56 protein-coding genes (1 of these 56 cut by a window edge) are annotated in these 54,925 nt (G+C 73.0%); 22 read left to right on the forward strand and 34 right to left on the reverse strand.

All coding sequences use genetic code 11. The features are described 5' to 3' along the window. Positions 1–1,553 precede the first annotated feature (1,553 nt). The gene (locus tag AC07GB_RS32800; protein WP_478852039.1) at positions 1,554–3,209 is read left to right on the forward strand and encodes a pectate lyase family protein; all 1,656 of its coding nucleotides are present in this window, start codon (positions 1,554–1,556) and stop codon (positions 3,207–3,209) included. Positions 3,210–3,227: 18 nt separating this feature from the next. Here the strand turns inward: AC07GB_RS32800 and AC07GB_RS32805 are convergent, their stop codons facing one another. The 3 genes from AC07GB_RS32805 to AC07GB_RS32815 form a co-directional block, all read right to left on the reverse strand. Beyond that, entirely contained in the window at positions 3,228–3,419 is a 192-nt protein-coding gene (locus AC07GB_RS32805) for a hypothetical protein (protein WP_478852041.1), read from the reverse strand. A gap of 65 nt (positions 3,420–3,484) precedes the next feature. After that, complete coding sequence (locus AC07GB_RS32810) at positions 3,485–3,733, reverse strand: hypothetical protein (protein ID WP_478851895.1); 249 nt, start codon at positions 3,731–3,733, stop codon at positions 3,485–3,487. Positions 3,734–3,807: 74 nt separating this feature from the next. Further along, positions 3,808–5,097 carry an MDR family MFS transporter gene (locus tag AC07GB_RS32815; RefSeq protein ID WP_478851897.1) on the reverse strand — a complete coding sequence of 430 codons (1,290 nt, stop codon included), beginning with the start codon at positions 5,095–5,097 and terminating at the stop codon, positions 3,808–3,810. Positions 5,098–5,286: 189 nt separating this feature from the next. On the opposite strand from AC07GB_RS32815, the gene AC07GB_RS32820 reads away from it, so the two are divergent. Continuing rightward, the gene (locus AC07GB_RS32820; protein ID WP_366791213.1) at positions 5,287–6,048 is read left to right on the forward strand and encodes a phosphoglyceromutase; all 762 of its coding nucleotides are present in this window, start codon (positions 5,287–5,289) and stop codon (positions 6,046–6,048) included. Positions 6,049–6,171: 123 nt separating this feature from the next. On the opposite strand, the gene AC07GB_RS32825 is transcribed toward AC07GB_RS32820, so the two are convergent. Beyond that, positions 6,172–6,690, reverse strand: coding sequence for a type III secretion system chaperone family protein (locus AC07GB_RS32825; RefSeq protein ID WP_478851899.1), 519 nt, complete (start codon positions 6,688–6,690; stop codon positions 6,172–6,174). Beyond that, positions 6,683–8,038 carry a D-inositol-3-phosphate glycosyltransferase gene (gene mshA, locus AC07GB_RS32830; protein WP_478851901.1) on the reverse strand — a complete coding sequence of 452 codons (1,356 nt, stop codon included), beginning with the start codon at positions 8,036–8,038 and terminating at the stop codon, positions 6,683–6,685. Before mshA ends, AC07GB_RS32825 begins: the two co-directional genes overlap by 8 nt. 272 nt (positions 8,039–8,310) lie before the next feature. Here mshA and AC07GB_RS32835 point away from each other — a divergent pair, with 272 nt between their 5' ends. The 3 genes from AC07GB_RS32835 to AC07GB_RS32845 all read left to right on the forward strand — a co-directional run bounded on the left by AC07GB_RS32835 (position 8,311) and on the right by AC07GB_RS32845 (position 12,277). Beyond that, positions 8,311–9,081 carry a class I SAM-dependent methyltransferase gene (locus AC07GB_RS32835; protein ID WP_478852043.1) on the forward strand — a complete coding sequence of 257 codons (771 nt, stop codon included), beginning with the start codon at positions 8,311–8,313 and terminating at the stop codon, positions 9,079–9,081. A gap of 331 nt (positions 9,082–9,412) precedes the next feature. After that, a complete protein-coding gene (locus tag AC07GB_RS32840) occupies positions 9,413–10,513 on the forward strand; it encodes a C40 family peptidase (protein WP_478851903.1) in 1,101 nt (366 codons plus the stop codon). A gap of 417 nt (positions 10,514–10,930) precedes the next feature. Next, positions 10,931–12,277: a PP2C family protein-serine/threonine phosphatase gene (locus AC07GB_RS32845; RefSeq protein WP_478851905.1), complete on the forward strand. Its 1,347-nt coding sequence runs from the start codon at positions 10,931–10,933 to the stop codon at positions 12,275–12,277. A 28-nt stretch (positions 12,278–12,305) separates the two neighbouring features. On the opposite strand, the gene AC07GB_RS32850 is transcribed toward AC07GB_RS32845, so the two are convergent. The 3 genes from AC07GB_RS32850 to AC07GB_RS32860 form a co-directional block, all read right to left on the reverse strand. Beyond that, a complete protein-coding gene (locus AC07GB_RS32850; RefSeq protein WP_384799499.1) occupies positions 12,306–12,638 on the reverse strand; it encodes a DUF2516 family protein in 333 nt (110 codons plus the stop codon). Positions 12,639–12,782: 144 nt separating this feature from the next. Beyond that, entirely contained in the window at positions 12,783–13,445 is a 663-nt protein-coding gene (locus AC07GB_RS32855; protein WP_478851907.1) for a hypothetical protein, read from the reverse strand. Between the two features lie 24 nt (positions 13,446–13,469). Next, complete coding sequence (locus AC07GB_RS32860; RefSeq protein ID WP_478851909.1) at positions 13,470–14,018, reverse strand: helix-turn-helix domain-containing protein; 549 nt, start codon at positions 14,016–14,018, stop codon at positions 13,470–13,472. 175 nt (positions 14,019–14,193) lie between these two features. Here AC07GB_RS32860 and AC07GB_RS32865 point away from each other — a divergent pair, with 175 nt between their 5' ends. After that, on the forward strand, positions 14,194–15,273 hold the full coding sequence (locus AC07GB_RS32865; RefSeq protein WP_478851911.1) for a MerR family transcriptional regulator: 1,080 nt from the start codon (positions 14,194–14,196) through the stop codon (positions 15,271–15,273). Between the two features lie 5 nt (positions 15,274–15,278). On the opposite strand, the gene yczE is transcribed toward AC07GB_RS32865, so the two are convergent. Beyond that, positions 15,279–15,863 carry a membrane protein YczE gene (gene yczE, locus AC07GB_RS32870; protein WP_478852045.1) on the reverse strand — a complete coding sequence of 195 codons (585 nt, stop codon included), beginning with the start codon at positions 15,861–15,863 and terminating at the stop codon, positions 15,279–15,281. A 360-nt stretch (positions 15,864–16,223) separates the two neighbouring features. On the opposite strand from yczE, the gene yczR reads away from it, so the two are divergent. Continuing rightward, positions 16,224–17,669: a MocR-like transcription factor YczR gene (gene yczR, locus AC07GB_RS32875; RefSeq protein WP_478851913.1), complete on the forward strand. Its 1,446-nt coding sequence runs from the start codon at positions 16,224–16,226 to the stop codon at positions 17,667–17,669. Positions 17,670–17,786: 117 nt separating this feature from the next. Further along, the gene (locus AC07GB_RS32880) at positions 17,787–19,229 is read left to right on the forward strand and encodes an FG-GAP and VCBS repeat-containing protein (protein ID WP_478851915.1); all 1,443 of its coding nucleotides are present in this window, start codon (positions 17,787–17,789) and stop codon (positions 19,227–19,229) included. A 16-nt stretch (positions 19,230–19,245) separates the two neighbouring features. On the opposite strand, the gene AC07GB_RS32885 is transcribed toward AC07GB_RS32880, so the two are convergent. The 4 genes from AC07GB_RS32885 to AC07GB_RS32900 all read right to left on the reverse strand — a co-directional run bounded on the left by AC07GB_RS32885 (position 19,246) and on the right by AC07GB_RS32900 (position 22,919). Then, positions 19,246–20,049: an ABC transporter permease gene (locus AC07GB_RS32885; protein WP_478851917.1), complete on the reverse strand. Its 804-nt coding sequence runs from the start codon at positions 20,047–20,049 to the stop codon at positions 19,246–19,248. Further along, complete coding sequence (locus AC07GB_RS32890) at positions 20,046–21,065, reverse strand: ATP-binding cassette domain-containing protein (RefSeq protein WP_478851919.1); 1,020 nt, start codon at positions 21,063–21,065, stop codon at positions 20,046–20,048. Before AC07GB_RS32890 ends, AC07GB_RS32885 begins: the two co-directional genes overlap by 4 nt. Before the next feature lie 56 nt (positions 21,066–21,121). Then, positions 21,122–21,964, reverse strand: coding sequence for a DUF4097 family beta strand repeat-containing protein (locus AC07GB_RS32895; protein WP_478851921.1), 843 nt, complete (start codon positions 21,962–21,964; stop codon positions 21,122–21,124). A gap of 346 nt (positions 21,965–22,310) precedes the next feature. Continuing rightward, positions 22,311–22,919, reverse strand: a complete 609-nt coding sequence (locus AC07GB_RS32900) for a TetR/AcrR family transcriptional regulator (protein WP_478851923.1) — start codon at positions 22,917–22,919, stop codon at positions 22,311–22,313. Between the two features lie 133 nt (positions 22,920–23,052). On the opposite strand from AC07GB_RS32900, the gene AC07GB_RS32905 reads away from it, so the two are divergent. Then, positions 23,053–23,715, forward strand: coding sequence for a peroxiredoxin-like family protein (locus AC07GB_RS32905; protein ID WP_478851925.1), 663 nt, complete (start codon positions 23,053–23,055; stop codon positions 23,713–23,715). Here the strand turns inward: AC07GB_RS32905 and AC07GB_RS32910 are convergent. Then, complete coding sequence (locus tag AC07GB_RS32910; RefSeq protein ID WP_478851927.1) at positions 23,643–24,611, reverse strand: LysR substrate-binding domain-containing protein; 969 nt, start codon at positions 24,609–24,611, stop codon at positions 23,643–23,645. The two genes, AC07GB_RS32905 and AC07GB_RS32910, sit on opposite strands and share 73 nt — an antisense overlap. 89 nt (positions 24,612–24,700) lie before the next feature. Between AC07GB_RS32910 and AC07GB_RS32915 the strand changes: the two genes are divergently transcribed. Continuing rightward, on the forward strand, positions 24,701–25,837 hold the full coding sequence (locus AC07GB_RS32915) for a pyridoxal-phosphate dependent enzyme (protein ID WP_478851929.1): 1,137 nt from the start codon (positions 24,701–24,703) through the stop codon (positions 25,835–25,837). A gap of 88 nt (positions 25,838–25,925) precedes the next feature. Here AC07GB_RS32915 and AC07GB_RS32920 read toward each other — a convergent pair whose 3' ends face one another. Further along, positions 25,926–28,025, reverse strand: coding sequence for a HelD family protein (locus AC07GB_RS32920; RefSeq protein ID WP_478851931.1), 2,100 nt, complete (start codon positions 28,023–28,025; stop codon positions 25,926–25,928). Between the two features lie 73 nt (positions 28,026–28,098). Between AC07GB_RS32920 and AC07GB_RS32925 the strand changes: the two genes are divergently transcribed. Further along, positions 28,099–28,761, forward strand: coding sequence for a TetR/AcrR family transcriptional regulator (locus AC07GB_RS32925; RefSeq protein ID WP_478851933.1), 663 nt, complete (start codon positions 28,099–28,101; stop codon positions 28,759–28,761). Here AC07GB_RS32925 and AC07GB_RS32930 read toward each other — a convergent pair. The 4 genes from AC07GB_RS32930 to AC07GB_RS32945 form a co-directional block, all read right to left on the reverse strand. After that, entirely contained in the window at positions 28,758–29,336 is a 579-nt protein-coding gene (locus tag AC07GB_RS32930; RefSeq protein ID WP_478851935.1) for a hypothetical protein, read from the reverse strand. The two genes, AC07GB_RS32925 and AC07GB_RS32930, sit on opposite strands and share 4 nt — an antisense overlap. A gap of 103 nt (positions 29,337–29,439) precedes the next feature. Continuing rightward, complete coding sequence (locus tag AC07GB_RS32935) at positions 29,440–30,549, reverse strand: phosphotransferase (protein WP_478851937.1); 1,110 nt, start codon at positions 30,547–30,549, stop codon at positions 29,440–29,442. A gap of 270 nt (positions 30,550–30,819) precedes the next feature. After that, positions 30,820–31,548 carry an HAD family hydrolase gene (locus AC07GB_RS32940; protein WP_478851939.1) on the reverse strand — a complete coding sequence of 243 codons (729 nt, stop codon included), beginning with the start codon at positions 31,546–31,548 and terminating at the stop codon, positions 30,820–30,822. Next, complete coding sequence (locus AC07GB_RS32945; RefSeq protein ID WP_478851941.1) at positions 31,549–32,427, reverse strand: winged helix-turn-helix domain-containing protein; 879 nt, start codon at positions 32,425–32,427, stop codon at positions 31,549–31,551. Positions 32,428–32,579: 152 nt separating this feature from the next. Here AC07GB_RS32945 and AC07GB_RS32950 point away from each other — a divergent pair, with 152 nt between their 5' ends. Next, positions 32,580–32,768 carry a hypothetical protein gene (locus tag AC07GB_RS32950; protein WP_478851943.1) on the forward strand — a complete coding sequence of 63 codons (189 nt, stop codon included), beginning with the start codon at positions 32,580–32,582 and terminating at the stop codon, positions 32,766–32,768. Positions 32,769–32,812: 44 nt separating this feature from the next. Here the strand turns inward: AC07GB_RS32950 and AC07GB_RS32955 are convergent, their stop codons facing one another. The 4 genes from AC07GB_RS32955 to AC07GB_RS32970 form a co-directional block, all read right to left on the reverse strand. Then, positions 32,813–33,727 carry a GntR family transcriptional regulator gene (locus AC07GB_RS32955; protein ID WP_478851945.1) on the reverse strand — a complete coding sequence of 305 codons (915 nt, stop codon included), beginning with the start codon at positions 33,725–33,727 and terminating at the stop codon, positions 32,813–32,815. 315 nt (positions 33,728–34,042) lie between these two features. Then, positions 34,043–35,215 (reverse strand): helix-turn-helix domain-containing protein, encoded by a 1,173-nt coding sequence (locus tag AC07GB_RS32960; protein WP_478851947.1) that lies wholly within the window; start codon positions 35,213–35,215, stop codon positions 34,043–34,045. 764 nt (positions 35,216–35,979) lie between these two features. Continuing rightward, on the reverse strand, positions 35,980–36,948 hold the full coding sequence (locus AC07GB_RS32965; protein ID WP_478851949.1) for an asparaginase: 969 nt from the start codon (positions 36,946–36,948) through the stop codon (positions 35,980–35,982). Positions 36,949–37,068: 120 nt separating this feature from the next. Next, positions 37,069–37,728, reverse strand: a complete 660-nt coding sequence (locus AC07GB_RS32970; RefSeq protein WP_478851951.1) for an RsiG family protein — start codon at positions 37,726–37,728, stop codon at positions 37,069–37,071. A gap of 156 nt (positions 37,729–37,884) precedes the next feature. Between AC07GB_RS32970 and dtd the strand changes: the two genes are divergently transcribed. Beyond that, on the forward strand, positions 37,885–38,310 hold the full coding sequence (gene dtd, locus AC07GB_RS32975; RefSeq protein ID WP_478851953.1) for a D-aminoacyl-tRNA deacylase: 426 nt from the start codon (positions 37,885–37,887) through the stop codon (positions 38,308–38,310). Between the two features lie 113 nt (positions 38,311–38,423). Here the strand turns inward: dtd and ygfZ are convergent, their stop codons facing one another. The 3 genes from ygfZ to AC07GB_RS32990 are packed head-to-tail and all read right to left on the reverse strand — an operon-like array spanning position 38,424 to position 40,538. Further along, entirely contained in the window at positions 38,424–39,389 is a 966-nt protein-coding gene (gene ygfZ, locus AC07GB_RS32980) for a CAF17-like 4Fe-4S cluster assembly/insertion protein YgfZ (protein ID WP_478851955.1), read from the reverse strand. Between the two features lie 34 nt (positions 39,390–39,423). Beyond that, a complete protein-coding gene (locus AC07GB_RS32985; protein ID WP_478852047.1) occupies positions 39,424–39,927 on the reverse strand; it encodes a Fur family transcriptional regulator in 504 nt (167 codons plus the stop codon). 38 nt (positions 39,928–39,965) lie between these two features. Then, positions 39,966–40,538, reverse strand: coding sequence for a heme-binding beta-barrel domain-containing protein (locus AC07GB_RS32990; protein WP_030686685.1), 573 nt, complete (start codon positions 40,536–40,538; stop codon positions 39,966–39,968). Between the two features lie 245 nt (positions 40,539–40,783). Here AC07GB_RS32990 and AC07GB_RS32995 point away from each other — a divergent pair, with 245 nt between their 5' ends. Continuing rightward, positions 40,784–41,044, forward strand: coding sequence for a DUF3099 domain-containing protein (locus tag AC07GB_RS32995; protein ID WP_478851957.1), 261 nt, complete (start codon positions 40,784–40,786; stop codon positions 41,042–41,044). A gap of 201 nt (positions 41,045–41,245) precedes the next feature. Here the strand turns inward: AC07GB_RS32995 and AC07GB_RS33000 are convergent, their stop codons facing one another. From AC07GB_RS33000 to AC07GB_RS33030, 7 genes are all read right to left on the reverse strand, one after another. After that, on the reverse strand, positions 41,246–41,533 hold the full coding sequence (locus tag AC07GB_RS33000) for a DUF1416 domain-containing protein (RefSeq protein ID WP_242719569.1): 288 nt from the start codon (positions 41,531–41,533) through the stop codon (positions 41,246–41,248). Between the two features lie 43 nt (positions 41,534–41,576). Further along, complete coding sequence (locus AC07GB_RS33005) at positions 41,577–42,422, reverse strand: sulfurtransferase (RefSeq protein WP_478851959.1); 846 nt, start codon at positions 42,420–42,422, stop codon at positions 41,577–41,579. A 141-nt stretch (positions 42,423–42,563) separates the two neighbouring features. Beyond that, positions 42,564–42,644, reverse strand: coding sequence for a putative leader peptide (locus AC07GB_RS33010; RefSeq protein WP_361843195.1), 81 nt, complete (start codon positions 42,642–42,644; stop codon positions 42,564–42,566). 257 nt (positions 42,645–42,901) lie between these two features. Continuing rightward, positions 42,902–43,654, reverse strand: coding sequence for an LmeA family phospholipid-binding protein (locus tag AC07GB_RS33015; RefSeq protein WP_478851961.1), 753 nt, complete (start codon positions 43,652–43,654; stop codon positions 42,902–42,904). A gap of 146 nt (positions 43,655–43,800) precedes the next feature. Beyond that, on the reverse strand, positions 43,801–45,060 hold the full coding sequence (locus AC07GB_RS33020) for a hypothetical protein (protein WP_478851963.1): 1,260 nt from the start codon (positions 45,058–45,060) through the stop codon (positions 43,801–43,803). A 2-nt stretch (positions 45,061–45,062) separates the two neighbouring features. Continuing rightward, a complete protein-coding gene (locus tag AC07GB_RS33025) occupies positions 45,063–45,317 on the reverse strand; it encodes a MoaD/ThiS family protein (protein WP_150511853.1) in 255 nt (84 codons plus the stop codon). A gap of 20 nt (positions 45,318–45,337) precedes the next feature. Continuing rightward, the gene (locus AC07GB_RS33030; RefSeq protein WP_478851965.1) at positions 45,338–46,183 is read right to left on the reverse strand and encodes an alpha/beta hydrolase; all 846 of its coding nucleotides are present in this window, start codon (positions 46,181–46,183) and stop codon (positions 45,338–45,340) included. 282 nt (positions 46,184–46,465) lie between these two features. Between AC07GB_RS33030 and AC07GB_RS33035 the strand changes: the two genes are divergently transcribed. Together AC07GB_RS33035 and AC07GB_RS33040 are read left to right on the forward strand one after the other, a co-directional pair. Next, a complete protein-coding gene (locus AC07GB_RS33035; RefSeq protein WP_478851967.1) occupies positions 46,466–47,296 on the forward strand; it encodes a response regulator transcription factor in 831 nt (276 codons plus the stop codon). Positions 47,297–47,319: 23 nt separating this feature from the next. Further along, positions 47,320–48,345 carry a LacI family DNA-binding transcriptional regulator gene (locus AC07GB_RS33040; RefSeq protein ID WP_478851969.1) on the forward strand — a complete coding sequence of 342 codons (1,026 nt, stop codon included), beginning with the start codon at positions 47,320–47,322 and terminating at the stop codon, positions 48,343–48,345. 67 nt (positions 48,346–48,412) lie between these two features. Here the strand turns inward: AC07GB_RS33040 and AC07GB_RS33045 are convergent, their stop codons facing one another. After that, positions 48,413–48,667 (reverse strand): ribbon-helix-helix domain-containing protein, encoded by a 255-nt coding sequence (locus AC07GB_RS33045; RefSeq protein WP_478851970.1) that lies wholly within the window; start codon positions 48,665–48,667, stop codon positions 48,413–48,415. 531 nt (positions 48,668–49,198) lie between these two features. On the opposite strand from AC07GB_RS33045, the gene AC07GB_RS33050 reads away from it, so the two are divergent. The 6 genes from AC07GB_RS33050 to abc-f all read left to right on the forward strand — a co-directional run. Then, on the forward strand, positions 49,199–49,519 hold the full coding sequence (locus AC07GB_RS33050; RefSeq protein ID WP_478851972.1) for a hypothetical protein: 321 nt from the start codon (positions 49,199–49,201) through the stop codon (positions 49,517–49,519). A 130-nt stretch (positions 49,520–49,649) separates the two neighbouring features. Next, positions 49,650–50,060, forward strand: coding sequence for a hypothetical protein (locus AC07GB_RS33055; protein WP_478851974.1), 411 nt, complete (start codon positions 49,650–49,652; stop codon positions 50,058–50,060). Between the two features lie 153 nt (positions 50,061–50,213). Further along, positions 50,214–51,263, forward strand: a complete 1,050-nt coding sequence (locus AC07GB_RS33060; protein WP_478851975.1) for a S1C family serine protease — start codon at positions 50,214–50,216, stop codon at positions 51,261–51,263. 135 nt (positions 51,264–51,398) lie between these two features. Next, the gene (locus AC07GB_RS33065) at positions 51,399–52,139 is read left to right on the forward strand and encodes a response regulator transcription factor (RefSeq protein ID WP_478851977.1); all 741 of its coding nucleotides are present in this window, start codon (positions 51,399–51,401) and stop codon (positions 52,137–52,139) included. Further along, a complete protein-coding gene (locus AC07GB_RS33070) occupies positions 52,136–53,569 on the forward strand; it encodes a HAMP domain-containing sensor histidine kinase (RefSeq protein ID WP_478851979.1) in 1,434 nt (477 codons plus the stop codon). Before AC07GB_RS33065 ends, AC07GB_RS33070 begins: the two co-directional genes overlap by 4 nt. Before the next feature lie 137 nt (positions 53,570–53,706). Continuing rightward, positions 53,707–54,925 carry the 5' portion of a ribosomal protection-like ABC-F family protein gene (gene abc-f, locus AC07GB_RS33075; protein WP_478851981.1) on the forward strand. The gene runs 446 nt beyond the window's last position, so 1,219 of the gene's 1,665 nt are visible here — the first part of the coding sequence; it begins with the start codon at positions 53,707–53,709; its stop codon lies off the right edge, out of view.

Consider the following 54,925-nt stretch of genomic DNA (forward strand, 5'->3'; position numbering starts at 1 on the left):
GCCGGACGAACTCCCACTCGGCGTCCGACAGTTCATGGCGACGTATCACGACACCATGATCCACCAGCAGTGAACATTTGACGACACCGCCTAGGGCTGCGCCTGTGCTTGTGCCTGTGCCTGTCGGCAGTCGGCTACGCGTCGGGGGGCCGGGCCGAGGGCCTGGGGCAGTCCCGCCACCCGCCCCCACCGGGCCGGGGCGGAAGCGCGAGGATGAGACCTCCGCGCCGATGAGCCACTCGGGCGCCGCCAGGGCAGTCCCGCCCCCCGCCCCCACCGAGACACACCACCCGCAGCGCACCGCGTCGGGACCAGGCCGGCGAAGCAGGGAGATCCGGGCGGGCGGGTGGGAGGCAACCGCCGCGGTAGCGGCGGCACGACCCACCCGGCGGTAGCGCTCCGCGTCGGGGCCGGGCGGACGGAAGCCGGGGCAGCGCGGGCGGGCGGGTGGGAGAGGTCGCAGCGAAGCAGGGCAGCCCCCTCCGGGCCAGAAGCAAGGCGGGGCGACCCCGTGGCGGAAGGCCGGAGCAAGGCAGGGCAGGGCCCGGGTGGAGTGGGGCAGGAGAATGGGCGCCGGGCCGGGGCTCGGCGCCCATCCGCTAGGCCCAGCGGAGCGTCAGCCGCAGCCGCCGCCACACTGGCAAGGCCCACCCGCCTGGCAGCCGCAACTGCAGCCCGGACCGCACTGGCAACCGTTCGTACAGGTGTCGCGCTCGGGGGATTCAGCCATGGTCTCCTCCTCGAAGGCGTGAGACGTACTGCCTGCTATCCATTCCATGCATCGAGCAACGGGGCGCGTCAACGGCGCACATGCGCGCGCCCAGCCTCCCGAGCGCCGCCCACCGCCTCCCGTGCAACCCCCACCACCCTTGCCCCGGCATGGCTCAATCCGCGCCGCGCAACGGGGCTCCCGGGCCGGCCATCGATTCACTGGACGGCACACCGCCGCTCGGCACGTTCATCAAGCTTTTCGAGACCGTGCACCCCTCGCTGCCGGACGCACCCAGAGATCCACCGCCCAACGACGTGTCCTAGCAGGCGACTTCGTCCACCACAGGGCCGCGGCTGCGGCGGTCATCACCAGCACCGCCAGCCAGACGGTCAGCCGCGCCCACGTGCTTCCGCCCAGCAGGGACGCCCCCGCCCCGACGGCGGTGGCGAGCGCGCCGGTCACCAGGCAGTACCCGAAGACTCCGGGTTCCGTGCCCTTCCGCTCCCGCCGCTGAGAAAACCGCACCCCGATCCCCAGCCAATGCCGCCCCCTCTCACCCACCAAGGTGCCGCTCTCCTGGCAGCCTGCTGCGTCGGGAGACCGCGCCGGGCGCCCCTGCCCCTGCCAACGCGAGGCTCGTTCCGAGAAGCGCTGTACGTGTAACAGGTCCTACCCGCTGCGGCCTCCGCTTCAACAGGCCGCTGCCGGCCGCGGCGTGGGCCACGCGCCCGGCGGCTCCGGAAAAGGCGCTCGTACGACGTCTTCCCTGCCGTGACAGTCACGTGGCATGCTCCCGCCCAACGTGCATATGAACTTGGTTCATGTATCTAGACCACGCATGATGAGAGGGTGGGGCCCCGTGGCCGAACTCAGCAGACGTGGAGTCCTGGGTGCAGCCGCGGCCGTCGTGACCGGCGCCGTCACGGGGCCCGCGGCGGCGGCCGGGCCCCAGCCCGCCGCTCTCTGGCGGGAGTTCGCCAAGGATCCGTACCGGCACCCGCAGATCCCCTACGTGGGCCGCGCCGGCTATCGGGGAGGCGAGCGGCGCTTCCGTCGCCCCCGTGCCGTCTTCCCCGTGCCCCGCCCCGGCCCCGGGGCTGACGCCGCGCCCGCGATCAACCGTGCCCTCGCCGCCGCCGGAGGGGCCGGCGGGGGCACGGTCCAGCTCGAACCCGGCACGTACCGGATCGACGGCGTTCTCCGGATCGCCCATGACGACGTCGTCCTGCGCGGCGCGGGCAGCGGACGCACCACGCTCGTCGCCACCCGCCACCTCGCCGGGCTGATCGGCCCCTACGGCAGCCGCTACGGCGGGGACAAGTCCAGCTGGTCCTGGGCCGGCGGGCTCATCTGGCTGTGTCCGCAGGCACGTTGGGACTCCCTCGTCGCCGCGATCCGGGCCAGGGACTGGCCCTTCGAGGGGTGGACCGGGAACAAGCGGGACGAGTGGCGCGGCCTGACCGCCGTCGGCCCCGCCCGCCGCGGCGACCGGACCGTCCGGGTCGCGGACCCCGCGCGCGTGCGCCCCGGCGACCTCGTCCTCCTGCGCCTCTGCGACGACCGCGACCACACCCTCCTGGAGCACATGGCGGGCGGCGGGCCCGGTCCGGAGGCGTACGTCTGGGACGACAAGACGAAGCTGACGTCGTACGTCCCCTACGAGTGGCCCGTACGGGCCATTCGGGTGCGGGGGGACGAGGTCACCTTCGAGCGGCCGCTGCCGCTGGACGTGCGGCCCGAGTGGAATCCGCTCCTCACCACCCACGTCACCGCCCTCACCGGCTCCGGCGTCGAGGGGCTCACGCTGGCGGCCGTGGAGACGCCGCAGTCGCCGCACCTCCTCGACCAGGGGTTCAACGGCGTCACCTTCCAGTGCGCGTACGACTGCTGGGCCGACGACGTGCGCGTGCTCCACGTGGACAACGGCTTCGGGCTCGTCGCCGCGTCCGCCTGCACCCTGCGCCGCACCTCCGTCGGCGGGCGCGGCTCGCACCACCCGTACTTCTGCCGCGAGGGCTCGCACGACAACCTGATCGAGGACTTCCGCGTCGAGCGGCGGACCGCGCCCGCGCCCGCGGGGACGCAGCTGCACGGCATCAACGTGGAGGGGCTGTCCTCGTACAACGTCTGGTCGCGCGGCCACATGGAGATGGGCACCTTCGACACGCACCGGGGCATGCCGTTCGCGAACGTCCGTACGGAGATCGTCGTCAACAACGACGGACGGCACGGCGGCGACGCCAGCGCCGGGCCCCTCTACGGCGCCCGGTTCACCCACTGGAACGTCACCGTCACCAACCAGCGCGCCGGACTGGTCAAAATTGACGGCATCGCGCCGTACAGCGCCACGGTCGGCATCTCCCGCGTACGGGAGTTCGACCAGATCGACGTACCGGACTTCTCGGGACAGCTCAACACCCGTATCGAGGCGTACGGTTCGCCCGGTGCCGTCCGTCCTCGGAATCTGTACGAGGCCCAGCGCGCCCTGGGGCGCTGACCGGGCCCCGTCGTGGAATCAGCCGAAGGGGACGAGGCGGACGACGGTCACCGTCAGGACCGAACCCGACACGTAGTAGAGGACGATCGCGCCGCCGACCGTCGCCTCCCTGCGGTCCCGTTCCTGGTCCACGGCCGCCGATCCGTGCCCGTACGGGTCACGGCCCAGGGTGCGCTCCATCGCCGCCCGGAAGCGGTCGGCGTCCCCCATCTTGGCGAGGGTGTCGTCGGCGGGCGGCGCGTAGGTGATGCGGTAGCTCCGGCTCCGGTGACGGCTCACGCGATGCTCCGCCTCTCGGCCTCGTCGGCCGCGAGGCGGTCGAGGAGCGCCTCGGCCTCGGGGTCGGGCACGGCCTGAAGCATCCAGTGCCGCATCACCGAGTGGATCTCGTCGACCCCCGCCTCGTTGATGGCGCGGTCGAAGGCCGCGCGCCTGTCCTCGGGGAGGGCGGCGCGGATGTCCGGGATGGTGTTGGGCACCTCGACCTCCTCGCCGCCGACGAAGGTCTTCAGTGGTTCGGCCATGGTCGGGTCACTCTCCCTGGGGTCCCTGGACGGTCCCGGCGCTGATCTCACGTTAGCGGCCGGGACGGGAGGTTTCAGCCGGTGGCCTCGGCCTTCTCCGCCGCCTTCTCCGTACCGGGGCCGGTACCGGTACCGGGTCGCGGCTCGCCCTCGTACGCCACCGGCTGCGGGAGGCCCCGCATGAGGCCCCAGTACCCGAGGGCGGCGACCGTACCCACGACCGCGCAGAAGCCCCACAGCCAGTCCGCGCCGTAGCGGTCGATGACCGAGCCGGAGATCAGCGGGGCCGCGAGCGCCGCGACCGCCCACGACAGGGCGTACATGCCCTGGTAGCGGCCGCGGGCGTGGGTCGGCGAGAGGCGCACGACCAGGCCCGTCTGGGTGGGGGCGTTGACGATCTCGGCGAGCGTCCACAGGCAGACCGTGAGCGCGATGAGGCCGACCGACCCCGCGAACGCCGTGAGCGCGAAGCCGTACCCCGCCACGAGCGAGGAGATCACCAACAAGCGCTGCGGGTCCCGGTGTTCGATGAACCGCGTCACCGGGATCTGCAACACCACGATCATGACGCCGTTGAAGGCGATCGCGATGCCGTAGTCGCTCGGCTTGAAGCCCGCCTCGCCCATCGCCACCGGCAGTCCCACGTACGCCTGCTGGAAGATCAGCGCGAGCAGGAAGGAGAGCCCGACGACGCCCATGAAGCGCCCGTCCCGCAGCACCGTGCCGAGCCCGGCCTCCGGCTCCTCGCCCGCCGCCCCCTCGGCGGGCTCCGGCCGCGACTCCGGCAGCTTCACGAAGATGACGACCGCGCACGCGAGCGTCATCGCGGCCTCCAGGAGGAAGCCCGCGAGATAGCTGTACGAGGCGATGAAGCCCGCGGCGGCCGAGGAGATGGCGAAGCCGAGGTTGATGGCCCAGAAGTTGAGCGAGAAGGCGCGGACGCGGTCCTCGGGCCGGACGATGTCGGCCATCATCGCCTGCACGGCGGGCCGCGAGGCGTTGCTCGCCATGCCCACCACGAAGGCCACCGCCGCGATGGCCACCGGGTGGGTCATGAACCCGAGCAGCGCCACGGACAGGCCCGTGGACGTCTGCGCGATGAGCAGCGTGGGCCGCCGCCCGAGCCGGTCGGTCAGGACGCCCGCGCCGAGCGAGGAGACGACTCCGCCGAGCCCGTGCAGGGCCGCGACGAGACCCGCGTACGTGGCGGAGTAGCCCTGCTCCAGGGTCAGGTAGATCGCCAGGAACGTGGACACGAAGGCCCCGAGCCGGTTCACCAGGGTGCTGGTCCACAGCCACCAGAACGCGGGGGGCAGCCCGGACACGGATTCCTTGACGGCGCGTCTGGCGGCGGTGAGCGGCATGCGAGGTCCCCCGAGGCGGTGCGGGCCCGGCCGCCGGGGCGGTCCGGGCGGGTAGGTGCCGGGTGTGTAAGTGTCAGGAACAGCGATCACAACTTACGCAACCGTGGTCCCTCCGGACTACTCATTTGACAGGTAGCGTCAATCGCTCCGGGACGCGACCCCCTCGGGAGTTCCATTACGCTCGTGGGCATGGCCGACGCACCGTACAAGCTGATCCTCCTCCGCCACGGCGAGAGCGAATGGAACGCGAAGAACCTGTTCACCGGCTGGGTGGACGTGAACCTCAACGAGAAGGGCGAGAAGGAGGCGGTCCGCGGCGGCGAGCTGCTCAAGGACGCGGGTCTGCTGCCCGACGTCGTCCACACCTCGCTCCAGAAGCGCGCGATCCGCACGGCCCAGCTCGCGCTGGAGTCCGCGGACCGCCACTGGATCCCGGTCCACCGCTCCTGGCGGCTGAACGAGCGCCACTACGGCGCCCTCCAGGGCAAGGACAAGGCCCAGACCCTCGCCGAGTTCGGCGAGGAGCAGTTCATGCTGTGGCGCCGCTCGTACGACACCCCGCCGCCCGCCCTGGAGGACGGCACCGAGTTCTCCCAGTCGGCCGACCCGCGCTACGCCTCCATCCCGCCGGAGCTGCGCCCCCGCACGGAGTGCCTGAAGGACGTCGTCGTCCGCATGCTCCCCTACTGGTACGACGGCATCGTCCCCGACCTCCTGGCCGGCCGCACCGTCCTGGTCGCCGCCCACGGGAACTCCCTGCGCGCCCTGGTCAAGCACCTCGACGGCATCTCCGACGCCGACATCGCGGGCCTGAACATCCCCACCGGCATCCCGCTCGCCTACGACCTGGACGCCGCCTTCAAGCCCCTGAACCCGGGCGGCACGTACCTCGACCCGGAGGCGGCGAAGGCCGCGATCGAGGCTGTGAAGAACCAGGGCAAGAAGAAGTAGCCCTCTCGTACCTCTCGTACGAACGAAGCCCCCTGTCCACGGGAGATCGTGGACAGGGGGCTTTTCGTCGTCGGGCCTGGGGGCTTGGGGCCTGGGGGCTTGGGGCCTGGGGCCCCGGTGGGCCTACTCCCCGGTGGTGGGGCGGGGTTCGGTGAGGTGGGTGAAGGCTTCCAAGTTGCGGGTGGATTCGCCGCGGGAGACCCGCCACGCGTACTCCTTGCGGATCGCCGTCGCGAAGCCCAGTTCCAGGAGGGTGTTGAAGGAGCCGTCGGACGCTTCGAGGACGGAGCCGAGGAGGCGGTCCAGCTCGGCGGGGGTGACGGCGGCCAGGGGGAGTTTGCCGGTGACGTAGACGTCGCCCAGGGAGTCGATCGCGTAGCTCACGCCGTAGAGGCGGAGGTTGCGCTCCAGGAGCCAGCGGTGGACGGCCTCGTGGTTCTCGTCGGGGTGGCGGATCACGAAGGCGTTCAGGGACAGGGAGTGCTTGCCCACGCGCAGGGAGAGCGTCGTGGAGAGCTTGCGGGTGCCGGGGAGTTTGATCACGTACGAGCCCGGCTCGGGGGACTCCCAGTCGAGTTCGGCGTCGGCCAGGAACCTCTCGATCACCGTGCCCGGTGTCTCACCGGCAGCAACGTCACCCATGGTGCGAGGGTACGCGACGGCGGTGGTCGTGCATCGCGGCGGTGTAGACGTCGGCCGTGGCGGACGCCGCCGTGCCCCAGCCGAAGGACTCCGCGTGCCGGGCCGCCGCCGCGCCCATGCGGTCGACCAGGTGGGGGTTGTCGGCGAAGTCGCCGAGCACGCGCGCGTAGTGGGCCGGTTCGTGGTCGGGGATCAGGAAGCCGGTGACCCCGTCGCGCACGGCGACCGGCAGGCCGCCCACCGCCGCCGCGAGGACCGGTGTGCCCGCCGCCTGCGCCTCGATGGCGACGAGCCCGAACGACTCGCTGTAGGAGGGCATGACCAGCAAGGAGGCCGCGCGGAACCAGTCCGCGAGCTGGTCCTGGCCGACGGGGGGCTGGAAGCGCACCACGTCCGCGATGCCCAGGCGGGCCGCCAGCTTCTGGAGGCCCTCGGGCTTGGCGAGGCCGCTGCCGCTCGGGCCGCCGACGACGGGGACGACGATACGGCGGCGCAGCTCGGGGCGTTCGTCGAGGAGGACGGCCACCGCGCGAAGGAGTACGTCCGGGGCCTTCAGGGGCTGGATGCGGCCCGCGAAGAGCGGGACCAGGGCGTCCTGCGGCAGGCCCAGGCGGTGGCGGGCTGCGGCGCGGCCGTCGGCAGGGCGGAAGCGGTCGAGGTTGACGCCGGGGTGGACGACGGCGACCTTCCCGGGGTCGGCCTCGTAGTGCCGTACGAGTTCGTCGGCCTCTTCGGAGGTGTTGGCGATGAGCCGGTCGGCGGCGCGCACGATCTGGGTCTCGCCGATGACGCGGGCCGAGGGCTCCGGGGTGTCGCCCTCGGCGAGCGCCGCGTTCTTGACCTTGGCCATGGTGTGCATGGCGTGCACCAGCGGGGTGCCCCAGCGCTCGGCGGCGAGCCAGCCGACGTGGCCGCTGAGCCAGTAGTGCGAGTGGACGAGGTCGTAGTGGCCGGGGCGGTGGCCGGCCCAGGCGAGCATGACGCCGTGCGTGAAGGCGCAGAGCTGGGCGGGCAGCTCCTCCTTGGCCAGGCCCTCGTAGGGGCCCGCGTCCACGTGGCGCACGAGGACGCCGGGGGCCAGCTCGACGGTGGGCGGCAGCGCTCCCGTGGTGGCGCGGGTGAAGATCTCGACCTCGATGTTGATCTCGGCGAGGCGCTTGGCCAGCTCCACGATGTAGACGTTCATGCCGCCCGCGTCGCCGGTGCCGGGCTGGTGCAGCGGCGAGGTGTGCACGCTGAGCATGGCGATACGCCGGGGGCGGCGGGGCGAGCCGGGGAGCCGCAGCCGGGCGGGGCCCGACGGGGCCGCCGGGAAACGACGCCCGAGCCTGGTCACGTAGTGGCTCACGTGGCGGTCCTCCTTGGCCTTGGCAGCGGCGTCCAGGACCTCGTACCGCGGACACGGCGATACGGAGGGCGTACGAGGTCCTCTGAGGACGGCAACACCGGAACTTCCGCCTCCATTTCCTCTTTGCCAAAGCATTACCTTGGGGGTCTCAACCGTGGTCCTTGCATACGCTTGCCCCCATGTCCCCCCGCGCACCCCGCTCCCCCGGCCCCGCGGCCCGCCCCGTGGGAACCGTGGCGCGCGGCCCCGCCGGACGCCCGGCCCGCGGCCCCGTGGGAGCCGTGACGCGCGGGACGACCAACCCCAACCGGCTTCGCCGCATGGACCGCTGGATCGCCGCCGCCCACGGCGCCGCGCTGCGCCGCGCCGCCGACCCGCTCGCCGTCGACCTCGGCTACGGGGCCGCCCCCTGGACCGCCGTCGAACTGCTCCTCAGGCTGCGCACCGCCGCCCCGCACGCGCGCGTGGTCGGCATCGAGATCGACCCGGCGCGGGTGGAGGCGGCGCGCCCGTACGAGCGTGAGGGGCTCTCCTTCCGGCACGGCGGCTTCGAGGTGCCGCTGCCCGCGCGCCCGGTCCTCATCCGCGCCGCGAACGTGCTGCGCCAGTACGACGAGGGCGAGGTCGCCGCCGTCTGGGAGCGGCTGTGCGCGCGGCTCGCCCCCGACGGCCTGCTCGTCGAGGGGACCTGCGACGAGATCGGGCGGCGCCACGTCTGGGTCGCCCTCGGCCCCGAAGGCCCGCGCACGGTGACCTTCGCGGCCCGGCTCGCCTCCCTGGAGCGCCCCTCCGACCTGGCCGAGCGGCTGCCCAAGGCGCTGATCCACCGGAACGTGCCCGGGGAGCCGGTGCACGCCTTCCTGCGCGACTTCGACCGGGCGTGGGCGGCCGCCGCGCCGTACGCGTCGTACGGGGCGCGGCAGCGGTGGATCCGCGCGGTGCGCGACCTGCGGGCGGACTGGCCGGTCGTGGACCGCGGTACGCGGTGGCGGCAGGGGGAAGTGACGGTCCGCTGGGCGGCGCTCGCGCCTCGCGGGGCGTGAAGCCGCGCACCGGAGCGCCGGCACGCCCCGGCGGCGCGCGGCCCGCGCCCCCCGGCGGCCGAACGCATCGGGTGGCGCCGCCCGTTCACCGCGAGTGAACGTCCGGCCGAAGGGAACGATCACCGCGTGCCGCTCGTCACACGAGGCGGGAGGGGAACCGGAGTTGTCGCGCGACCCTGTCGCCTTGGGCGCGGACATGGCACCATCCCGAGCACGGCGCCGAAGTTACCGACGGTAAATCAGCTTCGGCGGTGGGGCGTCGGCCCGCCGGGGCGATGGCCCGCCGGGGCGATGGCCCGACGGGGCGACGGTTCGACGGGTCGATGGACCGATGGATCTGCTGTGGGGGTGGAGCGTGTCCGGCAAGCGGCACAAGCGGTGTTCGACGGCGACAGCCGTGGCTCTGATCTGCGCGGCGGCGGTGCTCGCCGCGCCGGGCACGGCGTTCGCGAGCCCGGCCGACCCCACGCCGCCCGGGCCGCCGGCGCCCGCCGGGGACACGCCGCTCGAGCAGGTCCGCAAGAAGATCGACCGGCTCTACCGCGAAGCGGGCACGGCCACGGACGCGTACAACGCGGCGGAGGAGAAGGCCGACCAGCAGTCCAAGGAGATCGTCCGGCTCACCCGCGACATCGACAAGGGCCAGAAGAAGCTGGACAGACTCACGGCACAAGCCGGCGCCGCCGCCCGCGCGCAGTACCGCGGCGGCGGCATCCCCGACCAGGCCCGCCTGATGCTGAGCGACAGCCCCGAGCGGTTCCTGGACGGCGCGGGCCGCCTGCGCCAGGGCCAGCACGGCACGAAGTCGCTGCTCACGGAGATGGCCCGGACCCAGGACGATCTGAAGACGTACGCCAAGGACGCCTCCACCCAGTGGCGCAAGCTGGAGGCGGGCCGCAAGGCCAAGGCCGCCGCGAAGCGGAAGATCAAGGAGAAGATCGCCGCCGCCGAGAAGCTGGAGTCGCGCCTGGAGAAGAAGGAGCGCGAGCGGCTGCGCCGGCTTGAGGAGGAGGCCGCCCTCAAGCAGCAGTCGGCGTGGGTCGGCACCGGAATACTGAAGGACCTCAAGGGCGACGCCACCGCGCGCGGCGAGAAGGCCGTCGCCTTCGCCACGGCCCAGATCGGCAAGCCGTACGTGTGGGGGGCCGAGGGCCCGAAGTCGTTCGACTGCTCGGGGCTCACGTCCCAGGCCTGGGCGGCCGCCGGCCGCGGCATCCCGCGCACCTCGCAGGAGCAGTGGAAGCGTTTGCCCCGCGTCGACGTGAAGAACATGCGCCCCGGCGACCTGATCATCTACCACAAGGACGCCAGCCACGTCGGGATGTACGTGGGCGACGGAGCCATCGTGCACGCCCCCCGCCCGGGGCGGAACGTGACGCTCGCGGGCGCGGGCTCCATGGAGATCCTCGGGGTCGTACGCCCGGACAGCTGATCCGGCCGGAAGGGCTCGGCGGAGCCCGGCCGGGGCAGCGCGTGGCGTAGCCCGGCCCGGGCGGCACGTGGCGGAGCCCGGCCCGGGGCAGCGCGGCCGGTCGGCCCGGGGCAGCGCGTGGCGGAGCCCCCGCCGCCGGGCGGGAGGGGTCCCGGCGCGCGCCGCGTACGGTGTGCCGCGCACGCCTGTGACCCACCGCACGAGGTACCCCTCCGCTCAACCCCGCGGGCGTGATGTTCGTCATCCCAGGCGAACCGGGTTCGTGCCCCATTGCGGTCCAGGACGCGGCATATGCCGTCTGCCGGGTGCCGCGCCGCATTCCCCCGTGGCCTCGGCTACCGCTATGGTCCCCGTCTGGTGTGGGGCGTGCGACCGTCGCCCCACCGCGCCCTCGGGGGGAGGGAAGGAACTCAACGCATGCCCGTACCCATACCGCGGCAGAGAGCGATCCCGGCCGCGGCGGGCGATCAGGCCCCGGCGGCGCCGACGCCCGACGCCTCTCCGGACGGCCCAGGCCGCGCCGGCGGCCCGAGCGGCCCCGGCGCCGCCACGAGCCCCGGGCTCACCCTGCTGCTCGTCGAGGACGACCCGGGCGGCTCCCTCAGCCTGCCCGCACTGGTGGACTCCGCGGGCAGGCCCATCCGCATCCGCACCGCCCGCAACCTCACCGAGGTCGAGCGGCTGCTCACGGACGACGTGCACTGCATCCTGCTCGACCTCGCCCTGCCCGGCGCCGCGCACACCTCCTCCCCCGGGGTGGACGGCACGCCCGCCGACCCCGACGAGCTGACCCCGCTCCGGCACGTGCTCCGCCTCGCGCCCCGGCACGCCGTCCTCGCCCTGACCACGTCCGGCGACGCCGAGCGCGGCGCGCGGGCGGTGCGGGTCGGCGCCCAGGACTACCTGTTCCGCGACGAGCTGGACGGCCGGCTGCTGAGCCGCGCGATCCAGTACGCGGTGGAGCGCAAGCGCGCCGACGCCGCGCAGCGCCAGCTCACCGAGTCCCGGCTGCGCGCGCAGGAGAACGCCCGCCTGGAGCGGGGCCTGCTGCCGACGCCGCTGCTCGAGGGGTCACCGCTGCGGTTCGCCTCGCGCTACCGCCCCGGCCGCTCCCGCGCCCTGCTCGGCGGCGACTTCTACGACACGGTGCGCACCCCCGACGGCTCGGTGCACGTGATGATCGGCGACGTCTGCGGCCACGGCCCGGACGAGGCGGCGCTCGGCGTGGAACTGCGCATAGCCTGGCGGGCCCTGACCTTCGCGGGCCTGGTCGGCGACGAGCTGCTGTCCACGCTCCAGAAGGTCCTGGAGCACGAGCGGGCGAACGAGGAGATCTTCGCGACGCTGTGCACGGTCGACATCGCGCCGGACGGGCGCCGGGCCGGCCTGTGCCTGGCCGGTCACCCGTCGCCGCTGATCGCCCGCCCCGGCAGGCCGGCCGAGCTGCTCCCGTACGACAACGGCGGCCCGGCGCTCGGTCTGCTGCCGCGCGCCCGCTGGCCGCGCCAGCAGGTGCAGCTCGGCGGGACCTGGAGCCTGATGCTCTACACCGACGGCCTGATCGAGGGCCGGATCGGCCAGGGCAACCAGCGGCTCGGGCAGGACGGGATGGTGGAGATGGTGCGCCGCAAGCTCGGGGCGGGCCTGCGCGGTGACGAGCTTCTCGAAGCGGCCGTGACCGAGGTGCGCGAACTCAACGGCGGCGAGCTGACGGACGACGTGGCGGTACTGCTCCTGGACCGCGAGCCGGGCCGGGAGCGCTAGGCGGCGGGGGGCGTGGCCCGGGGGCCGGTCACCGCCCGCCGTTGTACGGGCCGTACGGGCCGTCGCTGCTGGAGCCTCGGCGGCCGCCGCCCCCGCCCATGACCTGGCGCAGCGCTGGCCGCACGTCGACCATGTACACGATCGTGGCGATGAGGCCGATGATCGGCAGGAACGACAGGATGTTGAAGATCAGGTTCACCACGAAGGCGAGGCCGAGGATGATCAGCCAGAACGGCTTGGTCTTCTTGTCGGCCGCCCGATAGGCGTCCTCCCGCCGGACGGCGGCGTCGAGCAGCGCGAATCCGCTGAACAGGATCAGGGCCAGCGAGAGCAGCCACATGAAGTTCGCGAACCCCTGCATCAGCACAACGTCCACCACCAGTCTCGGCGAATCCAACACGACGCACGTGTCGTACGTACGAAGTCACGGTACCGCTACCCGCACAACGGGCCGGGCACTCCGAGAGTGCCCGGCCGTGTGTGCGAGCGCCAGCCCCGCCTGCCGCTACTTGGCCGGCGGCGTGGTCTTCTTCACGGGCGCCTTCTTGGCGGCGGTCTTCTTCGCGGCGGGCTTGCCGGCCGCGTCGCCCTCCTCCGCGGCGGCGGGGCCCACGGCGGAGGCGGCGGGGCCCACGGGCTCGCCCTTCTCCGCTTCGGCCGGCTCGGAGGCCTTAGAGGCGGCGGGCGCGGCGGGCGTGGCGGGCGCGTCGGGCGCGTCGGGCTCGACGGTGTCGGCGATCTCCACCAGCTCGTCGGCGGCCTCGCCCCGCAGGTGGCGCACGGTCTGCTCACCGTGCTCGGCGACCTTCTCGTACGTCTCGCGCGCCTGGACCGCGTACTCCACGGCGACGCCGACGCCGCGCAGGGCGAAGTCCTGGGCGTTCTCGCCGAGGCGCTTCAGATCCGTGTCCAGGGCGCCGAACAGCTCGCCGACCTTGGTCTGGATGACCTCGCGGGCCTCCTTGGCGCGGGCGGCGGCCCGGTCCTGGACGTCCTTGGGGTTGGTGTTGCGCACCGCCTCCAGACGGGCGGGGGCCTCGGCGGCGAGCTGCTCGATGGCGCCGGGCACCTTCTTCGCCTGCTGGAGCGCGAGTTCGGCGCCGCCGACGACGAAGTAGAGGGGGGTCGGGTTGGTGACGGCCTTACGCACCTCTTCGGTGATGGGCATGACGAGGGTCCTCCCGGATTCGCTTCAGCTGGGGGGCTGTTCACCCGTGGGCCGACGGCCCTCGGGGTTGGCATCACTGCCGCCGGCCGTGCGGGGTCCGTCAGCGGTGGGAGCCGGTGCGCCGTCCCGGGCGCCGTCGGGGGCGCTCCCGGGACCGGCACCGTCCGAGTACGAGGACGCGTACGCGTCCGTGGCCGAGGGCTCCGCGGAGTCCTCGGTCGCCGTCACGAAGCCGTTCTCCTTGCGGAAGGACTCGTAGATCTGCAGGAGCACTTGCTTCTGCCGCTCGTTGATGGACGGGTCGGCGAGGATGACGGCGCGCGTCTCCAGCTCGTCCCGCTCCTTCTCGTCGAGGATCCCGGCCCGGACGTAGAGCGTCTCGGCGGAGATCCGCAGCGCCTTGGCGACCTGCTGGAGCACCTCGGCGCTCGGTTTGCGGAGCCCGCGCTCGATCTGGCTCAGATACGGATTGGACACCCCGGCGGCGTCGGCGAGCTGACGCAGCGACAGCTGCGCGTTGCGCCGCTGCTCGCGCAGGTACTCACCGAGATTGCCGACGTTGAGCGATGCCATGCCCTCGATGGTGCCTCGCCTTGCTAACTCCTGCAAGCACCCGCTTGCAAAAGTGCGCTACGCCACGCGGAGCCGGGCCCGGGGAGCCGTAAGGCAGGCTGGTTGACCTTCACCTTGGGGGAGCCCACAGCATCGGTGGGGCCGGGCGGCGTGCCCGGTATGAGGAGGGACGAGCATGGAGCTGCTGACCATCGGGGCGTTCGCGAAGGCGTCCCGGCTCTCGCCGAAGGCGCTGCGTCTCTACGACCAGCTCGGCCTGCTGCCTCCCGCTCGTGTCGACCCGGTCACCGGCTACCGCCGCTACGCGCCGGAGCAATTGGACCAGGCCCGGCTGGTCGCCTGGCTCCGGCGGCTGGGGATGCCTCTCGCCCGCATCCAGCGGGTCTGCGCCCTGGCGGCGGGCCCGGCTGCCGAAGAGGTCCGGGCGTTCTGGGCCCAGGTCGAGGCCGACACCGCCGCGCGGCGGGACCTGGCCACCTTCCTCATCGACCATCTCTCCTGGAAGGACCCCGCCATGTCCCCGGCCGTCACGCCCCTGGGCATCCGTTACGCCGCCCTTTCCGACACCGGACTCGTCCGCGAAAGCAATCAGGACACCGCCTACGCGGGGTCCCGCCTGCTCGCCGTCGCCGACGGATACGGCAGCGGAGGCGCCCCCGCGAGCGCCGCCGCCGTGGACGCGCTCAAGCGCCTCGAGACCGACGGCATCCCTGCGGGCGATCTCCTCAACGTCCTCGAAGACGCCATCGAACAGGCCGAGCAGGCCGTGCACGGCATCTCCGGAGCCGGCTCTTCCGACGAGTCCGCCGGGACCACGCTCACCGCGATGCTCTGGACCGGCTCGCAGTTGGCCCTCGTCCACATCGGCGACTCCCGCGTCCACCTCCTGCGCGACGGAGAGCTGTTCCAGATCACCCACGACCACACCGTGGTGCAGTCCCTGGTCGACGAAGGGCGCCTCAGCCCGGAAGAAGCCGCATCGCACCCCCAGCGGTCCCTGCTGGTACGGGCCCTGGGCCAAGGGGCCGACTCCACACCCGACATGCGTCTGCACGACGCCCGGCAAGGAGACCGGTACCTGCTCTGCTCGGACGGCCTGTCCACCGTCGTGCCGACCGCGGACATCCACCGAGTGCTCTCCGACGTCGGCGAACCCGAGCAGGCGGTCCGCGAACTCGTCGGCCTCGCCAACGGCTCCGGTGGTCCCGACAACGTCAGCTGTGTGGTCGCCGACGTGGTGGAACTCCAGCAGTAGGAGACCTACCGGCTCGGCTCCGCGGGCCGTGGTGTGTACGTCCATCTCGGTACGCAGAACTGGGCCACCGGGCCCACCGCGACGGCGTACAGGACCGTGCCGGGGCCCACCGTGCCGCCGAGGAGCCAGCCCGTGGCGAGGACGGTGATCTCGATGCCGGTGCGGACGGTGCGCAGGGAGCGGCCGGTCGCGGCGGTCAGGCCGGTCATCAGGCCGTCGCGGGGGCCGGGGCCGAAGCGGGCGCCCACGTAGACGGCGATCGAGAAGCCGTTCAGGAGGATGCCCGCCGCCAGCAGGGCGCTCCGGGCCGCCAGGCCCGCGGGCTCCGGGACCAGCCGGAGTCCGGCGTCCGCCACGCCGCCCACGAGGGCGATGTTGGCGAAGGTGCCGAAGGCCGGCTTCTGCCGCAGCGGGATCCACAGGGCGAGGACGGCCGCGCCCACCAGCGTGGTCAGCGCGCCGAAGCTGAGCGAGGTGTGGCGTTCGAGGCCCTGGTTCAGGACGGCCCAGGGGTTGACGCCCAGGGCGGCTCTGACCGTGAGGGCGACGCTGAAGCCGTACAGGGCTAGGCCGATGAGGAGTTGGGGGATGCGGCGGGTGGGGGCTTCGGCGAAGGGGAGGTGGGTGAGGGGTGGGACCGCCGTGCGGTGCGGCCCCGCTTCATCCGCCACCCTGCGGCGCGGCCCCGCTTCATGTGCCGCCCTGCGGTGCGGCCCCGCTTCATCCGCCACCCTGCGGCGCGGCCCCGCTACATCTGCCACCCTGCGGCGCGGCCCCGCTTCATCCGCCACCCTGCGGCGCGGCCCCGCTTCATCTGCCACCCTTCGCCACAGCCCCAGCACCACGACCCCGCCCCCTCCCTGCCCGCGCGGCGCTCGCCGCCGGTTCCCGTGGGGTGGAGTCTGTACAGTCATTGGCCTCCAAAGCATGGCCAATCTCCGGGGAGTGGTATGGCCGAGCGGAACCTGGGCGGGCAGCAGCTCGCCGCGCTGCTGCCCGGCGCGGCGGACACCCGGCCCGCCTACCGGCACCTCGCCCAGGCCATCGGCGACCTCGTGCTCGACGGGCGGATCGCGCTGCGGGTGCGGCTGCCCGCCGAGCGGGAACTTGCCGCGGCCCTCGGGGTCAGCAGGCCCACCGTCACCGCCGCCTACGACCTGCTGCGCGAGAGCGGTTACGCGCACAGCCGCCGGGGCTCAGGCACCTGGACCGCGCTGCCCGAGGGGCGGGCGCCCAACGGGGTCGCCCGCGTGCTCGCGCCGCCGGATACCGCCATCGACCTGGCCAGGGCCGCGCCGGGGCCGCCGCCGGACGCCCTGGCCGCGGCGCTCGCGCGGGCCGCGCCCCGGATCGCCGAGCACACGGGGAACCCGGGCTACTACCCGTACGGACTGCCGGAGTTGCGGGCCGCCGTCGCCGAGCGGTTCACCCGGCGCGGCCTCGCCACCGTGCCGGAGCAGATCCTGGTGACCTCCGGCGCCCAGCACGCGTTCACGCTGGTCCTCGGGCTCCTGTCAAGCCCCGGCGACCGGGTCCTGGTCGAGAGCCCGTCGTACCCGAACGCCCTGGAGGCCCTGCGCCGCGCCCGGCTGCGCCCGGTGTCCGTCCCGGTCGCCGACGACGGCTGGGACGCGCAGCTCGTCGAGTCGACCCTGCGCCAGGCCGTGCCTCACCTCGCCTACCTCATCCCCGACTTCCACAACCCGACCGGCCTCCTCATGCCGGACGACACCCGGGCCCGGGTGCTGCGCGCGGCGCACCGCTGCGGCACCTGGCTGGTCGTCGACGAGACGCTCGCGGACCTCGCCCTGGACGTCCCGGCCCCGGCCCCCAGCGCCGTGCACGCCGCGCCCGGCGCGTCCGCGCAGGTCATCACCGTGGGCTCGATGAGCAAGAGCCACTGGGGCGGTCTGCGCGTCGGCTGGCTGCGCGCGCCCGCGCGGCTCGTGACCGAGCTGGCCGGCCAGCGCGTCGCGGGCGACCTGGGCGGCTCGGTCGTGGACCAACTCCTGGCCCTGGACCTCCTGGAGCGGGCGGACACCTCGGTGCCGGAGCGGATCGCGGGGCTGCGCGAGCGGCGCGACGCGCTCACCGGGGCGCTCGCCGCGCACCTTCCGGGCTGGACCTGGCGGCAGCCGCCCGGCGGGCTCTCCCTCTGGGTGGACCTCGGCGAGCCCGTCGCCGCCGCGCTCGCCGAACGGGCCCTGGACTACGGCGTACGGATCGAGGGCGGGGCCTGCTTCGCTGCCGATCCCGGCGTGTTCGAGCAGCGCCTGCGCATCCCGTTCACCACGGATCCGGACACGCTGCGCGAGGCCGTGCGCCGCCTGGCCGCCGCGCTCGCCGACGACCGGACGCCGCCGCAGGGCGCCCGCCGCCCGCGCTGGGTCGTCTGAACCACGCGCGCGGACGCGCGCGGACGCGCCCGGGCCCGCCTCGTCCGCGTATCATCCGGACACTCATTCGATCTTCCGGTGGCCGGGGGGCCGCCGTGAACCCATGGGGGGGGACCCATGCGCCACAGCGCGCTCACCGCGGCGGGCCTGTGCACCGCCGTCGTCCTGGGGGCCGCAGGCCTGACTCCGGCCGCCGGCGCCGCCGCTCCGCAAAAGGCGCCCGGCGGTGCCCGGCCGGCCGTCGACGGGCCGGACTTCAACGGGGACGGCCATCCGGACCTGGCCGTCGGCGCGCACACCGCGACCGTCGACGGCGTGAAGCGGGCGGGCGCCGTCACCGTCGCCTACGGCTACGCGCACGGACTGACGTACGACACCGCGCACGTCCTCGGCCAGGGCACGCCGGGCGTCCCGGGCGAGCCCGTGCCGGACGCCCGCTGGCGCGAGGTCAGCGACTACGGCGACCTGGACGGCGACGGCTACGACGACCTGGTCGTGCACTGGCTCCAGAAGAACACGGTGCTGTGGGGCGGCAAGGACGGCATCACCGGCGCCGGCACCGCCCTGCCGCCCGGCGACTACCGGGCCGACTCCCCCAAGCTGCTCGGCGGCGGCGCGGGCGTGGGCGACGTCAACGGCGACGGCGTCGACGACTTCGTCAGCCGCGGCCACAACGGCCTCTCGTACGGCGTCTCCGTGCTGCTCGGCCCGCTGAACCGGGACACGGGCAGACCCGCGGGCATCTGGCACCGCGACACCGCGAAGGCCGACAAGCTCGTCATCGGCACCGTCCACGTGGGCGACCTGACCGGCGACGGCGTGGACGACGTCGTGGCCAGCGGCGGCGTCGTCCTCGGCAGCGGCAAGCCGGGCGGCGTCGTCCTCAAGGGCTCCAAGGACGGCCTGGTCAAGGGCCGCGCGTTCCAGGGCCCGTACCGGCACGGCACCGACCTGCCGTCCGCCTTCGGCGATCTGAACAAGGACGGCTACCAGGACCTGGTCACCGGCCACCCGGACGAGAACAAGGTGTACGTGACCTACGGCGGCCCCGACGGTACGAGCGCCACCCTGAAGTCCCGCCCGTACTCGCAGGCCAGTGCCGGAGTGCCGGGCGTCGACGAGACGGGCGACAAGTTCGGCTCCGCGGTGGCGGTCGGCGACACCGACGCGGACGGGTACGCGGACCTGATCATCGGCGCCTCGTACGAGACGGGCTCCGACCCGGTGGCCACCGCGAAGGCGGGCGCGGTGACCGTGCTGCGCGGCGGCCCGTCCGGGATCACCACGGAGGGCGCGAAGACGCTCACGCAGAACTCTCGTGGCGTGCCCAGCACTTCTGAGGCCGACGACCACTTCGGCGCGGCGGTGGCCGTGACCGGCGCGGGCGGCCGTCCCGAGGTCGTCGTGGGCGGCAACGGCGAGGACGGCTTCAAGGGCCGCGTCTGGCGGCTGCCGACGGGCGCGGACGGGGTCACCGGCACCGGCTCCGCCGGCTTCCGGCTCGACACCCTGGGCGGGTCCGCGGGCGGGGGCAACTTCGGGTACCGGATGGTCGGTTGATCCGGGTCCCGGCGGCTCAGCGGTTGGCGACCCGGTTGAAGGAGGCCTTCGCCCACAGGTAGCCGAGCACGGTGAGGGCGGTCAGCCAGGCCAGGGAGATCCAGGCGTCGTCGCCGATCTCGGTGCCGAGCAGCAGGCCGCGTACCGTCTCGGTGATCGGTGTGAACGGCTGGTACTCCGCGAACCAGCGGATGCCGGCCGGCATCGAGTCCGGCGGCACCACCGCCGAGCCCAGGAAGGGCAGGAAGGCGAGGGGCAGCGGCGCGTTGGACGCCGTCTCCACGCTCTCCGAGCCCAGGCCGATCGCCGCCGAGAGCCAGGCGAGGGCGAACGCCAGGAACAGCAGCAGGCCGAGGACCGCCGCCCACTCCAGGACGTGGGCGTTGGAGCGGAAGCCGACCGCGAGCGCGACGCACACGATGAGCAGCAGGCTGACCGCCGTCTGCACCACGTTGCCGAGGACGTGCCCGACGAGGACCGAGGCCCGGGAGATCGACATCGTACGGAAGCGGTTGATGATGCCCTCGGTCATGTCGGTGCACACCGACACCGCCGTGGCGATCGAGCTGGTGGCGATGGCCATCAGCAGGATGCCGGGGGTGATGTAGTTGGTGTAGACGTCGCGGCCGCCACCGCCCCCGATGCCGGGTACGTCGATGCCGTTGCCCAGCGGGGCGCCGAAGACGTAGACGAACATCAGCAGCATCAGGACCGGAAGCACCACGACCGACAGGGTCAGGGACGGGTAGCGCCGCGCGTGCTTGAGGTTGCGGCGCAGCATCGTCATCGAGTCGCGCAGCGCGTAGGTGGTGGTGCTCATCGCCGGGCCTCCTTCAGGGCGGTGCCCCTCGCGGGGCCCCTCGCGCCGCCCGCGGCGGTGCCGCGGTCCTGGCCGGTCAGGGCGAGGAACACGTCGTCCAGGTCGGGGGTGTGCACGGTGAGCGCCTCCGCCTGGATCCCGGAGCCCTCCAGGACGTCGAGTACGGCGCGCAGGACGGGGATGCTGCCGTCGCTGGGGACCTGGAGCGTCAGCTCGTCGTCGTCGCGGGTGACGGTGCTGAGCGCGAGGCGGTCGGTGGCGGCGTTCAGGTGGTGGATGTCGTTGAAGCGCAGCCGGATGTGGCCACCGGGGATGCGGCGCTTGAGTTCCTCGGCGGTGCCCTCGGCGACGATCTTCCCGCCGTCGAGCACGGCGATGCGGTCGGCGAGTTGGTCGGCCTCTTCCAGGTACTGCGTCGTCAGGAAGATGGTGGTGCCGCCCGCGACCAGGTCGCGGATCATGTCCCACATCGTGCGGCGGCTGCGCGGGTCGAGGCCGGTCGTCGGCTCGTCGAGGAAGATCACGCTCGGGCGGCCGACGAGCGTCATCGCCAGGTCCAGCTTGCGGCGCATGCCGCCGGAGAATGTCGACGCGGGCTTGCGCGCCACGTCGGCGATCTCGAAGCGCTCCAGGAGTTCGGCGGCGCGGCGCTTGCCCTCGGCCCGGTCGAGGTGCAGCAGGTCCGCGATGAGGAGCATGTTCTCCTCGGCCGTCAGCAGACCGTCGACCGCCGCGAACTGCCCCGTCACGCCGATGCACTCGCGGACCGCGTCCGGCTGCCGGGCCAGGTCGTGGCCCGCGATCTGGGCCGTGCCCCCGTCGTGGGCGATCAGGGTGGAGAGGATCTGCACGGTGGTCGTCTTGCCCGCGCCGTTCGGACCGAGCAGCGAGAAGACGGTGCCGGGCGGGACGCTCAGGTCGATCCCGTCGAGCACGACCTTCTCGCCGTACGCCTTGCGCAGCCCTTGGGCGGCGATCGCCTTCGGCGGAGCGGTCGAACCGGGGGTGGCAGTCATCGTGCCGCCTCCTTGCTTCTCTTCTTCCTGGGACGGGTTCCTGGGGCGGGGCGGCGTCAGGCCGATGCGGGGCGGACCACGATGTCGCCGTAGCCGGTGCGGGCCGAGATCTCGACGGTCTCGGCGCCCGGCGCGGGGCCCGCGGCGGAACCGAGCGCGTTGCGCACCGCGCCGAACTGGGAGTTGGCCTCGAGCCAGGCCACGCTGGAGTCGCGGATGCCGACCTCCAGGTCGCCGATGGCGGCCTCCATGGTGACCCGGCCGCGGGCCACGTCGCCGAGCTTGATGCTGCCGTTGTCCGCCTTCGCGTCGACGGCGGCGTGGGCGATGCCCACGTAGATGTTGCCGTTGGCGGTGGTGGCGCGCAGGTCGCCGGTGATCTCGCCGATGCTGGTGTCGTTCTTGTGGTTCCTGACCGTGGCGGTGCCGGTGATGTCGCCGAGGTCGACCTGTCCGGCCGCCTCGACCTCGACGTCGCCGGTGGCGCGCTGGAGGCGCACCGCGCCGAAGCCCGTCTTGAGGAAGGCCGCGCCGGACTCCGCGACGTGGATGTCACCGGCGGACGACTCGAAGCGGCAGTCCCCGAGGCGGCCCTGGGTCCAGAAGGCGCCGGCGGCGGTCACGCCCCGGACGTCGGACCCGGACGGCAGCTCCACGGTGACCTCCACCGAGCCGCTCTTACCGAACACGGACCGCTGCTTGGGGCCCTTGACGACCAGGCGGCCGTCGACGCAGGAGACCTCGACCTGCTGGGCGGCCTTGACGTCGGCGCTCTCGCGGTCGTCGGTCGGCGCCACCGTGACCACGGTGTCGAGGCGCTTGGTGGCGGTGAAGCGGGCGGTGCCCATGTCGAACTCGACGAGGGCGGAGAGCGGTTCGGGGGTGTCGAAGGTAGGCATGGCCGTCCTGTTCCGATCGATGGGGTCCGGGCCGCTGGTGGGCGGACGGAGCGGGCCGCCGGTACCTGCCCCGGCGCCCCTCAACTTCATGACGCCAGCATGGCATCACCATGGCGCCAACGCAAGCCTTCTTGGCGCAGCGGTGGCGCCACAGGGTGTGACGGGGGGCGCACGGGCTGCCCACGCCACCCAACGATTACCTTCTGACCTGGTGTTATACGTACGGGACTACGCCGCAGGTGCATGCGCCACCGACCCCGGGCCGGCGTCGAGAACTGCCCTTGAGGGCATCACCCGAGAGGCACAAGGGGCACATGGCACCGCGAGTGAGCCACCGAGGCACCGATCACGGCACCCGCGGCGCCGCCCCGGTCCGCAGCCCGGCAAGCGTCGTGGCCACCGTGTGCCGCAGCGCCTCCGTACCGGCGCCGGCGCGCGAGCGCAGGTTCACGCCGTACGCGAGGAGGACGAGGGCTTCGGCGGTGGCATCGAGGTCGACACCCGGCGCCAGCTGCCCCTGGGCGTGCGCCGCGGCCAGGGCGGCGGCCATCGCGCCCCGCAGCCGCTCGTGGTGGTCGTCCAGGACGGCCCGGACGTCGGGGTCCTCGGCCTCGCCGCCCGCGTAGGCGTTGACGAGCATGCAGCCCCACCCCGCGTACTCGCCGGAGCAGCGCTGGTCGATCAGGCCGTCGAAGGCCTCCTGGAGGGCGGGCAGGCCGCGCCCGTCGCGGGCGAGGCGCTCGCACGCCGGGCGGGCACGCTCGTGCACGTAGCGGCGCAGCGCGGCCCGGTAGAGCTGCCGCTTGCCGCCGAAGGTGGCGTACAGGCTGGAGCGGTTGAGCCCCGTCTCCGCGGTGACGGCCTGGATGGAGACGGTGGCGGCGCCGAGCCGCCAGAAGAGGCGCTCGACGCGCTCCAGGGCCGCGTCCGGGTCGAAATGCTTGATGTCGGGCACCGCGCCTCCCGCTCCCCCGCCGATTCCTGAACTGCCCGTTCCAAGTTAGCCCTTGACGCCCGCGCGCGGCCACCACCATCCTGAAACGGTCGTTTCAAGATAGGCGCGGTACCCACGAGAAGGACGGCCCCGCATGAGCCTCCGCGAAGAACTCCGCTTCATCCACGACAACCGCCACCTCAAGCTCTCCGCCGACACCATGGCGACCATGGACCGCAACGCCGACGCCCTCGCCGCGTCCGGCATCACCGACCGCGCGGTCGGCGTCGGCGCGCGAGCACCCCTGTTCACCCTCAAGTCGGCGACGGGAGCGGAGGTTTCGCTGGCCGGGCTGCTCGCCGACGGGCCGGTCGTGCTGACCTTCTACCGAGGCGCCTGGTGCCCGTTCTGCAACCTGGCGCTGCGCGCCCTCCAGGAGCACCACGACGCCATCACCGCGCGCGGCGCCCGCCTCGTCGCCCTCTCGCCGCAGGTCCCCGACGAGTCGCTGTCCCTGACGGAGAAGCAGGGCCTCGCCTTCGACGTGCTCAGCGACCTCGGCTCGGACGTCGCGGAGAGCTACGGCATCGCCTTCGACCTGGGCGAGGAGCTGGGCTCGCTCTACGACAGCCTCGGCTTCGAACTCCAGCGCGTCAACGGCGGGCACGGCCGCACCCTCCCCCTGCCCGCCACCTACGTCATCGACCCCTCCGGCGTCGTCCGCTGGGCCTTCGTGGCCACCGACTACGCGCTGCGGGCCGAGCCCTCGGACGTACTCGCGGCCCTCGACGCCCTCGGCACCGCCCCGCACGCCTGAGCCGCCTCGCGCAGCGCGTGCCGGGCGGCCGTCACCGCCGGGCGGCCACCGCCCCCACGGCGTACGACGGTGAAGATCCGGCGCGCGCCGAGGCCGGGCGGCAGGTCCCGCAGCGCGACCGTCGGCGTGCCGGGACCCGCCGACAGCGGGCCCGCGCCCCACACCAGGTCCGGCAGGAACGCGGCGGCGTGCCCCCGCTCGGCCAGGCGCAGATGCACCAGCAGATCGGCGGACTCGTACCGCACGTCCGGCTCGAACCCCGCCTCACGGCACACCGCCGTCGCCCACCGCCGCGCGGCCGTCCCCTCGGGCTCCATGACCCAGGGGTGCCCCGACAGGGACCGCGGGTCCAGATCGCCCTCCGGACCCGGCACGGCGAGGCGCAGCGGGTCCCGGCACAGTTCCTCGCGCTCCAGGACATCGGCGCGCGGGCCGGCGCCACCCGGGTACTCCTCCGCGACGACCAGGTCGAAGTCCCGGGCAAGGAGCGCCGGAAGAGCCGCCTCCGGCTCCAGCTGCGTGACGTGCACACGCAGCCGCGGATGAGCCTCGCGCAGCGTGGTCAGGGCGGCGGGGACGAGCGCCAGGGCCGCGGTCTGGAAGGCGGCGACCCGCAGCGTGCCGGTGAGTTCGGTGAGCGAGGCGGCGATGTCGGCCTCGGCGCGCTCCATGCGCTCCAGGAGCGCCTCGGTGTGGGCGACGAGGATCTCGGCCTGCGCGGTGAGCCGCACCCGCCGCCCGACGGGTTCGAGGAGCGGGACACCCGCCTCCGTCTCCAGCTGGGCGAGCTGCTGCGAGACCGAGGAGGGGCTGTACGAGAGCGCGGCGGCGACGGCGGCCAGCGTGCCGCGGTGCTTCAGCTCCCGCAGCAGCCGCAGCCGGCGGAGGTCGTACATACGGGATCCGATCCTTCGGGTTTCCTGATGAATATAGGTCGGAAAGATCCGCTGGACCGAAAGATCGAGCGGGCCGCAAGGTGGGAAACATGACCGAGACCTCCGCTTCCACCCGTACGACACCTTCCACCCGTACGACACCGTGGTTCGCGCGCCCGGCCGCCCGGGCCTGGACCTGCGCGCCCGCCCCGGATGGCATCCGCGCCTTCCACGCCTCCCTGCCCGGCTACGCGCCCACCCCGCTGACGGAACTGCCGGCCCTCGCGGCCGAGTTGGGTGTCGGCCGGGTCTTCGTCAAGGACGAGTCGGCGCGGCTCGGGCTGCCCGCCTTCAAGGTGCTCGGTACGTCCTGGGCCGTGCACCGGCTGCTCGCGGACCGCCCGGCCGGGGAGCGCGTGGAGTTCGTGACCGCGACCGACGGCAACCACGGCCGCGCGGTGGCCCGCGAGGCCCGCCGCCTCGGCCACGGTGCCCACGTCTTCGTGTCCCAGGGCGTCCACCCCGGGGCGGCCGCCGCGATCGAGGCCGAGGGAGCCCGCGTCACCCGCGTCGCCGGGGACTACGACCGCGCGGTGCGCGAAGCCGCAGCGGCGGCGCGCGGCTCCGCGCACGCGGTGCTCGTCCAGGACACCGCCTGGCCCGGCTACGAGGAGGTGCCCGCGCTTATCGTGCAGGGCTACGCCACGCTGTTCGCGGAGGTCGACGAGCAGTTGGCGGCCGCGGGCGCCGGGGCGCCCGGCCTGGTCGCGGTGCCCGTCGGCGTGGGCTCCCTCGCGCAGGCCGCCATCACGCACTACCGCGGCCGCCCGGCGTCCGGCACCAGCACCGGCACCAGCACCGGCACCGCGCTCCTCGCCGTCGAGCCGACCGCGGCGGCGCCCGCCCTCGCGAGCCTCACCCGCGGCGAGCCCGTCACCGTGCCCACGCGCGCGACGGCCATGGCGGGCCTGAACTGCGGCACCGTCTCCAGCCTCGCCTGGCCGTACCTGCGCGAAGGCCTCGACGCGGCCACCGCCGTGCCGGACACGGCCGCCGCGGAGGCCCTGCGCGACCTGCGCGCCCTCGGGGTCCCCGCCGGGCCGTGCGGCGCCGCGGCCCTCGCGGGCGTCCGGGCCGCACTTACCGGAGCCGACGCCTCCACCCGCCGGAGCGCGCTCGCGATGACCCCGGCCTCGACAGTGGTCCTCCTCAGCACCGAGGGCCGCTCAGCCAACCCCTACGGCTAACGGCCCCTGCCAAGGCCTCTCGGGGCGGAGGCGGCGCCGGGCGACTTTCTAACTCAGCGCTAAATAGAACCATCTATCTAGTGCTGAGTTAGAAAGGGAGACCCCGGGGCGCCCCGCGGTCGCGGGCCGTCGGGGCCAGCGGGGCCGGCGGGGCCGACGGCTTCCAGGGCAGTTCGTCGCTGTGCACCACCTCAAGGCTCGTCACCGCGCGGGTGAGGACCACGTAGAGGCGGTGGCGTCCGCGGGTCTCCGCCGCCGCGATCGCGGCCGGTTCGACCGCCACCACGTGGTCGTACTCCAGGCCCTTGGCCACCGACGCGGGTACGACCGTGACGCGGGAGCCCAGCTCGTCCGGGCCCGCCGCCTCGATGCCGGCCCGGGTGAGGGCGGCGCGCAGCGCGTCGGTGGCGGCGTCAGCTGCGATGACGCCGATGGAGCCCTCGCGGGCGAGCGCGCCGCGGACCGCCGTGACGGTACCGGCGGCCACGTCCGGCACCCGGCGCACCACGAGATCGCCGTCGCGGCGCAGGGAGCGCGCGGGCGGCACGTCGACGTCGAGGCCGGCGAGCAGGTCGTTGGCGAGCGTCACGATGGCCCGCGGGACGCGGAAGCCGGTGGTGAGCGGGGTGACCGCGGCGTCGGGTCTGCCGAGGTGGGCGAGGAGTTCGGGCCAGGCGCGGGCGGCCCACGGGGTGGTGCCCTGCGCGAGGTCGCCGAGGACGGTGAGGGAGCCGAAGCCCGCGCGGCGGGCGATCGCGCGGCACTCCATCGGGGAGAGGTCCTGCGCCTCGTCGACCACGATGTGGCCGTAGCCGTCGGGCCGTTCCACGAGGCCCGCCAGCTCGTCGAGGAGGACGAGGTCGGCGGCCGACCACTTCGCCGACTTATGCGAGCGCGGGGGCTTGGCCCAGGTGATCACCCGCTGCTCGTCGGGCGTGAGGAGGCCGTCCGCGGCGCGTGCCAACGCGTCGGCGTCCCCGAGGAGTTCGCAGAGGACCTCCTCGGGGCGGGCCCTGGGCCAGGCCGCGTCGACGAAGGCGGAGACGGGCCTGGCCCGGGAGACCTTCTGCACCCAGGTGTTGTTCATCGGGCCCGCGCGCCGTTCGGCCTGGTCCTGGATGTGGCGGACGGCGCGGCTGCGGACGCGCTCGCGGCCGGTGTCGTAGGGCGGCTCCTCCGCGCGGACGTCGGCGACGATCCGTTCGAGGTCCGCGGCGGGGACCCGCCAGCGGTACGAGCCGTCCGGCAGCGCGAGGTCGGCGGCGACGGGCGTGACGCGCGCGTAGAGGGCGCGGCGCAGGACCTCCGCCATGCGGGCGTCGTGCTTGACGGCCGCGGCCCGCTCGTCGTCGTACGCCGTGACGGGCTGCCGGGCGATCTCGTCCTGGACGGTGGACTGGCGCACCCCGGTCTCGCCGAGCGAGGGCAGGACCTCGGCGATGTACCGCAGGAAGGTGCGGTTGGGGCCGAGGATGAGCAGGCCGGAGCGGCGGACGCGCTGGGGGTGGGTGTAGAGGAGGTAGGCCGCGCGGTGCAGGCCGACGGCGGTCTTGCCGGTGCCGGGGGCGCCCTGCACGCACACGGACGCGGTGAGCGCGGCCCGCACGAGGTCGTCCTGCTCGGGCTGGATGGTGGCGGCGATGTCGCGCATCGGACCGACGCGGGGCCGCTCGATCTCCCCGGCGACGATGCGGCTCGGCGCCGCGGCCTCGCCGGACGTCAGATGTTCGTCCTCGAGGCCGGTGAGGTCGGCGGAGTCGCCCTTGCTGCCGGGGGCCCAGCCGAAGCGGCGGCGGACGGCGACGCCCTGCGGGTCGCGGGCGCCCGCCTGGTAGAAGGCGCGTGACACGGGGGCCCGCCAGTCGACGACGAGCGGCGGCGCGGCCGGGTCCTCGGTGATGCGCAGCCGCCCGATGTGGTAGCGCTGGCCTCGGTGGTCGCCCGCCTCGGGGGCCTCGGGGTCGAAGTCGAGCCGGCCGAAGTACAAGGGCCCTTGGGGGAGTTCGCGCATCTCCTTGGCCTTGCTGCGCAGCTGGTAGCCGAGCACCTCGGCGTCGGCGCCGGACGCGGAGGCGTTCTCGCCGCTGATCACCTGTTCCTGGGCCCCGTCCACCATCGCGGCGAGGGCGGCGCGGCAGGTGTCGTGGTAGCCGCGCTCCCGTACTAGCTCTTCGTCGAGTGGTGTCATGCGGACGAGCGTAGCAAAAAACGTTACCGGGTTACATTTATTACTGCGTCTCAGGCTGCGCTAGGCTGGAGCCATGACCGGTACGACGGACACGCCCCCGGCCGCCCCAGGGCTGCGGCAGCTGAAGAAGCGGCGCACGCGGCAGACGATCTCCGACACGGCGGTGGCGCTCTTCCTGGAGCGCGGCTTCGACAAGGTGTCGGTCGCGGAGGTGGCGACCGCGGCGGAGGTCTCCAAACCGACGCTCTTCCGGTACTTCCCGGCCAAGGAGGACCTGGTCCTGCACCGGTTCGCCGACCATGAGGACGAGGCCGCGCGCGTGGTCACGGCCCGCGGCGGCCGCTCCGCGCTGACGGCGCTGCGTGACCACTTCGGCGCGGGGCTCGACCGGCACGACCCGGTCACCGGTCTCAACGACGACCCCGACGTGCTCGCCTTCCACCGGTTGCTCTACGGAACGCCGTCGCTGGTGGGCCGCCTGTACGCGTACCAGGAGCGGGCCGAGCGCGCCCTCGCGCACGCGCTCGACGGGGGTGCGGCGACCGGCGACGCCTCCCTCGAAGCGCGTCTGGCCGCCGCGCAGATCCTGGCCGTGCAGCGGGTGCTCGCCCTGGAGAACTGGCGGCGCGTCGCCGCCGGCGAGCCCGCGGCCGCGGTCCTGCCCGAGGCGCGGGCGGCCGCGGAGCAGGCCTTCGCCCGCCTCGCCGCGGGGCTGCCCCGGCACGCCGGGCGCTAGCCGGGCAAGGGCCCCGCCACGCGCCACAGGGCGTCGAAGAGCAACCCCCGGTGCCGGATCCGCTCACGGGCGGCGGCGCCCGCGTCGGCGCGCCAGCGCGTGAGGTCGCCGCCCCCGTCGACGAGCTGCTCCCGGCCGATCAGACAGAAGCCGGGGAACGGCGTGAGGTGCAGGGCGCGGAACTCCCCGTCGAGCCTGGCCTGTTCGCCCCGCGCGAGGGCGCGCCGCAGCGTCGCGACGTCCTGCGCGTGCCCGCGCACCCGCCGCAGCAGCGCCCGCCGCGCGGCCTCGTCGTCGCCGACCGGGCCACCCGCCCCGGCCGCGCCGCCCGGGCCGGGCAGGGCCATCGGGCGGGTGAAGTCCGGCACGATGACCCGCAGCGTGACGTGCGGTCGCGCCGCGAGGCCGGGCCTGCCCAGACAGCACACCAGCGCCCGCACCACGTCCTCCCCCGTGAACGCGACGGCGTCGATACGGGGGTCCTGGTCGAGGGCCGCGTCGAGGCAGCGCTCCAGCACGGACGCGCCCGCCGTCGACGCGCACGGCCGCCCCGGTGGCCGCAGTGATTCCTTCACGTCACGTCCCTCGCACCCCCAGGAGGGTCGCCGCCCGGACCGGCGGCCAGCGACATGATGCCCGCCGCGGGGGACGCCCAGGAAGACACCGCGGCCCCCGGATCTAGCGCCGGGCGCGCTCCTCCTCGGACCAGCACCAGCGCGCGAGAGCGTCCATGGTGTCGGCGAGCGAGGGGGTGGGCCCGAGGCCCAGGGCGCGCCGGGCGGCGCCGAGCGCACCGTGCACCCGCGCGGCCGCCCGCTCCAGGGCGCCCTCGGCCTCCTGCTCCGCCGCCAGCATCAGGGCGGCCCGGACGACGTCGGTGAAGACGGACTGGGCGCGCTTGTAGTCGAGCAGCCGCGGCAGGTCCCGCCGCCACCCGGCGCAGCTCCCGGGCCGGGCCGCGGACACCGCAGCGCACCAGCGCCGGACGACCTCCCGCTCCTGGCCGGGGGCGTACCGCATGAGGTGCAGATGCGTGGCCAGGTCGTAGAGGGGGTCGCCGACCATCGCCAGCTCCCAGTCGATCGTCCAGAGCTGGCCGCAGCGGTCCAGGACGAAGTTCTCCCGGTGCAGATCGCCGTGGAGCAGGCAGAAAGGGCGGCGCGTCAGCCCCGAGACGCGCTCGCGCAGCACGGCGAAGGAGTCCCGGCCGATGCCGAACTCCTTGAAGAGCGAGCCGAACCGGTCCTCGTTGCGAAGGTAGACCTGCTCCTCGGTGAAGAGGACGAGGCGCTCGATGAAGCCGTCGGTGTCGCCGTCCCGCGGCCGGTCCGCGGCCACGCACCGCCGCTCGGCCGCCACGTCGTCCGGGGAGACGCCCGCCAGCTCGCCGAACAGGCCGACGATCTGGTCGACCACCCCGGCGGGGATGTCGGTGCCGGGCCCGGCCTCGCACTCGTCCCCCGAGCGCGCGCAGGCGCCAAGGGTGCGCCCCTCGATGAACCGCTGGAGCCGGAACTCGTCCTTCTGGATGACCTCCGGGATGCGCGAGACCCGTCCGGCGAGCACGACGAGCAGTTCCTCCTCCGACCGGAAGCAGCGCCGGTCGAACCAGAGGAGGCCCGGGCGCGGCTCCCGGCACTTCCAGCGCCAGGTCACGCCCGACTCGTCCGGCAGCGGAAAGACGTACGTCTCGTGGTGGTAGCCCCTGAGCGGCCCTTCGAGCGCGGCCGCGCCGCCGCTCACACGGGCGGCGCGGGCCCGGGCCGCGGACGGTGACTCAGAGGGCATGGCACGTTTCTCCCAGCCTGGGAAACCGGTTCTTCCAGACAGGGAAACCGGTCCGTTGGAGACGAATGAGAGGAGCGGAGCAAAAGTACCCCCTGAGTCTCGGGCTCCGGCGCCTCAACTCCCCAGAGTGGAAACGTTTTGGCACCGAACCGGCGCACACGGCGGCGCGTCAGGTCGACAGGACGGAAATACCGGGGTGAAACGGGCGAACAAATCTCCGTGGGCCATCCTGTACGAAACCCAACTGCCCGGTTCCCGACGCACAGTTGGTCAGCCCGGCGCCCCGAGTCGGCGTACCACGGCGAGCACCGGTTCGAGCGAGGTCACGACCTGCTCGGCCCCGGCCTCGCGGAGCAGGGCCTCCTTGCGGGCGTCACGCGCGTACCCGAGGAAGTGCACCCCGGCGGCCCTGGCGGCGCGGAAGTCCGAGGGAGTGTCGCCGATCATCAGCGCGGCGGCCGGATCGGCGCCCATCGCGCTCAGGGCGCGCTGGACACAGTGCGGGTTCGGTTTGAGCAGCCGCAGGTCCTGGGTTCGGCCGTATATGTGCGGCGCGAAGCAGCCGAGCAGGCCGCGCCCGGTGAGGTAACGGACGGCGGCCCGGGGCGAGTTGTTCGTGGTGATGGCGAGCCGGATGCCGACGGCCGCCCAGGTGCGGATCAGCGCGTCGGCGTACTCCGTCGGCCAGGCCGACGCGACCGCCGTCAGCTCCTCGTGGGTGAGCCGCTCCTCCAGTTCGACGACGAGGTCGCTGCCGGGCCTGCGGCGGTCGACGGCACGCAGCACGACCTGCGGGTCGGGGTCGTTGCGCACCCCGTTGGTGAGCAGGCCGTGCAGCCCCCGCCCCTCCAGCCAGCGCACCTGCTCGCGGGCCACGTCCACCGACGAATGCCGGGCGAACAGGCGGCAGATGGGGCCGTCGAAGTCGAAGAGCACGAAACGGGCCGGCTCGATCAGCTTCCGCAGGCCCTCGGTCGGTTCAGTCGCGTCAGAAGTCACCTAAGAGAGTGTTAGGTCCGTCGTGATCGTTTCCCAGAGTGCGTCGAACCACTTCTGCGATTCCCCCACGAAGCCGGAGTCGCGCGGGCTCGCGCCGTCGGTGAAGGAGAACAGCGGCGTCTTGAGGCCGCCCGCGTCCCACAGCTCCACCGTCTCGCCGCCGTCCACGTCCAGCTCCACCTGGTCGCGTACCAGCGTGTAGTACGCGAGGAGCGCCTCGTGCCCGTTGAGTACGTAGAGCTTCACCGGCGAGGTGAACGGCAGGGCCCGGAAGGTGACGTGTACGTCGATGCCGTGCGGCGCGTTGCGCAGCGTGAGCAGGTTGTGGCGCAGGACCTGCCCCTGCGCGTTGCGCTGCGCGAGCCAGCGCTGGTGCAGCCGGGCCCGGCCCTCGCGCTCCGCCTCCACCGGCACGGGGAAGGCCAGCTCGATGTCGCTGCTCGGCAGCAGGATGCGTACGTCGATGGAGCTGGGGCGCAGCAGTCCCGCGTGGATCTGGCGAATCGGTTCGCTGAGGGCGTTCATCAGGGTCTCCGCCGTGAAGGAGACCGCGTCCACGCGTACGTGCGGCTGTTTGAAGGCCTCCACCAGGCGCGGGGCGAGCGCGACCATGGACGGCTGCGGCTCCGGCGCCGCGCAGCCTGCGGGTGCGGCGGGGGCGGCGACGCGGGGCGGGCTGCCCTTGGTCACGTGGTTGATCAGGCCGTCGCGGTGCAGGCCGTGCAGGGCCTGGCGCACGGTGCCGCGCTCCACGCCGAACTCCTCGGCGAGCCGGGCCTGGGTGGGCAGGCGGTCGCCGGGTTTGAGGGTGCCGGTACGGATGCGGTCGCGCAGGGCGTCGGCGATGTCCTGGGGCGAGGGCTTTCTGCTGCCGGTCACTGCACCGTTCTCCTTGGTCACGGCCAGACGATACAACTGGCCACCATCTTTGGGGAGTTGGGGGCAAAGTTGTTTATGTATACCTACCAAGTGGGGACAACTTCAATGAGTTGGTTGCCAACTCTTTCGAGATGGCAGAAGGGGGAACCACCATGCCCGCCATAGCTCTCCTCGCAGCCGTGCTCGCCGTCGTCGCCGAGCAGCTCGTGCAGTGGAAGTACGGAACCCTCGGCATCGTCGGACTGCTCCTGCTGACCGTGGGCGTCAAGGCGCGGAACACCACGTGCAGCTCCCTGGGCGCGGCCGTCCTCACCCTGATGGTGACGGGGCCCGCCCTGTGAGGAGGCCGGGAGCCGGGCCGGCGGCCCGGGTCCCCGCCGCGGGGCTAGGGGCCGGGGTTCAGCCTCAGGTCCCTGCTGATCGTGTTCCACAAGGCGTCGAACCACAGGTGGGACTGCTGCACGAAGGTCGAGTCGCGCAGCCCGTCCCCTTGCAGGAAGGGGAAGAGCGTCGACTGCGTCCCCTGCGCGTCCCACAGCTCCAGATACTCCTGGCCGATCTCCTCACCGCGCTTGGTGAGGGTGTAGTACGCGAACAGCGCCTCGGAGCCGTTGAGCAGATACAGCTTCACGGGTGGCGTGAACGGCAGGGCGCGGAACTCCACCCGGACGTCGATGCCGTGCGTCCCGCGCAGCGTGAGGAGGTTGTGGCGCAGGACCTGCCCCTGCGCGTTCCGCTGGTCGAGCCAGCGGCGGTGCACGGGTCCTTCGGCGTCCCCGCCCCCCACCGGCGCGGGGAAGGCGAGGTCGATGTCGCGGCTCGGCAGCAGGACGCGCACGTCGACCTTGGCCGGTTTCAGCCGTCCGGCGTGGATCTGCCGGAGCGGTTCGCCGATCGCCATCGTCAGCGATATCGACGTCAGGCACAGCGCGTCGATCTTCACGTGCGACGCCTGGAACGCGGCGGCGACGCGTGGCGCGAGCCCGACCATCGTGGGCTGCGGGCGCACCGCGTCGCGGCTCGGGGCGGCGGGGGTCGCGACCGTGGCCGGGCTGCCCTTGGACACATTGGCCAGCAGCTGTTCGCTCTGCAGGATGCGCAGGGCCTGGCGCACCGCGCCGCGCTCCACGCCGAACTCGGACGCCAGCTCCGCCTGGGTGGGCATGCGCTGCCCCGGCCGCAGCAGGCCGGACCTGATCCGGGCCCGCAGCTCGTCCGCCACGTCCCGGTGCGACCGGTGCGGCGGCACGCCCGGCCTTTTCCGGTCGTTGACGGAGGCTTGGTCCGTGCTCACAACCAAACCGTACAACTTCCCGCCATCTTTGGGGAGTTGTACGGTAGGTGGTTATAGGACGCGCCAGGGCGGAGATAAGTCCAGTGGAGTTGGTGGCCAACTCGGGCGAACATGGTTGGAACCATCAGAGGGTTGGCCGCCGACTCCGCTCCCAAGTCGGGCTGACCGGGCTCTCATCCGGAGGGGAGCCGGGAGTTCGGTCAGCCGTTGAGCGGGGCGGGGGTGCCCCCAGGCCGTGGGGGCGGCGGCACATGGGGCCCGCCGCCCCCACGGCGACCCGTTCCGGCCGGCCGGGGCGGCCCGGGCCCGTGCCCCCGGTCGTCACAGGGGAATCCCCGAGGCCTTCGACAGCTTGAGCAGCCGCGGGTTGCCCCGCTTGTGCAGGGACGACACGACTCTGAAGACTTCCCTGCCCATGGGGTGGATACGTGCCATCTGCGGAGCCACCTCCCACGCTCGCGTCAGACTTGCGAGCGCGGCGTCCCTGTCACCCGTGTCGAGCTGCGCTCGCGCGATGTTGATGTACGTGGGGGCGATACGGGTGGGCGGCAGGCCGGACAGCGCACGATCGAGGTTGTCCGTGAGGCCGAGTGCTTCCCGTGGACTCCCGAGATCCACCCGCGTGGCCAGCTCATGCGTGAAGGTGTTCCGGGGGCCGATGGTGAGCCCGTGCACCCGCACTTCCCGGTTCATCCACCGGCAGGCGGCCCGCGTCGACCGGATGTGCCGCTCGGCTTCCCGTCTGGCCTCCTTCTTGTCCTGGAGCCTCCCCGCCAAGGTCATTCCCCGCAGATTGAGGATGCCGACAGCGATGTCCCGCTCATCGCCCGACAGCGTGGCCTGCGCCTCTCCGATGGCGCGGTCCACCAGGGTCAGGCCCCGCTCGGTGTCGCCGAAGTTCAGATAGGTCCCTGCCCGGTCCCTGGCGGCCACGGCCATGCCCAGCGGGTTGGGCTGCTGCTCCGCGGCCCACCGCTGCCGGGCCACCGCCAGCTCTGCCATGTCCATCCACCTGTGGCGCGCGGCCAGCCAGTAGACGCTGCTGTACACGTCGGCCAGCGCCATCCACGCCGTCGGCGTGTTCTCGGCGTGCGCATATGCCGTGGCGTCCCGGAGAAGCCGAGGGAGCATCCCTTTGAGGGCGGCCACATCGACCTTCGACCGGCACCTGTCGGCCTCCGTCAGGGCCGTCCGCACCGCTCCCTCCGGCACGCTGCGCTGCTCCGGCAGGTCGTAGTCCCGGATGGCCGCGCGAAGAGCTGTGAGGCGTGGCCCCTCGCGCTTGTCGACCGGGGCCTTTCCGAGAACCTGATCCATGGTCAGCCCCATGGGTTCCCCCAGGGCGGCGGCCACGGCCGGCGTGAGTGTCCGGTCCCCCACCTCGATTTTGGAGAGCTGGGATTCAGAGACGTTCGCCAGCCGGGCGAGACGCCGTTGCGTCAGTCCGTGCTCCTTGCGGAGCGCTGCCAGGTTCGCGCCAGGTGCAAGATCCATGATCGTTCTTCCTCGCGATGCGGCCCTGCCGCCATGGTCTCAGCCTGCCGAAGTACCCGCAGGCGCGTTGTGCGAAGGGTGTGCAAGTTCCCCTCGCTCGCCCGGCGTTGAATGGATGTGTCATCAACCGCAACGGAGTGGTCGTGGAAGAGGTGAGCTTCGTGTCAACCATGGCGAAGGACGCGAGAGACAAGATCGGAACGACCGCGACGGAGCTGGGGATCTCCCTCCCCGGGCTCCGCGTCGACAAGATTCAGGGCACGCACGTGGTCGTACTGGGTTCGTGCGGAGCACACAGCGCGATGCTCCTGGCCAACGCCCTCGCAGCCGCGAAGGAAGCCACCCCGCGAGGGCCTCGGCGACCTACCCCATGACCATGACGACCGTGCTGCGGAACTGTCCCCAGTGCCGAAGGCCCCTCAACTACGGCCCTCGCGATCAACGGTGCGGGTGCGGATCGTTCAAGTCGCGCCCGTGATCACGCCCCGGCCCCGGTCGCCTGCGGCGCCATACCGGTGCCATGCGCCAGGTGACCGGGGCTCTTCGACACGGACGGCTGCGCCCGGGGGCGGGCGTGCCGCTGCGGGGTGGGGGCGGTGGGTGGGCCCGCCCCGGGCGTCAGCCTGTGCGGGGTGCTGCGGGTGGCGCGTCGTGGGGCCGCAGCGGGTGGGGGGGTGGGCGGGGCCGGGCGCGGGAGGGCGCCCGCGCCCCGGCTTCGTCGGGCCGGGCGGTGGGTGGGGCCGTCCCCGGCTGGTCGTCTCCGGCTAGAAGGCGGCCCTGATCTCGCCCACCGGGGCCCCGCCGCCGTGCAAGGGCGCCTCCGCCAGGCGGGACAGGACCGGGGCCTCCACGCCCGCCAGGGCCAGGGCGCGGGCCAGGACCGGGCCGAGGACCCGGGTGCCGCCGTCGTCGATCTTGAAGGCCAGGGCCCGCCCGTCCGCGAGGGCCACGGCCTGCACCGCCTCGGCGCCCATCTTGGACAGCGTCCCGGGCAGCTCCCGCATGAGCCACGTGTCCGGCCGCCGCGTCCCCGCCACGTACTCCGGGTGCGCCCGCATCGCGTCGGCCACGCGCCGCTCGGCCGTACCGGGCGCCGCCAGGACGAAATGGCGGTAGGCGCGGGCGAGGCCCGTCAGGGAGATCGCCATCAAGGGCGCCCCGCAGCCGTCCGTGCCGACGGCGGCCACCGGCTCCCCCGCGGCCTCCTCGATCACCTGGTGCGCCAGGAGCTGGAGCGGATGCGCGGGGTCCAGATACGTCTCCCTGTCCCAGCCGTTCAGGTCGCACACCGCGAGCATCGCCGTGTGCTTGCCGGAGCAGTTCATGGTGACGCGGTCCCGCACGGCACCCGCCGCGAGATAGGTCTCGGCCTCGACGGGGTCGAGCGGCAGGTCGGGCGGGCACTGGAGCGCGACCTCGGTCAGCCCGTGCTCGGCGAGCATCTTCCGCACCAGGTCCCGATGGAACGTTTCACCGGAGTGGCTGGCGGCCGCGAGGGCGAGCCGCTCCCCCTCCAGGTCGAGCCCGGCCCGCAGCACCGCCGCGGCCTGCATCGGCTTGTTCGTGGAGCGCGGGAAGACGGGCGCGGAGACGTCCCCGAGCGCCAGCTCGACCTCGCCGTCCGCCCCGAGCAGCACGAGGCTGCCCCGGTGGCGGCCCTCGACGAAGCCGGAACGTACGACTTCGGCGAGGACCGGCGGTATGACGGGGGTGGCGGCGGACGTCGGCGTCATCTTCGGCTCCGTGGTGCGGGTGGTGCGACGGACCCGCCGCGCCACGGAACGGCCGGGGGCACGGAGGCGGCCGGGATCAGGGGGATCGCCGGGCGCTCCGGGCCGCAGGGGCCGAGCGGGTCACGCGAGCAGGTCGTCTACTTGTGCTTCGCCTTCACGGTACCTGCGCGCGATCTCCGCGCTGCAATCGTCCGTGGTCCGCTGCATCTCCTGGCGGCGCCGCGACACCTGCTTCTCGTACCGCACGAGGCGGCCCATGGCCGTGTGCAGCTCGTCGTCCGTGCGGGCGGCCAGGTCGGAGAGCGCGACCTCGGCGAGCATGTCGGCGGCGAGGCGCCGGTACTCCTCGCTGTGCGGCGTGCCGAGCGTCACGTGCCGGGCCGACGCGCGGCGGCGGGCCGGGCCGTCCGTGAGGATCTCCGGGAGCCGGTCCACGACGAGGCCCGCCGTCCCGTCGCCGTCCGGACACCCCGGGCCGTCCGCGCCGCCGTCCTGGGTCGCCGCCGTGCGCGGCCGCGCACGGCGCGCGGTCTCGGCGCGCAGGATGTCGATGCGCCCCTGGAGGAGCCGTCGTACGTAGCTCAGATCGGCCTCGTCCTGCTGCGCGGCGCGGCGCAGCTCGCGCAGCTCCGGCAGGCGCAGCGCGGCCAGGTCGGGGGCGGGTGCCCCGGCCAGGACGGGGCTGTCGGTGCGCTGGGCGGGCGGGCGCGGCACCGGCGCTCCGCCGAAGCCGCTGGCCTGCCGCGCCCTGGGCGCACTGGGCGTACTGGGTGTGCTCATGTGGCTCTACCGTCCCCTCAGCCGGCGCGGTACACCGCGTGTGAGCATGGTGCCACCCCTCGTGGCCACTCTGTGACCGAGTGACCCCAATCGGCCCCGGATGGGGGGTTCTGGACCGGCGTACGGGCGGCGCGCGCGGCAGGGCATGATGGCGGCATGCGTGCGGTGGTGCAGAGGGTGGACGGCGCGAGCGTCGTCGTGGACGGCGAGACGGTCGGCGAGATCACGGGCGAGGGCCTGTGCGTGCTCGTCGGGGTCACGCACGACGACACCAAGGAGAAGGCCGCGCAGCTGGCCCGCAAGCTGTGGTCCGTACGGATGCTGCGCGACGAGAGGTCCTGCTCGGACGTCGACGCGCCGCTCCTCGTGATCAGTCAGTTCACCCTGTACGGCGACGCGCGCAAGGGCCGCAGGCCCACGTGGAACGCGGCCGCGCCAGGGGACGTGGCGGAGCCGCTGGTCGACGAGGTCGTCGCCCAGCTGCGGGCCCTCGGCGCGACCGTCGCCACGGGGCGCTTCGGCGCGGCGATGAGGGTGGGCCTCACCAACGACGGGCCCTTCACGGTGCTCCTGGAGATGTGAGACGCCGCCCTCCCGAACCGGGGGCCGGCCGCCCCCCGGGCCCCCGCCCTTGTCGGCGCTCCGCGCGAGCGCGCCGGCGCGATGAAAGGGCGGGCAGGGAGGGAACCCGGAGGCTACGGCTCGACCACGGTTTCCTGGGCCGCGGCGGTGGTGCCCGCCACCAGCTCCGCGTCCACGGGTACGTTCCGCTTCACCAGGGCCAGGGCGATCGGACCCAGCTCGTGGTGGCGCGCGGACGTCGTGATGAAGCCGAGCTTGCGGCCATCGGGCCCGTCCGCGGCGAGGTGGACCGGCGTCCCGTGCGCCGGCAGGTGCACCTCGCTGCCGTCCAGGTGCAGGAAGACCAGGCGGCGCGGCGGCTTGCCCAGGTTCTGGACGCGGGCGACGGTCTCCTGGCCGCGGTAGCAGCCCTTCTGGAGGTGCACGGCGGTGCCGATCCAGCCCAGCTCGTGCGGGATGGTGCGGTGGTCGGTCTCGAAGGCGAGCCGGGGCCGGTGCTGCTCGACGCGCAGCGCCTCGTGGGCGAGGAGCCCGGCGGCGGGGCCGTGCGCCTCGGCGAAGGCGGGCAGCTCCGCGCGCGGCAGGAAGGCGTCGCGGCCGTGCGCGGTCTCCCGTACGGCGACGCCGTCGGGCAGGGCGGCGATCGAACCGGCGGGCAGGTGCACGACCGCGAAGTCCTCGGTGCGGTCGGCGACTTCGACGCGGTAGAAGAACTTCATGCTCTCCAGGTACGCGATGAGCGCCTCCTGGGTGCCGGGCTCGACGTGCGCCCACATCGTCTCGCCGTCGTCGACGAGGTAGAGGGCGTGCTCGATGTGCCCGTTGGCGGAGAGGATCAGCGCCTCGGTGGCCCGGCCCGCCGGGAGGTCGCTGACGTGCTGGGTGAGCAGCAGGTGCAGCCAGCTCAGCCGGTCGGCACCGGTCACGGTGACCACGCCGCGGTGCGAGAGGTCGACGAATCCGGTGCCGTCGGCGAGGGCGCGCTGCTCGCGGAACAGGTCGCCGTAGTGGGCGGCGACGCCTTCGTCCACGCCCTCGGCGGGGACGGCGCCGGGCAGGGACAGCAGGGGGCTCTTCATGTTCACAAAGACTACGACCCGCGGAGCCCCGTGTTTATTTCTCCCCGGGGCCGTCGCCGGGGGTCTTCGCCGGGGCGGCACCCGCGGCGGGGTCCGCAGCGTCCTCGGCGTCCTCGGCCGGGGCCTCCGCCGCACACGCCCCGCACTTCCCGAAGATCGCGAAGTGCTTCATGTCCGTCTCGAAGCCGAACATCGCGCGGAGCTTCTCGGTGAAGTCCGCGGCGACGCCGAGGTCGGCCTCGATGACCGCCGTGCAGTCCCGGCACACCAGGTGGATGTGGTGGTGGCGGTCCGCGAGGTGGTAGGTGGGCGCGCCGTGTCCGAGGTGGGCGTGGGAGACGAGCCCCAGCTCCTCCAGGAGTTCCAGGGTGCGGTAGACGGTGGAGATGTTGATCCCCGACGCCGTCTTGCGGACCTCGCAGAGGATGTCGTCGGGGGTCGCGTGCTCCAGGGCGTCGACGGCCTCGAGCACGAGCTGTCGCTGCGGTGTCAGGCGGTAACCGCGCTGCCGCAGGTCGCTCTTCCAGTCCGTCGTCACGTCCGGGTCTGTGGTCACCACACCACCGAGTCTAAGGACTACTTGAAGAAGGCGATGCCGTCGTCGGGGAGATCGCCGAGGTTGCGGGCCATCTCCGCGACCTCTTCGGGGGACACGACCTTCTTGAGCTGGGCCGACATGTAGGGGCGCAGCGGCACCTCGGGGGTCTGCTTCTCGCCGACCCACATCAGGTCGCTCTTCACGTAGCCGTACAGGCGCTTGCCGCCGCTGTACGGGCCGGAGGCCGCGGTGCGGGCGACGGCGTCGGTGGCCAGGTCGATCTGGGGCTTCTGGTCGGCCAGCTCGCCGTACCAGACCTCGACGACGCCGTCCTGGCGGACCATGACGACCTCGACCTTGCGGTCCTTGTCCACGCGCCAGAACCCGGACTCGGACTCCAGCGGCTCGGTCTTCTTGCCCTCGGCGTCGAGCACCCACGTGTGCGAGTGGTACTCCAGGAAGTCCCGCCCGTCGTGCGTGAAGGTGACCTCCTGGCCGAAGTTCGCCTTGGCGGAGCCGGGGAAGTCGGTGACGCCCGCGCCCTCCCAGGTGCCGAGGAGCCAGACGAGGGGGACGAGGTCGGGGTGCAGGTCGGACGGAATCTGGATCATGGGTTGCTCAGGAGTCTCTCGTGGGGGTCCCGGTGGGGGGTCAGCGCTGGCCTTGGTACAGCTTCTTCACGGCCAGACCGGTGAAGGCGAGAACGCCGACGCAGACCAGGACAAGGAGTGCGGAGAAGAAGGCCTCAAGCACGGGGTGCTCCTCGGTGAGCTGTGGTGAGCGGTAACAGAGCCAGGCTCCACTGTAGTGGGGCCGCGCGTCCGCTTCTCGGCGAGGTCCGCCGTACGCTGGACGTATGTACGCGCGACGGCGTCAGGTGTACTTCGCCATGATGGGCACGTGCCTGGCCCTCTTCGTCCTGGCCTGGTCAGTCGTGCGGCTCTGGTCGGTGCCGGCCGCGGTCGGGATGTGCGTGGTGGCGATGGTGATCCCCCCGCTCGCGGCCATGGTGGCGAACCGCAGGGGCCCCGACGACCGCTGGTGGGACGACCCGTCCGGGGACCCCAGGTCGGACGAGTGGTGGGACGAACTCGACGGCAAGCGCCGCCGTCCTTAGCGGGTGCCCGACAGTTGATCGGCCTTCGGCCTCGTCCTCAAACGCCGGACGGGCTGAATACTCACGGCCCGATCCGGATACTTTCAGCCTGTCCGGCGTTTGAGGACGAGGCACGGAGCGCCGATGAACGCCCGCCCAGGCCAGAGGCCGCACCCCGTGGCGTCCAACCCCTGAGGTGCGGCCCCCGGCCGTGGATGAGGCTCAGACCGCGATCGCGACCTCGGCGAGCCCGCCCTTCTGCGCGACCACGGTGCGGTCGGCGCTGCCGCCCGGCACGAGCGCCCGTACGGTCCACGTGCCCTCGGCCGCGTAGAAGCGGAACTGGCCCGTCGCCGAGGTCGGCACCTCGGCGGTGAACTCGCCGGTCGAGTCCAGCAGCCGGACGTAGCCGGTCACCGGCTCGCCGTCGCGGGTCACCTGGCCCTGGATGGTGGTCTCACCGGCCTTCGCCGTCGAGGCGTCGGGGCCGCCTGCCTTGGCTCCACACATGACGTACTCCTAGTGAATGAGAGGGAGGGGAAGGGGCGGCGGGCTACTTGTCGGCGCCCAGCTCGATCGGCACGCCGACGAGGGAGCCGTACTCGGTCCAGGAGCCGTCGTAGTTCTTGACGTTCTCGACGCCGAGCAGCTCGTGCAGCACGAACCAGGTCAGGGCCGAGCGCTCGCCGATGCGGCAGTAGGCGATGGTGTCCGTGCCGAGGTCCACCTGCTCGTCGGCGTAGAGGGCGCGCAGCTCGTCGTCCGACTTGAAGGTGCCGTCGTCGTTGGCGTTCTTCGACCACGGGATGTTGCGGGCGCTCGGCACGTGGCCGGGGCGCTGCGACTGCTCCTGCGGGAGGTGGGCCGGGGCGAGCAGCTTGCCGGAGAACTCGTCGGGCGAGCGGACGTCGACGAGGTTCTGCGAGCCGATCGCGGCGACGACGTCGTCGCGGAAGGCGCGGATGGAGGTGTCCTGGGGCTTGGCCTTGTACGACGTCTCGGCGCGCTGCGGCACCTGGGAGCCGTCGACCAGGTCGCGCGAGTCCAGCTCCCACTTCTTGCGGCCGCCGTCGAGGAGGCGCACGTCCTGGTGGCCGTAGAGCTTGAAGTACCAGAAGGCGTAGGAGGCGAACCAGTTGTTGTTGCCGCCGTAGAGGACGACCGTGGAGTCGTTCGCGATGCCCTTGGCGGAGAGGAGCTTCTCGAAGCCCTCCTGGTCGATGAAGTCGCGGCGGACCGGGTCCTGGAGGTCCTTGGTCCAGTCGATCCGGATCGCGTTCTTGATGTGGTTCTTGTCGTACGCCGAGGTGTCCTCGTCCACCTCGACGAGGACGACCTTCGGGTCGTCGATGTGGGCCTCGACCCAGTCGGCGTCTACCAGGACGTCGCTGCGGCTCATGCGTTTCTCCTCCGGAGCAGGTGCGGCGAAGCGGAACGGTGAGGTGCGGATACGCGGATGCGGGGAGGCACGGGCGCACCGCACGGGATGGCCCTGACGGCGGTCAACGGGCCGGGGGGATACGGGAGTCGGGCATCCCGCTCAGAGAGCGCGACAGAGCATGGCGGCGACGCGGCACAGGTCCACTGCCCGCCGCTTCGTGAGATCCGCCTGTCGGTGCATGGGTCCGATCGTAGGGACGGGGGGACGGCCGTGTCACCGGCATGTCGGATGGTGAGACAATTTCGTCCACCATGTGAGCAGAGTGCCGCTTTCCGGCCGTCGGCGAGGGCGCGCCGCCCCGCTCCCGCAGGAGGGGTGGGCGTCCGCCATCTGAAGGGCGGACACCTTCGTCTCGTACTACGGACAGAGCCCGCGCGGAAACCGGCGCGCCGGGGGACCCGGGGCCGCCCTCCCGCCAGGGAACTCGGAGCCCGGGGTCAGGACACCAGGGCCACGTTCTCGCCCTTGACCGCCACGTTCACCCCGTCCGGCGCGGCCTGCACCGTGTCGAGCTGGATGCCGCCGGGCAGGTCGGAGACCTTCTCCTGGAAGTCGGTGACGTCGCGGACCAGGCCCTCGGGCAGGGGCACGCTGACGCCGAGCACGTTCAGCTTGTCCGGGATCTTGTCGGCGTGCACGCGGATGGTGTCGCCCTCGACGCTGACCGTGCTGAGCACGTCCACGGGCTCGGGCAGCTTCGTGCCGCCCTTGCTGACCTCGACCGAGACCTTGATCTTGCCGTCGCCGCCGTCGGAGAGGCCGACGACCTCGCCCTTCGCGCCGAGCGGCAGCTCCACCGGCTCGGCCTTCGCGGCCTTGAGCAGCTCGTCGTAGGAGATCCGGGCGACCCCCGCTGCCCGGTCGGCGGTGGCGGAGCTGTAGTCGCTGGAGAAGTCGACGCCGTGCATGGTGGCGCTGAGGTCGGCGACGCGGATGGTGTCGCCGTCCGACTTGGCGTCGTAGTCCTTCATCGTGATCTCGACGTCGTCGAGCTTGCCGCCGATCACCTGCGTCAGGAACGGGAAGCCCTTGATCGACACGTCAGGGGTGCTGCTCAGCCCCTCCTGACTCTTGATCTTGTCGGCCGCCTCGCTCTCCGCGTACGAGACGGCGAAGCGGTCGGCCGCCACGAACAGGCCGCCGAGGACCACGACGACGATCAGGAGTATGCGTATCGCGCGCTTGCTCATGCCTGGATTCCCATTCCCCCGCCTCAGAGTCAGTTGCCGCGAGCCTAAAGGACAGGCCCCCTGCCGGGACGCCCGGCAGGGGACCTGTCGAACAGCTGTGACGATCGCCTCGCACGTGTACGAGTCGGGCGCGCGGCGCCCGCGGGTCAGCCGATGGCACGCCCCAGGAGGTACACCGCGGGCGCGGCGGCGGCCAGCGGCAGCGCGACCCCGGCCGTGAAGTGGACGAACCGCGACGGGTAGTCGTAGCTGGCGACGCGGTGCCCCACGAGCGCGCACACCCCGGCGGCGAGTCCGAGCAGCGCGCCCTTGGAGCCGAAGTCCGTGGGCCCGCCGACCGCGATGCCCGCGCCGGCCGCCGCGAGCAGCGCCACGACCACGGACGCGGGGGTGGGCAGCGGCAGCGCGCGGGCGAGCACGGCCGCCGCGACCGCGATGCCGCCGACGGTCGCCGCCTCGTGCGCGGCGGCCAGGTGCCCGGCCGCGATGATCGTGAGCGCGCTGGAGGCGACGGTCGCCATCAGGCCGTACATCCGCTCGTCGGCACCGGCGTGGCTGCGCAGCTGGAGAACGAGGACGAGCAGCACCCAGACGCCGAGGGTGCCGAGGATCGCGACCGGCCCGTTGCCCTCGCCGGTGGCGAGAAGGGCGGCGTCGGCGACGAGCCCGCCGAGGAACGCGAGCGCGATGCCCTGCCGGGCGGGCCACATGCCGTTGAGCCGGAACCAGCCGGCGGCCGTCACGGCCTGGAGGATCACCAGCGGTACGAGCAGCGCGTACTGCCCCATCGCCGCGCCGCCCGCGAGCAGCAGACCGAGCACCGCCGTGAGCGCGGCGGGCTGCATCCCCGGCTCGATGACCGGCGACCGCCCCTCGGCCCGGGCACGCTGGGCGTCGGTGATGCGGGCGTTACCGGTGGTGGTGGCGGGCCCGTAGGAGGGCGCGGCCTCTTCGGGCCCGGGCGTCTCCTCCGCGGGCGGCTGGTACCCGCCCCCTCCCCCTGTGGGCGGCTGGTCCGCCCAGGGGGCGGAACGGGCGGGCACAGCCGAGGCGCCCTGATCCGTGTACTGGGGCTGGGCGTAAGCGGCCTCCGGGGCCGAAGCCGGGGCCCACTGATCGGCGGACTGCGAAGGCAGGTACGCGGTCTCACTCATGTCGACGGAAGGCGCCGCTGGCTGAATCTGCGTCTCCCAGGTCTGCCCCTGCCACTGCTGGGTATGGTCCTGGTGCTCCTGCTGCCCGGCGTAAGGGTCCTGATACCCCCACTGCTGCTGATACGGGGCATCGGCGTGCTGCGGCTGCGGCACCTGCTGCTGATACGGGTCATAGGGGTCATACCCCTGGTGCCCCTGATGCCCCTGCTGCGCCTGGTACGGGTCGTACCCCTGGTGCGGCTGGTCGCTCAACGTCATCCTCCTGCGAACGGCGGGAGCACCTCGACCGTGCCGCCCTCGGCCAGACGTACCGTCTCATGGGCGCGCGTGCCCACGGGGTCGCCGTCGACGAGGAACGAGCAGCGGAGCAGGACGCGCTCCAGTTCCCCGGGGTGTCGAACGCGGGCCGCGCTCAGCGCGTCGGCCAGCGTGGCCTCCGCGTACGGCTCCTCGGCAAGGCCCGCGGCCGCCTTCGCCGCGGCCCAGTACCGGATCGTCCCGGCTGCCATGGTGCCCCTCCTGCCACTCGTCACTCGGCGGTTGCCGACGTCCATGATGCCGTGGCCCAGTCGGCGATCCGCCCCAGGAGCGCGTCGTCCGCCGCGTGCTCGGCGTGGCCCATGCCCGCTTCCAGCCACAGCTCGGCCGCGCCGGACGCGGCGGCGGCCAGCATCCGCGGATGGTCGAGGGGGAAGTACGGGTCCCGGTCGCCGTGGACGATCAGGAGCGGGGTCGGCGCGAGCAGCGGCACGGCCTCCGTCGGCGACAGCGGCACCGGGTCCCACTCACGCGGATGGATGCGGGTGCGAAGCCCGAGCCGCCCCACGGCCCGGCCCGCCGGCCGGGTGACCAGCCAGTGCAGCCGCCGCATGGGTGCCGTGCCCCGGTAGAACCAACGGGCCGGGGCACTGACCGCGACGACCGCGTCAACCCGCGCTTCCGTGCGCCCCCTGTGCAACGCCGCCTGGCGCAGCACCACGGAGCCGCCCATGGAGAACCCGACGGTGACCACGCGCGTGTGCCCGAGCGAGCGCGCCCAGGCGACGGCCGCCGCCACGTCGAGCACCTCGCGGTCGCCGACCGTGGACCGCCCGCCGGAGACCCCGTGCCCCCGGAACGAGAACGTGACCACGGCCGCACGCTGCGCGAACGCCCGCGCGGCGCGCCGTACGTGCGGTCGCGCCCGGTCCCCCGTGAAGCCGTGCGCCACCACGATCGCGGGCCCGCCGACGGGCCCGGGACCCGGGTCGTACGCGGCGTCGATGCGTACCCCGTCCGCCGTACGGAGCGTCGTACGCAGCGTTGCGCTCCGCTGAACGTGAGTGATCGGGGGCACAGAAGATCGCGCCGTCTGACCTGCCGGACCGGAACTCATGTGGGCTATTCTGCTGCGCAGAGGATCCGGGCGACGCAGCCCCCGGGTCCTTTCGTGCTTTCCGGGCCGGTTGGTACGGACCGCGCGGAACGCGGTCGGTAAACGTAGCCTCAAGACCGGCGAGCACGGATGCCTCCCCGGGCGCGGGGGGTGTAGCAACGTACGAAGCAGTGCCCCCACGTCCTCGCACGGGACCCGAGGAGGAACCGACGTAATGGGCGAGCGAAACGTGTACGGCGGCCGGACGGCCGGTCAGGCCCCCAGGACAGAGGGGGCGGCGCGATGAGTTCTCTGCTGCTCCTGACCAACGCCCTCCAGCCGTCGGCGGAGGTGCTCCCCGCCCTCGGACTGCTCCTGCACAACGTGCGGGTGGCCCCCGCCGAGGGCCCGGCCCTCGTGGACACCCCCGGCGCCGACGTCATCCTCGTCGACGGGCGCCGCGACCTGCCGCAGGTCCGCAGCCTGTGCCAGCTCCTGCGCTCCACCGGGCCCGGCTGTCCGCTGCTCCTCGTCGTGACGGAGGGCGGCCTCGCCGCCGTCACCGCGGACTGGGGCATCGACGACGTCCTCCTGGACACCGCGGGCCCGGCCGAGGTCGAGGCGCGCCTGCGCCTGGCCATGGGCCGCAAGGAGATCACCGCCGACGACTCCCCCATGGAGATCCGCAACGGCGACCTGTCCGTGGACGAGGCGACGTACAGCGCGAAGCTGAAGGGCCGGGTCCTCGACCTGACCTTCAAGGAGTTCGAGCTGATCAAGTACCTGGCGCAACACCCGGGCCGGGTCTTCACGCGCGCCCAGCTGCTCCAGGAGGTCTGGGGCTACGACTACTTCGGCGGGACCCGCACGGTCGACGTGCACGTGCGCCGGCTGCGGGCGAAGCTCGGCGTCGAGCACGAGTCGCTCATCGGCACCGTGCGCAACGTGGGCTACCGCTTCGTCGTCCCGGAGAAGCCGGAGCGGGCAGAGCGGGCAGAGCGGGCGGAGCGGGCCGAGAAGACCGAGAAGACGGACGGTGAGCGGACGCCCCCTTCGTCCGCTTCGTCACGGCGGCCGTCCGCTCCGGTGTCCCGCACGCCCGAGGAAGCGGCCGCACGCCCTGCTCAGGGCTGACTCCATCCGCGTAGACTGCGCGCGTGGCCAAGGTGACGCGGGACGATGTGGCGCGACTGGCGGGTACTTCGACCGCGGTCGTGAGCTACGTCATCAACAACGGACCCCGGCCGGTCGCCCCGGCCACGCGCGAGCGTGTCCTCGCCGCGATCAAGGAGCTGGGCTACCGCCCGGACCGGGTCGCCCAGGCCATGGCGTCCCGCCGCACTGACCTCATAGGCATGATCGTGCCGGACGCGCGCCAGCCGTTCTTCGCGGAGATGACGCACGCGGTGGAGCAGGCGGCGTCCGAGCGCGGAAAGATGGTCCTGGTCGGCAACTCCGACTACGTGGAAGAGCGTGAGACCCACTATCTGCGGGCCTTCCTCGGCATGCGGGTCTCGGGTCTGATCCTCGTCAGCCACGGTCTGACGGATCAGGCGGCGGCCGAGATCGACGCGTGGGACGCGCGCGTGGTCCTGCTGCACGAGCGGCCCGAGGCCATCGACGACGTGGCCGTGGTCACGGACGACGTCGGCGGTGCCCAGCTCGCCACCCGGCACCTCCTGGAGCACGGACACGAGTACGTGGCCTGCGTCGGCGGGACGGCGGAGACCCCCACCGTCGGCGACCCGGTCTCCGACCACGTCGAGGGCTGGCGGCGCGCGATGCGCGAGGCGGGCCGGCCGACCGAGGGCCGGCTCTTCGAGGCGCCGTACAACCGCTACGACGCGTACCAGCTGGCGCTCGGCTTCCTGAGCGGGCCCGACCGGCCGACCGCGATCTTCTGCTCCACCGACGACCAAGCCATCGGTGTCCTGCGGGCCGCGCGCGAGCTGCGGATCGACGTGCCGGGCGAGCTGGCCGTCGCCGGGTTCGACGATGTGAAGGAGGCGGCGCTCACGGACCCGCCTCTCACGACGGTCGCTTCGGACCGCCCCGCGATGGCGCGCGCGGCCGTCGATCTGGTCCTCGACGACGGCCTGAGGGTCGCCGGGTCTCGGCGCGAGCGGCTGAAGGTCTTCCCGTCGCGGCTGGTGGTGCGCCGCTCCTGCGGCTGCGACGGCTAGCCGCGGCCCGCCGCGGCCACGTGTGGCCGGTCAGGGGAGCGGGCGGCGGACGAGCGGGTCGAGCGGGTCAGACGAGCCAGAGCTGACGGACCGACTTGCCGTCGCGGGACTTGAGCAGGACCTCATTGCCGCTTGCGGACTCTCGCTCGACGAGATCCAGGAGGGCCACGGCTCGTCGGACGGTCTCGGTGATGGAGATGCCCTTCTGCTCCTTGTACCAGCGCAGCTTGGCCGCTGTCTCCGCGTTGATGTTCACGCTGAGGCGGGTGCTTTGGGTGTCCGCCGCTGTGGTGGGCGTCTCGGTCGTGTTGTCAGCAGGCATGCCAGTTCCCCTCAGAACCTCAGTAGGCAAAGATGTCGCGGTCCGGACACACGGCGGCCCGGCGACTCCGTCCAGGGAATCCCCTGAACGCTCCCCGAGCGATCGCAGGCATCCGGGCCGACCCCGGCGCTGCGGATATGGGCGCTACCTGTCACAGGTCCGCGCCGGCGCACTGCGTGCGCCAGAAAACCAGGTCAGCGCGCACCGACCCCGGCGGTCCCACCGGCGTACGCACTGGATCTCACGGGGCCCATAAACGGTCGATGAACGCGCCCATGACTTGCTCCTCCCAGCCGTGCCCGTCGGAACGTGCCTTCCATGCTGCCCTCCCGCACACATCGTGTCAAGCAAATCCGTACTCGATGCGCCTTGGGTACACTTCCAGTGTGCATCAAATCCACATCGAGTGTGCGGCAGATGTTGAAATAGATCACATGCAATGTGCTAGCCTCGCTCAGGTGAAGCTTGGGGGTCCTGAGCTGTGGCACGGCCCCCTCGCCCACAGGGCGATCACCGGAGGGGGCACCACCGATGAATGAGCCGACACCCGCGCCAGGGGCGCGCGGGAAGACCCGGCACGTGACCGTGCAGCTCTGCTGCGCGACGAAGGTGGGCCACCTCACGCCCTACCGCGAATGGCACAACGAGCAGCAGCTCACCGAGGTGCCCGAACCCCCCGCGCCCTTCGGGGAGTTCATCGACGCCGCCGAGGAAGACCCCGGCCTCGGCTGCGAGGTGCTGCTGCGCGAGGACGAACTGCCCCTGCCGGACGGCGAGATCTGGCGGATCGGCCCTCCCGTCCCGGTGGAGCCCTGCGCCGCCGGGGAGCACGGGTGCCCTGTACACGAGTAACGAGGCGGGGAGGCACCGCCGACGGCGCCGCCCCCGTTCCCGACCCGGGAGGACGAGCAACCCTTGACGGACGCACCGACGTGGCGGCCGGGACCGCCGGCCCCCTGCCCGCCGGACGCGGGAGGGTGCCGTGACGACCGGACCCGGTGACGACCTGAGCGAGACCGAGCCGCCCTCCCGGGACGGGCTCGACCTCAGCTTCCTGCGCGACCACGTCCAGCCCGGCGGCGAGGCCGGTGCCGGTCCCGCCCTCATCGAGGACGAGCCGCCCTCCCCCGCCGGCCTCGACACCGAGAACTGGCTCAAGATCAGCAAGCAGCGGCATATGAACGAGACCCGGCGGGTGCTCGCCCTGGGGCTCTTCTGGCTCGTCTGCGTCCTGGCCGTGGTCCCCAGCCTGGCCCTGGTCTTCGGCCACTGGACCCACTTCAAGGCGGACAACTACCGCGAGCTGAGCCTCGTCTTCACCCCGGTGGTGGCCCTGGCCAGCGCGGCCTTCGGCTTCTTCTTCGCGAGCGACGAGCGCAACCGGGACCTGTGAGGCGCGCGGGGCCGGGGCCGGGGGCCGGGGCCCTGCGCCGACCCTTCACGTCGGGCCTTCATGTCAGGCCTTTATGTCGGGCAAACAGGGTTCTGCCGGGCTTCTCAGGGCGCCCTCAGCGGGCTCTCATCTGCGGCCGTGATGCTCAGGGACATGACCGAGAGCTTCCGCCACAGCGGCGAGTACCACAAGGAGCAGGCCCACCTCGGGCACCACGGCGGTACCCAGGGCGCGTACCCGCCCCCGCCCGCCTACGAGCCGGAGTCCGCCGGGGCGCCCACGACCACGCTCGCCGCCGCGCCCGCGCCCCGGCGCCGCGCCAAGGGCCCCGTCGCCCTCCTCGCCGCGGTCGCCATCGCCGCCGCGGCCGTCGGCGGCGGCACCGCCTACGCCGTGCAGACCCTCACCGGCGGCGACAGCGGGACCGGCGCGAGGAACATCAACGGTACGAGCGTCTCCGCGGGCAGCAAGGGCACCGTCTCCGGCGTCGCCGCCGCCGTGACGCCGAGCACCGTCGAGATCAACGCGACCACCAACGCGGGCAAGTCCACCGGCTCCGGCGTGATCATCACGTCCGACGGCGAGATCGTCACCAACAACCACGTCATCTCGGGCGCCACCTCGATCACCGTGCGGACCAGCGACGGGAAGACGTACCAGGCCAAGACGGTGGGCACCGACAGCAAGAAGGACCTCGCGCTCATCAAGCTGGAGGGCGCCTCGGGGCTGAAGGCCGCGAGCCTCGGTGACTCCGACAAGGTCCAGGTCGGCGACGAGGTCGTCGCGATCGGCTCGCCCGAGGGGCTGACCGGCACCGTCACCAGCGGCATCATCTCCGCGCTCGACCGGGACGTGACCGTGTCCGCGGACCCCGGCAAGGGCGGCCAGGAGCAGCACGGGCCCGGCGGGGGCTGGCCCTTCGAGTTCGGCGGTCAGGAGTTCAACGGCGACACGGGGTCGTCGAAGACGACGTACAAGGCGTTGCAGACCGACGCCTCCCTCAACCCCGGGAACTCCGGCGGCGCCCTCATCGACATGAACGGGAACATCGTCGGGATCAACTCCGCGATGTACGCGCCCAGCTCGGGCGGCGGCGGGGCCGGCGGGTCCGGCGACTCCGGCAGCGTGGGGCTCGGCTTCGCCATCCCGGTCAACACGGTGAAGGCGGACCTGGCGAAGCTGCGGTCCGGGGCGGACGGCTGACCGGGCCGATGCCCCGGGGCCGGTGCCCCAGGGCTCGCGAAGAGGGTGGGTCCGGGGCGGCGCCCCCGCGGAGGTCCGTGCGACGCTGATAGCGGCCCCGACCGCACCCGTACACCCCGAGGAAGACGAACACCCATGAGCCCCGCCGAAGGCGACCCGCAGCGGATCCTGATCGTGGACGACGAGCCCGCCGTGCGCGAGGCGCTCCAGCGCAGCCTCGCCTTCGAGGGCTACGGCACCGAGGTGGCCGTGGACGGCGCGGACGCCCTGGAGAAGGCCGCCGCGTACCGGCCGGACCTCGTCGTGCTCGACATCCAGATGCCCCGCATGGACGGTCTGACGGCCGCCCGCAGGCTGCGCGCCACCGGCTCCACGACCCCGATCCTGATGCTCACCGCCCGCGACACGGTCGGCGACCGCGTCTCGGGCCTGGACGCCGGAGCGGATGACTACCTGGTCAAGCCCTTCGAGCTGGACGAGTTGTTCGCCCGCATCCGCGCCCTGCTGCGGCGCAGCTCGTACGCGGCCGCCGCCGGGCAGGCCACCGACAGCGAGGTGCTCTCCTTCGCCGACCTGCGGATGGACCTGGCCACCCGCGAGGTGACGCGCGGGGCGCGCACTGTGGAGCTGACCCGCACCGAGTTCACGCTCCTGGAGCTGTTCCTCGCGCACCCGCGCCAGGTGCTCACCCGGGAGCAGATCCTGAAGGCGGTGTGGGGCTTCGACTTCGAGCCGTCGTCGAACTCCCTCGACGTGTACGTCATGTACTTGCGCCGCAAGACCGAGAGCGGCGGCGAGCCGCGCCTGGTGCACACGGTGCGGGGTGTGGGGTACGTCCTGCGCGCGGACGCCGCGGGGACCGGCGGTCGCGAGTGAAGGGCCTGCCCGGCCGCCTGAAGGCGCTGCCGCTGCGCTCGCGGCTCGCGCTGCTCGTGTCGGCGGCGGTGGCGCTCGCGGTCGCCGCGGCGGCGGTGGCGTGCTGGTTCGTGGTGCGCAACGTGCTGGTCAGCTCGCTGGACGCCGCGCTGAGCGAGCGTCGCACCAACGCGCTCGCCCAAGAGGTGCGCGGCATGATCGACGACGTCACCGGGCAGTGCGGCCGCGCGACCCTCGTGCGGAAGGACGGGCCGGACCTGTACCAGCAGATCATCCAGGTGGTCGACCAGAAGGGTGGCGCCTGCGTCGTCGTGGGACGGCCGAACATCACGTTCGAGCTGAAGAAGTCGGACACCGAGGTCGCGCTGCGCGAGCGCGCCGAGTCCTTCCACGACGCCACCACGTCCGACGGGGTGAAGTACCGCGTCTACACGTACCCGATGCCCGACGAGCCCTACGCGATCTCCATCGCCCGCCCCCTCAACGAGGTCCAGGACACCCTGAGCAACCTCGTCCTCGTGCTGTCCCTGGTGGCCGGGGTGGGCGTCGTCGGCGCGGGCGCTGCGGGCCTGTGGGTGGCCCGTACGGGGCTGCGCCCGGTGGACGAGCTGACGGCGGCCGTCGAGCACGTGGCCCGTACGGAGGACCTGAGTCTGCGCATCCCGACGGAGGAGGCGAGCGACGACGAGATCGCCCGCCTCTCCCGGTCCTTCAACGCGATGACCTCGGCGCTCGCCTCGTCCCGCGACCTCCAGCAGCAGCTGATCGCCGACGCGGGGCACGAGCTGCGCACCCCGCTCACCTCCCTGCGTACGAACATCGAACTGCTCGCCCGCAGCGAGGAGACCGGCCGCGCCATCCCGCCCGACGACCGCCGGGCGCTGCTCGCGTCGGTCAAGGCGCAGATGACGGAGCTGGCCGCGCTCATCGGCGACCTCCAGGAGCTGTCGCGCCCGGACGCGGCGGGCGAGAGCAAGGTGCAGGTCGTCGCCCTGCACGAGATCGTGGACACGGCCCTCCAGCGGGCCCGCCTGCGCGGCCCGGAGCTGACCTTCGAGGCGGACCTCACGCCGTGGTACGTCCGTGCGGAGCCGCCCGCCCTGGAGCGGGCCATCGTCAACATCATGGACAACGCGGTGAAGTTCAGCCCTCCCGGCACGGCCGTCGAGGTCGCCCTGAAACACGGCGTCCTGACCGTACGCGACCACGGCCCCGGCATCCCCCCGGACGAACTCCCCTACGTCTTCGACCGCTTCTGGCGCTCCCCCACCGCCCGCAGCCTCCCCGGCTCCGGCCTCGGCCTCTCCATCGTGGCCCGCACGATCCGCCAGTCAGGCGGCGAGGTAACCCTGGGCCCGGCCCCCACCCCCGGCACAGTGGCCACGGTGACCCTCCCCGGGGCCCCAACTCCACCGCCTGGGGCGCCTTGACCTCGTCGTAAAAATAGCGAGACGCAGCGTCTTGCGGGGGCGCCGTGCAGAGGCTACAGTGGGACCCACTTCGAGACGGTACGTCTCGTCTCGAAGTAGCGAAGTACTGCCCCTGTCGCCCACGAAAGAAGCCTCATTTGTTCCGTGCACCCGCAGCATCCGCAGCTCGTACCGCCGACTCTCAGCTCGTGCTCGGCGGGGTGACCAAGCGCTATCCGGACCGGGTCGTGCTCGATCGGGTCTCGTTCAGTGTCCGGCCCGGGGAGAAGGCCGGGGTCGTCGGGGACAACGGGTCCGGGAAGTCCACGCTGCTCCGGCTGATCGCCGGGGTGGAGCGGCCGGACAACGGCACGGTGACCGTGGTGGCGCCGGGCGGGGTCGGGCATCTCGCGCAGACCCTCGGCCTGCCGGGTTCGGCCCGTGTCGGGGACGCCGTCGACCTGGCCCTGGCCGAACTCCGCGCCCTGGAGCGGCGGATCGAGGCCGCGGCCGCGCGGCTCGACGAGCGGGTGCCGGCCTCGTACGAGGAGTACGCCGGGCTCGTCGAGGAGTTCGAGGCCCGCGGCGGCTACGGCGCGGACCGGCGCGTCGACATCGCCCTGCGGCACCTGGGCGAGCACACGGGCCTGGACCGGGCGCGGCGGCTCGGCACGCTCTCCGGCGGGCAGCGCTCCCGCCTCGCCCTGGCGGCGACGCTCGCCTCCGCGCCCGAGCTGCTGCTGCTCGACGAGCCCACCAACGACCTCGACGACGAGGCCGTCGCCTGGCTGGAGGAGCGGCTGCGCGCCCACCGGGGCACGCTCGTGGCGGTCACCCACGACCGGACCTTTCTGGATCGCGTCACCGACACCGTTCTGGAGGTCGACCACGAGACACGTACCGTACGCCGCTACGGCGACGGCTACGCGGGATATCTGACCGCCAAGGCCGCCGAACGGGCCCGGCAGACGCGGGAGTACGAGGAGTGGCGCGCCGAGGTGGCCCGCCAGTCGCGGCTCGCCGACTCCCACATCGGGCGGCTCGACGCGATTCCGCGCAAGGCGCCGGCCGCGTTCAGCGGCGCGGGCGCCTTCCGCGCCCGGTCGCGGGCGCACGGCGCGATGAGCCGCATCCGCGACGCGCGGGAACGCCTCGCACGGCTTGCCGCGCACCCGGCGCCCCGGCCGCCGGAGCCCCTGCGGTTCACGGCGGCCATCGCCGGGGCCGCGGACCGGGCCGTCGAGCTGGCCGGCGTGCGCGTGCCGGGGCGGCTCTCGCTCGACTCGCTGCACGTGCCCGCGGGCGGGCGCCTCCTCGTCACCGGCCCCAACGGCGCGGGCAAGTCGACGCTCCTTCGCGTGCTCGCGGGCGAGCTGA

It is taken from the genome of Streptomyces sp. NPDC045778, from assembly GCF_056431945.1.

Coding starts and splice junctions, on each gene's coding strand:
- AC07GB_RS32800 (WP_478852039.1), top strand. CDS start 1,554: ATGAGAGGGTGGGGCCCCGTGGCCGAACTCAGCAGACGTGGAGTCCTG.
- AC07GB_RS32805 (WP_478852041.1), bottom strand. CDS start 3,419: ATGGGGGACGCCGACCGCTTCCGGGCGGCGATGGAGCGCACCCTGGGC.
- AC07GB_RS32810 (WP_478851895.1), bottom strand. CDS start 3,733: ATGGCCGAACCACTGAAGACCTTCGTCGGCGGCGAGGAGGTCGAGGTG.
- AC07GB_RS32815 (WP_478851897.1), bottom strand. CDS start 5,097: ATGCCGCTCACCGCCGCCAGACGCGCCGTCAAGGAATCCGTGTCCGGG.
- AC07GB_RS32820 (WP_366791213.1), top strand. CDS start 5,287: ATGGCCGACGCACCGTACAAGCTGATCCTCCTCCGCCACGGCGAGAGC.
- AC07GB_RS32825 (WP_478851899.1), bottom strand. CDS start 6,690: ATGGGTGACGTTGCTGCCGGTGAGACACCGGGCACGGTGATCGAGAGG.
- AC07GB_RS32840 (WP_478851903.1), top strand. CDS start 9,413: ATGGATCTGCTGTGGGGGTGGAGCGTGTCCGGCAAGCGGCACAAGCGG.
- AC07GB_RS32845 (WP_478851905.1), top strand. CDS start 10,931: ATGCCCGTACCCATACCGCGGCAGAGAGCGATCCCGGCCGCGGCGGGC.
- AC07GB_RS32850 (WP_384799499.1), bottom strand. CDS start 12,638: ATGCAGGGGTTCGCGAACTTCATGTGGCTGCTCTCGCTGGCCCTGATC.
- AC07GB_RS32855 (WP_478851907.1), bottom strand. CDS start 13,445: ATGCCCATCACCGAAGAGGTGCGTAAGGCCGTCACCAACCCGACCCCC.
- AC07GB_RS32860 (WP_478851909.1), bottom strand. CDS start 14,018: ATGGCATCGCTCAACGTCGGCAATCTCGGTGAGTACCTGCGCGAGCAG.
- AC07GB_RS32865 (WP_478851911.1), top strand. CDS start 14,194: ATGGAGCTGCTGACCATCGGGGCGTTCGCGAAGGCGTCCCGGCTCTCG.
- yczR (WP_478851913.1), top strand. CDS start 16,224: ATGGCCGAGCGGAACCTGGGCGGGCAGCAGCTCGCCGCGCTGCTGCCC.
- AC07GB_RS32880 (WP_478851915.1), top strand. CDS start 17,787: ATGCGCCACAGCGCGCTCACCGCGGCGGGCCTGTGCACCGCCGTCGTC.
- AC07GB_RS32885 (WP_478851917.1), bottom strand. CDS start 20,049: ATGAGCACCACCACCTACGCGCTGCGCGACTCGATGACGATGCTGCGC.
- AC07GB_RS32890 (WP_478851919.1), bottom strand. CDS start 21,065: ATGACTGCCACCCCCGGTTCGACCGCTCCGCCGAAGGCGATCGCCGCC.
- AC07GB_RS32895 (WP_478851921.1), bottom strand. CDS start 21,964: ATGCCTACCTTCGACACCCCCGAACCGCTCTCCGCCCTCGTCGAGTTC.
- AC07GB_RS32905 (WP_478851925.1), top strand. CDS start 23,053: ATGAGCCTCCGCGAAGAACTCCGCTTCATCCACGACAACCGCCACCTC.
- AC07GB_RS32910 (WP_478851927.1), bottom strand. CDS start 24,611: ATGTACGACCTCCGCCGGCTGCGGCTGCTGCGGGAGCTGAAGCACCGC.
- AC07GB_RS32915 (WP_478851929.1), top strand. CDS start 24,701: ATGACCGAGACCTCCGCTTCCACCCGTACGACACCTTCCACCCGTACG.
- AC07GB_RS32920 (WP_478851931.1), bottom strand. CDS start 28,025: ATGACACCACTCGACGAAGAGCTAGTACGGGAGCGCGGCTACCACGAC.
- AC07GB_RS32925 (WP_478851933.1), top strand. CDS start 28,099: ATGACCGGTACGACGGACACGCCCCCGGCCGCCCCAGGGCTGCGGCAG.
- AC07GB_RS32935 (WP_478851937.1), bottom strand. CDS start 30,549: ATGCCCTCTGAGTCACCGTCCGCGGCCCGGGCCCGCGCCGCCCGTGTG.
- AC07GB_RS32950 (WP_478851943.1), top strand. CDS start 32,580: ATGCCCGCCATAGCTCTCCTCGCAGCCGTGCTCGCCGTCGTCGCCGAG.
- AC07GB_RS32960 (WP_478851947.1), bottom strand. CDS start 35,215: ATGGATCTTGCACCTGGCGCGAACCTGGCAGCGCTCCGCAAGGAGCAC.
- AC07GB_RS32965 (WP_478851949.1), bottom strand. CDS start 36,948: ATGACGCCGACGTCCGCCGCCACCCCCGTCATACCGCCGGTCCTCGCC.
- AC07GB_RS32970 (WP_478851951.1), bottom strand. CDS start 37,728: ATGAGCACACCCAGTACGCCCAGTGCGCCCAGGGCGCGGCAGGCCAGC.
- dtd (WP_478851953.1), top strand. CDS start 37,885: ATGCGTGCGGTGGTGCAGAGGGTGGACGGCGCGAGCGTCGTCGTGGAC.
- ygfZ (WP_478851955.1), bottom strand. CDS start 39,389: ATGAAGAGCCCCCTGCTGTCCCTGCCCGGCGCCGTCCCCGCCGAGGGC.
- AC07GB_RS32990 (WP_030686685.1), bottom strand. CDS start 40,538: ATGATCCAGATTCCGTCCGACCTGCACCCCGACCTCGTCCCCCTCGTC.
- AC07GB_RS32995 (WP_478851957.1), top strand. CDS start 40,784: ATGTACGCGCGACGGCGTCAGGTGTACTTCGCCATGATGGGCACGTGC.
- AC07GB_RS33000 (WP_242719569.1), bottom strand. CDS start 41,533: ATGTGTGGAGCCAAGGCAGGCGGCCCCGACGCCTCGACGGCGAAGGCC.
- AC07GB_RS33005 (WP_478851959.1), bottom strand. CDS start 42,422: ATGAGCCGCAGCGACGTCCTGGTAGACGCCGACTGGGTCGAGGCCCAC.
- AC07GB_RS33010 (WP_361843195.1), bottom strand. CDS start 42,644: ATGCACCGACAGGCGGATCTCACGAAGCGGCGGGCAGTGGACCTGTGC.
- AC07GB_RS33015 (WP_478851961.1), bottom strand. CDS start 43,654: ATGAGCAAGCGCGCGATACGCATACTCCTGATCGTCGTCGTGGTCCTC.
- AC07GB_RS33025 (WP_150511853.1), bottom strand. CDS start 45,317: ATGGCAGCCGGGACGATCCGGTACTGGGCCGCGGCGAAGGCGGCCGCG.
- AC07GB_RS33030 (WP_478851965.1), bottom strand. CDS start 46,183: ATGAGTTCCGGTCCGGCAGGTCAGACGGCGCGATCTTCTGTGCCCCCG.
- AC07GB_RS33035 (WP_478851967.1), top strand. CDS start 46,466: ATGAGTTCTCTGCTGCTCCTGACCAACGCCCTCCAGCCGTCGGCGGAG.
- AC07GB_RS33045 (WP_478851970.1), bottom strand. CDS start 48,667: ATGCCTGCTGACAACACGACCGAGACGCCCACCACAGCGGCGGACACC.
- AC07GB_RS33050 (WP_478851972.1), top strand. CDS start 49,199: ATGAATGAGCCGACACCCGCGCCAGGGGCGCGCGGGAAGACCCGGCAC.
- AC07GB_RS33060 (WP_478851975.1), top strand. CDS start 50,214: ATGACCGAGAGCTTCCGCCACAGCGGCGAGTACCACAAGGAGCAGGCC.
- AC07GB_RS33065 (WP_478851977.1), top strand. CDS start 51,399: ATGAGCCCCGCCGAAGGCGACCCGCAGCGGATCCTGATCGTGGACGAC.